At 41.6% G+C, this 57,671-nt stretch carries 44 protein-coding genes and 4 pseudogenes (1 of these 48 running past the window's edge); 22 read left to right on the top strand and 26 right to left on the bottom strand.

Going from position 1 to position 57,671, the window contains the following annotated elements; genetic code table 11:
* The 3 genes and pseudogenes from QUB80_RS08880 to QUB80_RS08870 form a co-directional block, all read left to right on the top strand.
* Nucleotides 1-2,325, top strand: partial view of a TonB-dependent siderophore receptor gene (locus QUB80_RS08880; protein ID WP_289789145.1) — the 3' portion only. The gene continues 336 nt to the left of window position 1, outside the view; the window shows 2,325 of its 2,661 coding nt (coding positions 337-2,661); its start codon lies off the left edge, out of view; its stop codon occupies nucleotides 2,323-2,325.
* A 13-nt stretch (nucleotides 2,326-2,338) separates the two neighbouring features.
* Entirely contained in the window at nucleotides 2,339-3,310 is a 972-nt protein-coding gene (locus tag QUB80_RS08875; protein ID WP_289789144.1) for an iron-siderophore ABC transporter substrate-binding protein, read from the top strand.
* Nucleotides 3,311-3,315: 5 nt separating this feature from the next.
* Nucleotides 3,316-3,696, top strand: a pseudogene (locus tag QUB80_RS08870) (DUF1636 family protein).
* Nucleotides 3,697-3,825: 129 nt separating this feature from the next.
* On the opposite strand, the gene QUB80_RS08865 reads toward QUB80_RS08870, so the two are convergent.
* Nucleotides 3,826-4,080: a DUF4351 domain-containing protein gene (locus tag QUB80_RS08865; RefSeq protein ID WP_289789472.1), complete on the bottom strand. Its 255-nt coding sequence runs from the start codon at nucleotides 4,078-4,080 to the stop codon at nucleotides 3,826-3,828.
* 9 nt (nucleotides 4,081-4,089) lie between these two features.
* Nucleotides 4,090-4,185 (bottom strand): annotated as a pseudogene (locus tag QUB80_RS08860) (hypothetical protein); the annotation flags it as partial.
* Between QUB80_RS08860 and QUB80_RS08855 the strand changes: the two are divergent.
* Nucleotides 4,164-4,848 (top strand): annotated as a pseudogene (locus QUB80_RS08855) (ABC transporter transmembrane domain-containing protein); the annotation flags it as partial. The pseudogenes QUB80_RS08860 and QUB80_RS08855 overlap by 22 nt on opposite strands.
* Before the next feature lie 58 nt (nucleotides 4,849-4,906).
* Here the strand turns inward: QUB80_RS08855 and QUB80_RS08850 are convergent.
* The 3 genes from QUB80_RS08850 to QUB80_RS08840 all read right to left on the bottom strand — a co-directional run bounded on the left by QUB80_RS08850 (nucleotide 4,907) and on the right by QUB80_RS08840 (nucleotide 9,436).
* The gene (locus tag QUB80_RS08850) at nucleotides 4,907-6,631 is read right to left on the bottom strand and encodes an HAD family hydrolase (RefSeq protein ID WP_289789143.1); all 1,725 of its coding nucleotides are present in this window, start codon (nucleotides 6,629-6,631) and stop codon (nucleotides 4,907-4,909) included.
* 139 nt (nucleotides 6,632-6,770) lie between these two features.
* Entirely contained in the window at nucleotides 6,771-8,216 is a 1,446-nt protein-coding gene (locus QUB80_RS08845) for a WD40 repeat domain-containing protein (RefSeq protein ID WP_289789142.1), read from the bottom strand.
* Nucleotides 8,213-9,436: a TRAFAC clade GTPase domain-containing protein gene (locus QUB80_RS08840; protein ID WP_289789141.1), complete on the bottom strand. Its 1,224-nt coding sequence runs from the start codon at nucleotides 9,434-9,436 to the stop codon at nucleotides 8,213-8,215. Before QUB80_RS08840 ends, QUB80_RS08845 begins: the two co-directional genes overlap by 4 nt.
* Before the next feature lie 570 nt (nucleotides 9,437-10,006).
* Here QUB80_RS08840 and QUB80_RS08835 point away from each other — a divergent pair.
* From QUB80_RS08835 to QUB80_RS08825, 3 genes are all read left to right on the top strand, one after another.
* On the top strand, nucleotides 10,007-10,546 hold the full coding sequence (locus QUB80_RS08835) for a GAF domain-containing protein (protein WP_289789140.1): 540 nt from the start codon (nucleotides 10,007-10,009) through the stop codon (nucleotides 10,544-10,546).
* Between the two features lie 332 nt (nucleotides 10,547-10,878).
* Nucleotides 10,879-11,799: a ribonuclease D gene (locus QUB80_RS08830; RefSeq protein ID WP_289789139.1), complete on the top strand. Its 921-nt coding sequence runs from the start codon at nucleotides 10,879-10,881 to the stop codon at nucleotides 11,797-11,799.
* Nucleotides 11,800-11,919: 120 nt separating this feature from the next.
* Nucleotides 11,920-12,759 (top strand): tetratricopeptide repeat protein, encoded by an 840-nt coding sequence (locus QUB80_RS08825; protein WP_289789138.1) that lies wholly within the window; start codon nucleotides 11,920-11,922, stop codon nucleotides 12,757-12,759.
* A 179-nt stretch (nucleotides 12,760-12,938) separates the two neighbouring features.
* Here QUB80_RS08825 and QUB80_RS08820 read toward each other — a convergent pair whose 3' ends face one another.
* Entirely contained in the window at nucleotides 12,939-13,901 is a 963-nt protein-coding gene (locus tag QUB80_RS08820) for a protochlorophyllide reductase (protein ID WP_289789137.1), read from the bottom strand.
* Nucleotides 13,902-14,183: 282 nt separating this feature from the next.
* Between QUB80_RS08820 and QUB80_RS08815 the strand changes: the two genes are divergently transcribed.
* The 4 genes from QUB80_RS08815 to QUB80_RS08800 all read left to right on the top strand — a co-directional run bounded on the left by QUB80_RS08815 (nucleotide 14,184) and on the right by QUB80_RS08800 (nucleotide 19,898).
* The gene (locus QUB80_RS08815; protein WP_289789136.1) at nucleotides 14,184-15,050 is read left to right on the top strand and encodes a Tab2/Atab2 family RNA-binding protein; all 867 of its coding nucleotides are present in this window, start codon (nucleotides 14,184-14,186) and stop codon (nucleotides 15,048-15,050) included.
* A gap of 79 nt (nucleotides 15,051-15,129) precedes the next feature.
* Nucleotides 15,130-16,443: a TldD/PmbA family protein gene (locus QUB80_RS08810; RefSeq protein WP_289789135.1), complete on the top strand. Its 1,314-nt coding sequence runs from the start codon at nucleotides 15,130-15,132 to the stop codon at nucleotides 16,441-16,443.
* Nucleotides 16,444-16,473: 30 nt separating this feature from the next.
* Entirely contained in the window at nucleotides 16,474-17,184 is a 711-nt protein-coding gene (locus QUB80_RS08805; RefSeq protein ID WP_289789134.1) for a class I SAM-dependent methyltransferase, read from the top strand.
* 83 nt (nucleotides 17,185-17,267) lie between these two features.
* The gene (locus QUB80_RS08800) at nucleotides 17,268-19,898 is read left to right on the top strand and encodes a chloride channel protein (protein WP_289789133.1); all 2,631 of its coding nucleotides are present in this window, start codon (nucleotides 17,268-17,270) and stop codon (nucleotides 19,896-19,898) included.
* Nucleotides 19,899-19,904: 6 nt separating this feature from the next.
* Here QUB80_RS08800 and QUB80_RS08795 read toward each other — a convergent pair whose 3' ends face one another.
* The 5 genes and pseudogenes from QUB80_RS08795 to QUB80_RS08770 all read right to left on the bottom strand — a co-directional run bounded on the left by QUB80_RS08795 (nucleotide 19,905) and on the right by QUB80_RS08770 (nucleotide 25,178).
* The gene (locus QUB80_RS08795) at nucleotides 19,905-20,333 is read right to left on the bottom strand and encodes a type II toxin-antitoxin system VapC family toxin (protein WP_289789132.1); all 429 of its coding nucleotides are present in this window, start codon (nucleotides 20,331-20,333) and stop codon (nucleotides 19,905-19,907) included.
* A complete protein-coding gene (locus tag QUB80_RS08790) occupies nucleotides 20,330-20,680 on the bottom strand; it encodes a hypothetical protein (RefSeq protein ID WP_289789131.1) in 351 nt (116 codons plus the stop codon). Before QUB80_RS08790 ends, QUB80_RS08795 begins: the two co-directional genes overlap by 4 nt.
* Before the next feature lie 177 nt (nucleotides 20,681-20,857).
* Entirely contained in the window at nucleotides 20,858-21,202 is a 345-nt protein-coding gene (locus QUB80_RS08785; protein ID WP_289789130.1) for a DUF433 domain-containing protein, read from the bottom strand.
* Nucleotides 21,203-21,968: 766 nt separating this feature from the next.
* Nucleotides 21,969-22,965: pseudogene (locus QUB80_RS35205) on the bottom strand (protein kinase domain-containing protein); the annotation flags it as partial.
* Between the two features lie 149 nt (nucleotides 22,966-23,114).
* On the bottom strand, nucleotides 23,115-25,178 hold the full coding sequence (locus QUB80_RS08770) for a serine/threonine-protein kinase (RefSeq protein WP_289789129.1): 2,064 nt from the start codon (nucleotides 25,176-25,178) through the stop codon (nucleotides 23,115-23,117).
* 414 nt (nucleotides 25,179-25,592) lie between these two features.
* Here QUB80_RS08770 and QUB80_RS08765 point away from each other — a divergent pair, with 414 nt between their 5' ends.
* Nucleotides 25,593-27,029, top strand: a complete 1,437-nt coding sequence (locus tag QUB80_RS08765; RefSeq protein WP_289789128.1) for a PPC domain-containing protein — start codon at nucleotides 25,593-25,595, stop codon at nucleotides 27,027-27,029.
* 146 nt (nucleotides 27,030-27,175) lie between these two features.
* Here the strand turns inward: QUB80_RS08765 and QUB80_RS08760 are convergent, their stop codons facing one another.
* The 6 genes from QUB80_RS08760 to QUB80_RS08735 form a co-directional block, all read right to left on the bottom strand.
* On the bottom strand, nucleotides 27,176-28,219 hold the full coding sequence (locus tag QUB80_RS08760) for a WD40 repeat domain-containing protein (RefSeq protein ID WP_336622313.1): 1,044 nt from the start codon (nucleotides 28,217-28,219) through the stop codon (nucleotides 27,176-27,178).
* A 160-nt stretch (nucleotides 28,220-28,379) separates the two neighbouring features.
* On the bottom strand, nucleotides 28,380-30,407 hold the full coding sequence (locus QUB80_RS08755) for a serine/threonine-protein kinase (RefSeq protein WP_289789126.1): 2,028 nt from the start codon (nucleotides 30,405-30,407) through the stop codon (nucleotides 28,380-28,382).
* A 286-nt stretch (nucleotides 30,408-30,693) separates the two neighbouring features.
* Nucleotides 30,694-31,794, bottom strand: a complete 1,101-nt coding sequence (locus QUB80_RS08750) for a serine/threonine-protein kinase (protein WP_289789125.1) — start codon at nucleotides 31,792-31,794, stop codon at nucleotides 30,694-30,696.
* A 429-nt stretch (nucleotides 31,795-32,223) separates the two neighbouring features.
* Nucleotides 32,224-34,452, bottom strand: a complete 2,229-nt coding sequence (locus QUB80_RS08745; RefSeq protein ID WP_289789124.1) for a glycoside hydrolase family 57 protein — start codon at nucleotides 34,450-34,452, stop codon at nucleotides 32,224-32,226.
* A 204-nt stretch (nucleotides 34,453-34,656) separates the two neighbouring features.
* The gene (locus QUB80_RS08740; protein ID WP_016878773.1) at nucleotides 34,657-34,887 is read right to left on the bottom strand and encodes a NifU family protein; all 231 of its coding nucleotides are present in this window, start codon (nucleotides 34,885-34,887) and stop codon (nucleotides 34,657-34,659) included.
* A 158-nt stretch (nucleotides 34,888-35,045) separates the two neighbouring features.
* Complete coding sequence (locus QUB80_RS08735; RefSeq protein WP_289789123.1) at nucleotides 35,046-35,696, bottom strand: DUF3386 domain-containing protein; 651 nt, start codon at nucleotides 35,694-35,696, stop codon at nucleotides 35,046-35,048.
* On the opposite strand from QUB80_RS08735, the gene QUB80_RS08730 reads away from it, so the two are divergent.
* Nucleotides 35,690-35,905 carry a hypothetical protein gene (locus tag QUB80_RS08730; RefSeq protein ID WP_289789122.1) on the top strand — a complete coding sequence of 72 codons (216 nt, stop codon included), beginning with the start codon at nucleotides 35,690-35,692 and terminating at the stop codon, nucleotides 35,903-35,905. The genes QUB80_RS08735 and QUB80_RS08730 overlap by 7 nt on opposite strands.
* On the opposite strand, the gene QUB80_RS08725 is transcribed toward QUB80_RS08730, so the two are convergent.
* The 3 genes from QUB80_RS08725 to QUB80_RS08715 all read right to left on the bottom strand — a co-directional run bounded on the left by QUB80_RS08725 (nucleotide 35,902) and on the right by QUB80_RS08715 (nucleotide 38,440).
* Entirely contained in the window at nucleotides 35,902-36,144 is a 243-nt protein-coding gene (locus tag QUB80_RS08725) for a hypothetical protein (protein WP_289789121.1), read from the bottom strand. The two genes, QUB80_RS08730 and QUB80_RS08725, sit on opposite strands and share 4 nt — an antisense overlap.
* Before the next feature lie 119 nt (nucleotides 36,145-36,263).
* A complete protein-coding gene (locus QUB80_RS08720) occupies nucleotides 36,264-38,015 on the bottom strand; it encodes an ATP-binding protein (RefSeq protein ID WP_289789120.1) in 1,752 nt (583 codons plus the stop codon).
* 188 nt (nucleotides 38,016-38,203) lie between these two features.
* The gene (locus QUB80_RS08715) at nucleotides 38,204-38,440 is read right to left on the bottom strand and encodes a hypothetical protein (protein WP_289789119.1); all 237 of its coding nucleotides are present in this window, start codon (nucleotides 38,438-38,440) and stop codon (nucleotides 38,204-38,206) included.
* Nucleotides 38,441-38,882: 442 nt separating this feature from the next.
* On the opposite strand from QUB80_RS08715, the gene lepA reads away from it, so the two are divergent.
* Entirely contained in the window at nucleotides 38,883-40,700 is a 1,818-nt protein-coding gene (lepA, locus tag QUB80_RS08710; protein ID WP_289789118.1) for a translation elongation factor 4, read from the top strand.
* Between the two features lie 419 nt (nucleotides 40,701-41,119).
* Here lepA and map read toward each other — a convergent pair whose 3' ends face one another.
* The 3 genes from map to QUB80_RS08695 form a co-directional block, all read right to left on the bottom strand.
* Nucleotides 41,120-41,947: a type I methionyl aminopeptidase gene (map, locus tag QUB80_RS08705; RefSeq protein WP_289789117.1), complete on the bottom strand. Its 828-nt coding sequence runs from the start codon at nucleotides 41,945-41,947 to the stop codon at nucleotides 41,120-41,122.
* Between the two features lie 264 nt (nucleotides 41,948-42,211).
* Nucleotides 42,212-42,703, bottom strand: coding sequence for a cupredoxin domain-containing protein (locus QUB80_RS08700; protein ID WP_289789116.1), 492 nt, complete (start codon nucleotides 42,701-42,703; stop codon nucleotides 42,212-42,214).
* A gap of 76 nt (nucleotides 42,704-42,779) precedes the next feature.
* Nucleotides 42,780-45,698 carry a M16 family metallopeptidase gene (locus tag QUB80_RS08695; protein ID WP_289789115.1) on the bottom strand — a complete coding sequence of 973 codons (2,919 nt, stop codon included), beginning with the start codon at nucleotides 45,696-45,698 and terminating at the stop codon, nucleotides 42,780-42,782.
* Between the two features lie 203 nt (nucleotides 45,699-45,901).
* Between QUB80_RS08695 and QUB80_RS08690 the strand changes: the two genes are divergently transcribed.
* Entirely contained in the window at nucleotides 45,902-46,936 is a 1,035-nt protein-coding gene (locus QUB80_RS08690) for a protein-L-isoaspartate O-methyltransferase family protein (RefSeq protein ID WP_289789114.1), read from the top strand.
* 4 nt (nucleotides 46,937-46,940) lie between these two features.
* On the opposite strand, the gene QUB80_RS08685 is transcribed toward QUB80_RS08690, so the two are convergent.
* Both QUB80_RS08685 and QUB80_RS08680 read right to left on the bottom strand, forming a co-directional pair.
* The gene (locus QUB80_RS08685; protein ID WP_289789113.1) at nucleotides 46,941-47,387 is read right to left on the bottom strand and encodes a VOC family protein; all 447 of its coding nucleotides are present in this window, start codon (nucleotides 47,385-47,387) and stop codon (nucleotides 46,941-46,943) included.
* 98 nt (nucleotides 47,388-47,485) lie between these two features.
* Nucleotides 47,486-47,995 (bottom strand): TIGR02652 family protein, encoded by a 510-nt coding sequence (locus QUB80_RS08680; protein ID WP_502875288.1) that lies wholly within the window; start codon nucleotides 47,993-47,995, stop codon nucleotides 47,486-47,488.
* 208 nt (nucleotides 47,996-48,203) lie between these two features.
* Here QUB80_RS08680 and QUB80_RS08675 point away from each other — a divergent pair, with 208 nt between their 5' ends.
* The 3 genes from QUB80_RS08675 (at nucleotide 48,204) to QUB80_RS08665 (ending at nucleotide 50,495) form a co-directional block, all read left to right on the top strand.
* Nucleotides 48,204-48,734, top strand: coding sequence for a gamma carbonic anhydrase family protein (locus tag QUB80_RS08675; protein ID WP_289789111.1), 531 nt, complete (start codon nucleotides 48,204-48,206; stop codon nucleotides 48,732-48,734).
* Between the two features lie 255 nt (nucleotides 48,735-48,989).
* A complete protein-coding gene (locus QUB80_RS08670) occupies nucleotides 48,990-49,115 on the top strand; it encodes a photosystem II protein Y (protein ID WP_016874084.1) in 126 nt (41 codons plus the stop codon).
* A 126-nt stretch (nucleotides 49,116-49,241) separates the two neighbouring features.
* Nucleotides 49,242-50,495, top strand: coding sequence for a bifunctional folylpolyglutamate synthase/dihydrofolate synthase (locus tag QUB80_RS08665; protein WP_289789110.1), 1,254 nt, complete (start codon nucleotides 49,242-49,244; stop codon nucleotides 50,493-50,495).
* Nucleotides 50,496-50,568: 73 nt separating this feature from the next.
* On the opposite strand, the gene QUB80_RS08660 is transcribed toward QUB80_RS08665, so the two are convergent.
* Entirely contained in the window at nucleotides 50,569-51,873 is a 1,305-nt protein-coding gene (locus tag QUB80_RS08660) for an ABC transporter substrate-binding protein (protein WP_289789109.1), read from the bottom strand.
* A gap of 167 nt (nucleotides 51,874-52,040) precedes the next feature.
* Here QUB80_RS08660 and pilM point away from each other — a divergent pair, with 167 nt between their 5' ends.
* The 4 genes from pilM to QUB80_RS08640 all read left to right on the top strand — a co-directional run bounded on the left by pilM (nucleotide 52,041) and on the right by QUB80_RS08640 (nucleotide 57,424).
* On the top strand, nucleotides 52,041-53,147 hold the full coding sequence (gene pilM / locus QUB80_RS08655) for a type IV pilus assembly protein PilM (protein WP_289789108.1): 1,107 nt from the start codon (nucleotides 52,041-52,043) through the stop codon (nucleotides 53,145-53,147).
* A 4-nt stretch (nucleotides 53,148-53,151) separates the two neighbouring features.
* The gene (locus QUB80_RS08650) at nucleotides 53,152-53,913 is read left to right on the top strand and encodes a PilN domain-containing protein (RefSeq protein ID WP_289789107.1); all 762 of its coding nucleotides are present in this window, start codon (nucleotides 53,152-53,154) and stop codon (nucleotides 53,911-53,913) included.
* Nucleotides 53,910-54,665: a pilus assembly protein PilO gene (locus tag QUB80_RS08645; RefSeq protein WP_289789106.1), complete on the top strand. Its 756-nt coding sequence runs from the start codon at nucleotides 53,910-53,912 to the stop codon at nucleotides 54,663-54,665. The genes QUB80_RS08650 and QUB80_RS08645 overlap by 4 nt, the downstream gene beginning before the upstream one ends.
* A gap of 425 nt (nucleotides 54,666-55,090) precedes the next feature.
* Nucleotides 55,091-57,424 carry a type IV pilus secretin family protein gene (locus QUB80_RS08640; RefSeq protein WP_289789105.1) on the top strand — a complete coding sequence of 778 codons (2,334 nt, stop codon included), beginning with the start codon at nucleotides 55,091-55,093 and terminating at the stop codon, nucleotides 57,422-57,424.
* The last annotated feature ends 247 nt before the right edge of the window (nucleotides 57,425-57,671 follow it).

Here is a 57,671-nt window from a genome sequence, read left to right as displayed (position 1 = left end):
CAAATTACTAATCGCAGTGCTGAGAATAATTTTATCGCTGATATTCCTAATGCTCAATTGCGTTTACCCAATGGCGATGCGTTTACATTTCGTTCCCAAAACCCAGTTGAAGGGATTACTGAGATAACTGTTACAAATTTAGATGCTAACACTATCCGGGTGACAGTGGCGGGTGTTGCAGCTATGCCAACAGTTGAGTTATTTGACAGTAACGAAGGATTGATTTTTGCTTTAACACCTGCTGCAACTGCAATGCAGCCACCACAGCAGCCTGAAGGTGAGCAGCCAACGAGTGAAACACCGCCAGAGGAACCAACAGCGCAGGATGATGAGCCAATTGAATTGGTGGTGACAGGTGAGCAGGATGGTTATCGCGTCAGAGATTCGTCAACTGCGACTAAAACCGACACTCCACTGCGCGATATTCCCCAATCGATTCAGGTTGTTCCCCGACAAGTGATTGAAGACCAGCAAGCCGCTCGTCTAAGAGATGTGATCAAAAACGTGCCGGGAATAGCATCAGGATTTGTGTCCCCTCGCGCATTTTCTGACACCTTTTCAATTCGCGGATTTGACTCAATTTTCAACCTTTTAACTGATGGACTGTTAGATGTTACCAATCAATCGATTGGGTTCAATGCTGCCACCATTGATCGCGTCGAAGTCCTCAAAGGACCAGCCTCTGTATTGTTTGGACAAGGCTCCCTTGGAGGGATCATCAACTATGTCACCAAACAACCACTAAGAGAGCCTTACTACTCAATCGAAGGGTCTGCTGGCAGCTATAACTTCTATCGTGGAGCGATTGATCTGTCTGGCCCCCTCAATCCCCAGGGAACAGTCGCATACCGCTTCAATGCGGCGGCTCAAACGACTGAAAGCTTCATTGATTTTTATGAGCAGCAGCGTTATGTTGTATCACCTGTGCTGAGTTGGCAACTGAGTGAACGAACAAAATTGACCCTACAAGCTGAATACCAACAAGTTACGGGACCGTTTGATATTGGTCTTCCTGCGGTAGGAACTGTGTTACCCAATCCAAATGGTAAAATTCCTCGCAATCGCTTTATAGGGGAACCAAATATTGATGACAGTAATAATCGAGTGTTTCGGATTGGTTATAACTTTGAGCATCGTTTCAGCGATAACTGGCAACTGAACAGCGCCTTCCGAACGTCATTGCTTTACTTAGATAGAGAACTTGTTTTCAGCACTTCGTTAGCCCCTGATGGTCGTACTCTCAACCGAGGCTTTGGCACCCAGTATTACACTGATAGTATCTACAATTTAGATACGTATGCTGTTGGTAAGTTCTCTACTGGCAGTATTCAACATCAACTTGTCACCGGGTTCAACTTATCCAGGCAAGACACATTCGCAACCAATCCAGGTCAAGCGATCGCGCCTCTGGATCTGTTCAATCCCGTGTATGGCGCGACTCCAACCGAATCTACCAGCCCATTCAACTACCGAAATCGCGCAGATTCTCTAGGTTTATACGTTCAAGATCAAATTACGCTGGGCGAAAACTTTAAAGTACTTCTGGGTGGACGGTTTGATATTGCCAATCAAACGTTTGAGAATTTAGTGACATCAAGTACCAGTTTTGGTCAAACTGAGGTTTTTAGCCCCCGTGTGGGCATTGTTTATCAACCCATTCCAGCAATTTCTTTGTATGCCAGCTATGGTCAATCATTTAACTACACCACGTCTGTGGCCAGTGCTGCTGCACCGTTGCCCCAGCGAGGCACTCAGTATGAAGTCGGTATCAAAGGAGAGTTAAGTAACCGACTAGCGGCAACTTTGGCATTCTATGACTTAACTCGCACCAATGTACCTACGGCTGATCCGAACAATCCACTTCGTAGCATTCAAACAGGTGAACAGAACAGTAAGGGCATTGAATTCAATGTTTCAGGGGAAATTCTGCCTGGATGGAATGTAATTGCTGGCTATGCGTTAACCGATGCAAAAATTACCAAAGATAATACATTTCCTGTGGGTAATCAAATCAATAATGTTCCTAATCATAGCTTTAACTTGTGGACAACCTACGAAATTCAGTCTGGTAATTTACAAGGACTAGGCTTTGGCTTAGGGTTCTTCTATGTGGGTGCTCGCCAAGGGGATTTGCTTAATACATTTGAGTTACCCAGCTATTTACGTACCGATGCTGCACTTTACTACAAACGTGGACAGTTTCGCGCAGGGATTAATTTCAGAAACTTGTTTAATGTTGACTACTTTGAGTCTGCCCAGAATCGCAATCGAGTTTTCTACGGCGATCCGTTCACTGTACAAGGCACTATTTCATGGCAGTTTTAGGGACTAGACGTTTATGCGGCTAACTATAAAACGCTCTATTTCTCTACTATTGCTGGCTGCTTTCACAACGTTGCTGGTGACTGCTTGTAATCCAACTTCAAATTTAAGTATAAAAAGATACGATAAATCCATAAAATATTGCCGTGTCGTGCAAGATGTAATGGGTAACACTTGCATCCCTAATAACCCTCAGCGAATTGTAACCATGATGTCTATCTCTTTAGGTAGTGCTTGGGCGTTGGGGATTAAACCGATTGCATCTGCATGGGTACCAGGTGAGCCTTTCCCAGCATATATTAAGGATCAAGAGCAGCTTGAAAATATTGGTACTCTTTATGAGCCAAATGTAGAGAAAATCCTACAATTAAAACCTGATTTAATTGTATCAAATACACGACCAGCACTAAAGAGAATTCATAAACAGTTGTCCAGCATCGCACCTACCGTTGTTGTAGATGCACCAATTCCACCTCTATCGTGGCAGCAAAGCCTAGAAGATATTGCAAATTTATTCGGAAAAGAACAAGAGAGCCAACGATTAATAGAACTTTACTGGCAACGGGTTGAGAAACTTAGGCAAGCATTGGGAGATAAAAGATATCAGTTAAAAGTGTCTGTCATTACTATAAATCCACCCTATGGAATATTCACTTACGGACAAAAACATCCCACAAGCCAAGTATTGTCAGATGTCGGACTACAGCGTCCACTGATACAGATGGGAGATTTCACTACAAAAGAGCAAATTTCTCAGGAACTTCTGCCTGAACTTGATGGAGATGTTATTTTTCTTTCTTATAGAGGAAAAAAGGCGGCAAAGGAATCCTTAGAAAAACTCCAACAAACCCCTTTGTGGCGCACCTTAAAAGCAGTACAACAAAATCGAGTTTATCTTGTAGATGCTAACCATTGGTATGCTTTTGATGTTTTGGCAATGAATGCCGTTATTGATGATTTATTTAAATACCTCGTCAACGCCCCTTAATTCTTATGCTCAAACACACCCTATTCGTCTGCAAATCCTGCCACCGTTCCACTGAAAAACGACCAGAAAATCCACCTTTTGATGGCACTATTTTACTTGATAAAATCAACACTTTATGCGTCGAAAAATTCCCAGATGATGAAATTGAAATTCAAGCAGTGGGATGCTTATGAGCTTGCAATCATGGCTGTGTTCTATCCATCTCTAGTCCAGATAAACCCACCTATCTCTTCGTCAATCTCACCCCAGAAGAAAGTGCCATAGCCTTACTAGATTTTATGCAACTATATATTAATAGTGCTAAAGGAACTGTAGTGTGGAAACAGATTCCTGAAATCTTACAATCTGCTACTTTCGCTCAAATACCCTCACAAAATAATTCGTAATTACGTAATTACGAAAGTTTTATACAGTCTAGCTTTGGAGGATTTGAATCTGTTGCCAAATTTTCGAGAATTGGTATTACCAGACTGTGCGATCAATTATCAATTCGTGCCTTTAGCCAAGCCTGTAAATCAGCCACACTGGTAAATATCCAGCAATGCTTCACCTAACTCTTCCAATCTTGACAACGACAAACCCAAAACCAAAGAACGAACCTCCTGGGGAAGTTCTCCAAAACGCTTCGTCAACTGTCGGGTAACAAAGTTAACAGCTTCTTCTTGCCGTCCTTCCTGTTTAATTTCCCGATAAACTCTCGTTTCCTTGAGTGTAATATCTAACATTGCCTCTACCTCCACTCTACCCAGTTCATCAAACCGATAAGTCATGATTATTGTAACTATCTCAATTATCGCACGACTATCTGATGGCGATAATTCGGCACGAGTCCGATTTAACAAGTACCTCGCTGCTGCTGGTGCTAGGTGGTTCATTTATCCTTATCGCCCCTAATGTAGCTTTGTTAGCAATCTTACCCACACCCTTCATTTTTTGGAGTTCATTAGCATTCCAAAAACGACTCGCACCCCGTTATGCAGATGTGCGTGACAAAGCCGGATTTATCAATAGCCGTTTAGCCAATAACCTCTCAGGAATTGCTACAATTAAAAGCTTCACGGCTGAAACCTACGAAAGAGAACGTATCCTCTGTGAAAGTGAAGCCTATCGCCGGAGTAATCGAAATGCGATCGCCCTTTCTGCTGCCTTTTTCCCGGCAATTCGCTTTGTGGTTGTCATCGGTTTCATCGCCACGCTGTTTTTTGGTGGTGTAGCAGTGGCAAATAATCAGTTAACTGTGGGAACCTACGGTTTCATGGTATTGTGCAATTCTCAAATATCCACCGATTTTGATTGTGGATGAAGCGACTTCTGCGGTTGATAATGAAACTGAAGCGGCGATTCAGAAGTTGTTGGCGATGATTACTCAAAATCGGACAACTATAGCTATTGCTCATCGTCTTTCCACAATTCGTCACAGTGATTGTATATATGTGATGGATAATGGTGAAATTGTAGAGCAGAGTAAGCACGAGGATTTACTGGCGCTTGATGGGATTTATGCAAGTCTGTGGCGCTTACAGTCTGGGATTCATTAATATAAAGAGGCTTGAAGTTGTTTGAGGATTCCGCCTTTAAGGGGCGGAAATACGTTAATTACGCTGGCAAAGTATAACGTTGCTCAATTGCTGTTTTGATAGCAGCACGACTTTCGGATGCGGAACCGTTAGCAGTTTGTTCTATATTTGCAACTTCTTCAGCTAAAGATTCATCCTTAATTGCTTCTCGAAACCAGCGTGAGTAATCTCCTTGGCTTAGGTGATACAACCAAGTTTCATCATCTACACCTTCTGCGATTTGGGTAAACAAAATCAAGTTTTGAGCGCGCAGATTCAATTTACCTTCTGCTCCTCGAAAATAAAAGCTTTTGTCTTGTCCCAGTTCTCCTTGCGCATACTTGCGGACATGACGGCGGCGTTCGGTATTTCCAGGGGCAATGCGGAAGCGGAATGGTTCGGGATCTTGTCGAAACCAAGCGTAAACTTCTCCTGGTTCAAGGGTTTGAGGTGTTAATTGTGGCGGACAGTAACCGACGACTGTACAGAATTGCTCAATGTTCTGTTCTGGTGAGTTGCCAACGGTGAGGATAGCATCTACTAAAGATAAAGCAGCAGGTGCAACTTGATCGGGATGCACAGTAATGAGCATCAAGCCGTCTATTTTTTGAGGTAAAGTTAACGAGGCAGAGTTCCAAGATGAAGGCAGAAGATGGTGTGCTTCATCCACTACTATCCAATGGGGACGTCCTGTTTGCGAACGCAATTCTTGCAAAGCCGGTAGTAATGCTGCAAAAAACGCCGGACGATCGCCTAAAGCAATACCAAGTAAATTAACAATTACATTTTGATCAGGTCGTTCAAGTAATTTCAATACTTCTGTTAATCGTGGCGAGCGATCGCTATCACCCAAAACAACCGCATCGGTAAAGTTCTCGTAATCTCCTTCTGGATCGATAATGCAAAATTGGTATTTTTGCTCGGCGATCCGTTCTAACATTGCTGTTGCCAAAGTGGATTTGCCTCCGCCAGAGGTGCCAGCAAGCAATAGACTTAAGCCATCAGACTTAATTTTAACCTCGGAATTATCTTCTCGTGTTCCCAACAGAATATTATGTCGTTGCAACTGGCTATTAATGTCAGCCAAATCTGAGGCAAGTAGTTTATCAATTACCTCTACAACACCAGCACCGCGACTACCATCGGTGACAAAATCCACTCGTTCTTTCACCATTGGTAAGGCATTGGCAACCGCAACCGAACACTCACACATAGTGAGAAAGGCATGATCGTTTTCTGCATCGCCAATACCAACAACATTGTGTGGCGATAACTTCAACTCATCCAAAGCCGCCGTCAATCCCGACGCTTTATTGATACCACTAGGTAGCACCATTACCGCACCTTTATTAAAGATGACTTGCAATTCCAATCCCAACTCGCGGATTACCTCTAGAACAGTTGTTTCATTTGGATGCCAAGTAGCGACAATAACCTTACCCACTGATAGAGGCTCAACATGGCGTTCCTGCAACGCTTTAATAAATTCTACAGGTGGTTGCGTACCCAATATTTTCTCTTGACGGGAAGTAGGGAAATAAAGGACAGCACCATTTTCTGCCACAATACAATCAAAACAATCAAATTGTGAAAACGCCTGCTGCAAATCATCTAGTTCCCTTCCTGTCACCAAAATCAGTTTTCTAGCAGAAGTTTGCAGGCATTTTAGTGCTTCCAGGGTTTCATCATTTACCTGTCCATCTGTGGCAAGTGTACCATCGTAGTCAGTGGCTAATGCAAAGTAACGCATGGATGTAGTTGTCATCTGCGGCTTTCACTTCAGAGCTTCATTATCAAATTGCTGCAGTTCGCAACTTTTGTTATCCAGCTTTAGAAATAAAATTTTAGGGAACACGGTACTAGGATTTCTTAATTCCTAATCCCTAGTATCTAGTCCCCAGTCCCTAGTATTGCCACAGCTTGATAGTTTTATCTTGACTGCAACTAGCTAAAATATTTTTTTGAGGGTTGAAAACCACCGTTCTTACTTCCGCTTCATGTTCAGAGATTGTAAGTATATAACGTTCTTTTTTCAGACCCCAAATGCTTATTTTTCCATCTTTATTCCCGGTGGCAATTACTCGACTATCAGGGCTAAAGGCAACTGAATTAATTTCACTATAATTTTTGGCAGAATGAATATGATTCTGATTTTTGAAATCCCAAATTTCTAAGCTTTCGTCACAACCAACAGCTAGCAGCATTCCATCAGAACTAAAAGTAACAGAGTTGATAGGAGTTAAATCAGTCACTAATGGCGGACATTTTAATCGATTTTTGGGAAGCCAGATATTAATAATTCCGTCCTTCTCACCGCTAATTAAAATTTCTCCACCAGGAGTAAAGGCTATTGTCTTAACTTCACTTAAATTATCAGCCAAAGTGACTCTTTTATAAGACAACATATCCCAAATTATCAAACTTCCAGATTTGCTACCACCAACAAGTAACTGTCCATCTGGGCTAAAGGCAACTGTCAGAATTGTTCCTGGCTCTAAGTCAGGTTCTAAGCGTGCCTTTTCATAAAGACGCTTTTCTTCTTGATTCTGGGAATGATTCCAAAGCCAAACAGAGTTTCGGCGACTTAGATAAGTTCCACTAGCAATACAGCTTCCATTGGGGCTGAAGACAATTGTACTCGGCAAGGAGTTAGATGAAGGGCCTTGTAGTAGTGTTTTCGGCTCGTCTATATTCTCTAAATTCCATTGCTGAATAGTTTGTTCATCTGTTCGACTAACCAAAAATTTACCATCTGGACTAAAGGCAATAGAACTAACAGGAAAATCGACTTTTATAGTTTGCTTTAGTGTTAATTTTTCACAACTTTTAGAAGATGAAAAAGATTGATTAGCTAGAAATGATTCTACTAGTTTTAAAATTACAGGCTGTTCAGAGATAATAGAGCCGTTTACTTCAAAAGCAGTTGAAGGTTTAGCTGGAGTAGGATCGGTAAATTCCCAAAATTCACGATAGGCTTCTCTAACTTGACTTTGTACTGCTGTAATAATTTGGTTAGTGACGACTGGATTATCTAGAGCTTCATTAAATACCAATCCTGTTATTAAATAAATTTCTCTTCCAAATGGATCTCTAAGAATAACAGTTTCTTCACCAACTTCAATATCTGCCTTTGTCGCTTTAACGATTTGAAAAACTAAGGTTAAATCCCCAACCCTAGAACCGATAATTTTTCGACAAATAGCTGTTCCCTCTTCAGTTAAATCTCCATCGGCTGCTCTTGCTAGTAAATTAGATATCTGGGCTTTGCAGATAAAATCTGGGGCAACAACCGTGCGATAATCAAGATAATAGTTACGGCTAACTAAAAAAGACCAAGCTTTAAGACTCATACTCCTGCTCCTCCTAAATCAGATTCAGGATAGTCTCTGTGCAGTTTTTCGCGAATGTCGATAAAGCTCTCAATGATATGCTTTAGTGCTGTTTCTTCATTCGTAACTTTTCTGAGAGATTCTTCTCTTTGACGGCGTAGTTTTTCACTTTCTCTCGCAGCCTCAGCTTTTGCTTTAGCTACTTCTTGCCGACTTTTTTCAACTTTCTGCTCAACTTGTTGAATACCTTTTTCTGTAATATTTAGCAGCTTATTTAAAGTATCATTATCAAATTTGTATTTCTCAGGTAATAAATGCCGTCCTGTTGTAGCTACTAAATTTAGAAATGTGTCAGAAACAAATTGATTTACTTGTTCTAAAAAGCTAAACTTGGGAAGTACTTCAGTTTTTCTTTGTAAAATTTCATGATGTTTTGCTTTTATCTGATTAATTTCTATTTGCAAACCATCTATCAAAACGCAGGAAAGAGGTACTTCAACCTGAAAAGGTTGCGGAGTTGTATCAGTGCTCTTTTTCATTTCTCCATCTTGGAAGATTGCAAAATTCATGCCGACAGAACTAACGGGAATAAGTCTAACAGGACAATTTGCATCATTTCTTTGTTTGACAACATTTTTAAATTCAGGAACTTTTCTGAGCAACCGATACCGAACGTCAGAAAGGTCAAATCCACCTTGATTATCAATTAAATCCCACTTACTAATAATAAAATGTACTGGTATTTTTTTGCATTTCTGGATTAAATACAGCATATTTGGTAATTCTTTTTGTAACCAAATTTGAAGTAATTTATCATCACTTCCTTTTAATAAACTAAGAATTTGTTGACCATCTAGAATGGCTAATACTGCATCTGCTTCATCAATTTCACTTTGAAAATCAATATTAAATTCAGCTGATTCGTCTGCTGCTATCTCTGAAAGCATTTTTCCAGGATAGTCTTTGTAGATAAATTGACACGCTTGATGAACAGATAAATCTTTAGTCTTGACACAACAGGTAAAAGTCCAATCTTTTATTTCTTGAGTTCCTTTTGGCCAAGTTTCACCTGTAATAATTTCTGTATAGTATGTATTGAGAAGCTTACGCTGTAGAGAATCTTCTACATCCAGAAAAAAACCATATTCACCTTGAGTAGATAATTGCTTAAACAAACTCGCTAGAAATACTGTTTTTCCTGAGCCACTTGGGCCGAGAGTCATAATACTATATTTTTTCATACTTATCTGAGTTTAAATTAGAAGTTAAAATTGACTAAAACTTATACTTTTTAATTTTTTCAATATGATTGAGCCGCTTTCGTTGATCTAAATCTTCAACATCCAAACAAAAACCATACTTTCCCTAAGTTGATAGTTCCGTAAACAAACGAGCAAGAAATACTGTTGTACCTGCCCCCGCAGAGCCTAGTGTCAGAATTTTGTAATTTTTCATATAAATTACTTAAGTTTTTTCAATTCCAAAATGGAATTATGAAAATAATTAGCTTAAAACTGTAAATATATGATTTTTATGCTTGGTTGCTCGTTTCTCAAAATCTTCTTGTTTTTAATTAAAAATTAACAATTTTATGAGATAAATTTATAGTATATTTGCAGTTACAATATAATTCTTTTAAAAACAAGCAACCTCGTAAAATCTACTGAGAAAACTTCTATACAATGGATTTTTGATTGGAAAAACTACAGATAATTTCTGAACTGATGAGTGAGCTTCCATGATGCTGGTAGCGATCGCATACGATATTATAAGGAATGCGAAAATCTTAACTTAGCCTTCATCTCAAAGCAGTGGCAACTTATTCCAACTCGGAATTTAACAATAGCTTCACCCAGTCTTACGAGCGGGGATTGCAAAAAGTACTCGATCGCCTGATCGTTACAATGGAGCGTGATGAGTTAGTGAGACAAACCACGAACCACTTAAGAGAGTGTTTCCAGGTTAATCGCGTAGTTTTGTATTACTTTTACTATCAGTGGTATGGGCAAGTAACCTTTGAATCATTGAGTTCTGAGGAATTTTCTATTCTTGGTTCCACGGGGCCAGATAATTGTTTTAATGATGAGTATGCTGCTTTGTACTTGGCAGGAAGGGTAAGGGGAATCGCCGATATTGAGTCAGAAGCGATCGCTACTTGTCATCGAGATTTTCTGCGTAAGTTGCAGGTTCGTGCTAACTTGGTTGCACCAGTTTTAACCCCCAAAGGTTTATGGGGATTGCTCGTTGCCCATCACTGTCAAGCACCTCGCACGTGGACTTCGTTAGATATTGAACTGATTCAAAAAGAAGCACAAACTTTGGCAACAGCACCTTGTATTCAAGAGAGTTAGTAGATGGTGGGTAGTTGAGAGATAGTAGTATATGTAGGGTGCGTTACGGACTCTTTCCGCAGGCACCTTCTAAAGCTTGGTGTGTTACGCTTCGCTAACACACCCTATGCGTATTTCAAAAATAAAATATGAGTCCTATAGATAGTAGGTAATGAATAGTAGAAGTGGTTAACAAGTAAAAATTAACTACTGTACGGATGGGTTTAGAAGATAAATGGCATTGCTGATTAATGGATGAAAATAATGCCTAGTGCCAAAATCCTTGTCCAGACTCGATATATCGAGTCTCTACCTACTAACTACTATCTACTACCTACTAACAACCTGCTCTTATGCCTTACCTGACATCAGCAAATGCAATCCGTTCTCTAATTTTTGAATATACCAACACCTCAACTTTATGGATAGATACAGAAGTCGCCGATTATAACAGTCGCAATCCCAGACTGTCACTGATTCAGGTGTTAGACGATCCCAAAGATATGACTGGCGATCGCATTCATGTTTTAGATGTGCTTAAACAACCTGATGTTGTGATTGACTTTATTGACCAAATCATGCTTAACCCTGCGATTGAAAAGGTATTTCATAACGCTAGCTATGATTTAAAATTTCTGGGTAATAAAAAAGCAAAAAATATTACTTGTACTTTAGAAATGGCAAAAAAAATACCTTACTATATATTGCCATTATCAGACTACCAACTTAAAACTCTTGCCTCAACACTATGTAACTTTCGGTATATCGACAAACAAGAACAAAGTAGCGATTGGGGACAACGTCCTCTCACTGAAGAACAAATTGAATATGCTTATCTAGACTGCATTTATCTAGCTCAGGTGCATATGCGTTTGCTAGAACTAACTAAACAAAGTAATCCTAATCCTGCAACTGAAGACTTGATTGCACTTGCAGCAAGATACCAGGAGATTGAGCAGCAATGGAAGCTGTTGAATTCAGAGTTTGAGCATTTGCAACAAAGAATTAAGCAGGCGATGCAAGCTCAAAATTTATCAGAAACTTCGGACTTTAAACTAACGAGTTACGATCGAACAACTGTCAAAGTATCATTTGTAGAGTTAGCTAGGCTAGTACAAACAGAAGGTATTGTATTAGATTTTCCGATCACACTGACTCAGAAATTGCAAAAAGACTTAGGACAAAACCTTGAACAATTGTCAGCAGATGTAGAGAAAATTACTGCTTGGCGTTTAACTATGAAAACTTCTGAAAGTGACGTTGAAGATAAGTAAATTTTGCCCCAAATTAAAAATATTTTAGATATTTTAAATGCAGTCTTTAAATAAAAGATGACAAAATGTTGGAAAAATTATTCCAATATAGCAGGACAAAATATTTGTTGACTGTAATTTATGAAACTGCGTTTATGGGAGCAAAAATTTACAACAATGGCAGTCAGTATAACTGCGCTAACTGCATTTATTGCGATCACAACGGTTTCCTGTACTAAAAACAATGATGTATTAGTAACAGAAATTGGAGTTAGTCCTCCCAGGCGTCCAGTATCAAAACCATCAAAAGCAGCGGACTTTTACATCCAAGGACAGTATAAGCATATCCAGGGCGACTCTCAAGGCGCGATCGCTGCTTTTACCAGATCAATTAACCTGAATCCAGATTATGCTCCAGCCTACAATAGTCGCGGACTTGTTCACTTTGATATTGGAGACAAGCAGCAAGCAATCTCAGACTACAGCCAAGCGATTCGCCTCAATGCCAACAATGCCGAATTTTTTAATAATCGTGGCAACGCCCGTGCTGCACTAGGAGATATCAACGGAGCAATTGAAGATTACAATCAAGCCATTCGTCTAGCTACTACCTATGCCGAAGCCTACAACAATCGGGGCAATGCTCGCGCTGCAACAGGAGATAGAAACGGGGCAATTTCCGATTACGATCAAGCGATTCGCTTCAATCCCCAGTATGCTGCTGCCTATAATAATCGGGGAAATGCCCGCGCTGCCATCGGTAATCAACAAGGAGCAATAGCTGATTATGACCAAGCGATTCGCCTTGCTCCTAGATTTGCCGCCGCTTACAATAATCGAGGCAATGCCCGTGCTAACCTGGGAGATAAACAAGGAGCCATTGCTGACTTACAGCGAGCTGCAAATATCTTTCAACAACAAAATAACGATCAGTTGTATCAACAGGTAATGAACAATATCAGAGATTTTCAGCAGCAATAGGATAGAATATTTCACGCCACTTGCCCAGGAAGGGTTTCCCGACTTGTAGACACGCCTTCTTCGGCTTCAGTGCAGAGTACAAAGTGGCGTGAGGTTGGAGGGGTTAAAGAAGTTTCCCAATCTTTAACTATGGGAGTACTCTAAAGCAGCAGTTCAAAGGGCGATCGCATTTAAAAAGGTTACGCTAGCCCCACCAATTTGTTGCTTAACTCCCACATTCGCTCTGCTCTTTCGTCATCACGGGCTTGGGGGGAAACTCTTTGAACAAAGGATTTGCCGTCTTTCTTCTGGCGATTTCCCCAGCTCCAATAAACACCAGATTGCTTGTACTCAGGAGCGGCAACTACTGCTGCTACTCTCTCACCAGCTAATTCCTGAGATACGTATCCCCCAGTAATATACTTCTGAAACAACGGGAAAAGTTTTTGAAACAGAGGATAGTGGTTTCTAAATAGGGGTGTTTCTGCAACACATCCCGGATAGAGAGAACTAAAGACAATACCAGTTGACTCGTGATAGCGTCGATGCAATTCCCGCATCGTCAGTACATTGCAAACTTTACTATCCTTGTATGCTTTGACAGGTTCAAACTTCTTGCCATCAATCATGGAAATTGGCTCCTTAAATCCTGCTGCAAAGCCATCTAAATTTCCTAAATCTGGGCGTGGGGGAATTTTTCCACCCAATTCATCTGGGTTGTGCGTTACAGTTCCCAAAATCACAAGTCGGCGATCGCTGGCATTGGAATTCTTAAGATCCTCAAGCATCAGGTTACATAAGAGAAAATGACCAAGGTGATTGGTGGTAACAGTCAACTCGTAGCCTTCTGGGCTTCGCAACGGCTCTTTGATTAAAGGCATATAAATGGCGGCGTTACACACCAAAGCATCCAATGACTTGCCGCTTGCCCTGAAGTTATTCACAAACTGTCGAACACTTTCCAAAGAGCCTAAGTCGATATGCATTATACTGTAGCTGTCCTGGGGCATTCCTACAGATTGTGCAGCTTTTTCAGCCTTTTCTAAATGCCGACAGGCCATTACTACGTGCCATCCTCTTTTTGCAAGTGCTTTTGCAGCATACAAACCAACCCCTGAGGATGCGCCGGTAATTACAACCGTTGACTTACGATTTTGTTCCATTTTATTTATTAAAAATATATTGCCAATCCTTTATTGTAAAGCCTTGAGGATGCTTTATTGTTGCTAGAACAATGCTTCAGTTATTCGGGAACGGAAGCTTAAAATTTGGCAATAAAAGCTTTAAAATTTGTAATATGAACTGAATTGTAATTACGATAGTTTGAGCTTTAGTGACTATATTTTGAAGTTTAGTAACACTAGCTTCAATATTTGTAACAAAAACTGAAATTATTATACTGAAAATATAAAAAATAAAATCTAGCCAAATTTTAACGGCATAACATGGGCAGTATCTGGGAACTCGATTTTTACTCCCGTCCAATTCTGGACGAAAATCAGAAAAAAGTTTGGGAAGTCTTAGTGTGCGAAACTCCTTTGGATACCCGTACAAATGTAGATTCTTTGTTTCGCTATGCTAAATATTGTCCTAGTACCCAGGTAAATTCGGCATGGTTGCGGACGGCACTGCAAGAGGCAATTGACAAAAAAGGAGAAGCACCAATTAGAGTTCGCTTTTTCCGGCGGCAAATGAACAATATGATTACTAAAGCCTGCCAGGATATTGGTGTTCCGGCACAACCAAGTCGTCGGACTTTGGTGCTCAACCAATGGCTGCAACAACGGATGGAAGAAGTTTATCCTCAACAAGAAGGATATCAAGGGGGAGCTAATCCTTCGGTGCGTTTGGAAGCCCCTTTAGCCCAACGTCTACCCGATGCATTGGAAGGGCAACAGCTAGGATTTGTGACTTTACAAGCCTCGGAATTTACGGATATGTCGGAGTGGGATATCAGCTTTGCTGAAGGATTTCCCCTAGAGTTGGTAAATATTTCTCCCCAAACTCCCATTCCTGGTGTTTTGATTTTCTCACCCAGAGCATTACCTGTGGCTGCCTGGATGTCTGGCTTGGATTTGGCGTGGTTGAAATTTGATCGCAGTCCGCAGGGAGGAAGGTTACTTTTAGAAACAGGGGCGACTGAAAGCTGGATCTTAGCAAATATCAAAAACCCCCAAATGCTTACCCAAGCCCAAGAGTTTGAACAAGCCAAGCAAAAAGCTAACGGCGCGCATTTTCTTGGAGTGCAATCCAATCCCCAAGCAGAATCTTTTGCAGGGTTTTGGCTGTTATGTGAGATCAATCTGTCATAAAGTTAATTGGGGATTAGCTAATGGCTATTCATGCATGTTGCAATTAGCCATTAGCTATTAGCAATTAACAATAAAAAACATGGTGTCTAAAAAGTTACCAAAGGATACACTGGCAGAACAGTTACTGGAACTTGCCTTACAATCTGGTGCAGAAGTTGCTGAGGTGTATCAGTCGCGATCGCTCTCTCGACCGGTATTTTTTGAAGCAAATCGCCTCAAACAGCTAGAAACCAATCAGTCTGAAGGTACGGCGTTGCGACTATGGTGTAACGGACGTCCAGGGCTAGCAGTGGCTTATGGTAATGTGGAACCGCAGGCGATTGTGGAACGCGCCTTAGCTTTAAGCCAATTGAATCAACCAGAAGATGTGGAACTTGGCAGTAACTTTCAGCCTGCCTATCCAGACTTAGGGGCAGAGGTACCAGTAGAGAAGTTAGTAGAGTGGGGCAAAGAAACAATCGCTCTCATCCGTGATGTTTACCCAGAAGTTCTTTGTAACGGTGACTGGGAATGTGATGTTGAAAACACCAGACTCGTCAATAGCGAAGGTTTAGATTGTTACTACACTGACACTACCCTTAGTTGCTATATCTCCGCAGAATGGGTACGAGGTGATGACTTTTTGAATGTTTCCGACGGCGAAACCGAACGTGGCAATCTCCAACCCAACAAACTTGCTGCTCAAATTTTACAACGTTTGTCTTGGGCAAAAGAGAACGTTTCTTTCAAGAGCGGTCGTTCGAGTGTATTGTTTACTTCTAAAGCGGCTGATATGCTTTGGGGAACTGTCCAAGCTGCATTGAATGGTAAGCGAGTTTTAGAAACGGCATCTCCTTGGGCAGAACGCATTGGCAAACAAGTAGTTTCCCCCTCCCTAACTCTATATCAAGATCCTGAAGCAGGGCCTTACAGTTGCCCTTTTGATGATGAAGGCACCCCGACTCAGTCTTTAGTGTTTATTGAAAACGGAGTCTTGCAAAATTTTTACAGCGATCGCACTACCGGCAAGCAGCTTAACATTCCCTCCACAGGCAATGGTTTTCGTCCTGGTTTAGGTAGCTATCCTACCCCTGGTTTATTTAATTTCTTGATTCAACCCGGTTCGGGAACGCTACAAGAATTGATTCAACAATTAGACGATGGCTTGATTGTGGATCAAATGCTAGGCGGTGGCAGTGGTATTTCTGGTGACTTTTCTATTAACGTTGATCTAGGATACCGCGTCAAAAATGGTCAGGTAATTGGGCGTGTAAAGGATACAATGGTGGCGGGTAATGTCTATACGGCTCTCAAACAATTGGTTCAATTGGGTGGCGATGCTGATTGGAACGGCTCTTGTTATACCCCGTCTTTAATTGTGGAAGGACTTTCCACCACAGGCAAAAACAATTAAATAATTAGCAATTAAAATTTTTCCTCAATTATGGAAGTTTCAAGTCATAGCCAAGATGGCATTCAGCTTGATAGAGTAGTTTTTTTTGGACGTACTTTATCAGAATATGTCAAATTTTTTGACCTTGACTTATCTCAATGGGAAGATTGCAAAATATTGGATTGTCCATCTGGTACAGCTTCTTTTGTCGCAGAAGCTAACAAGATGGGTATTCATGCTGTAGCCTGCGATTTGTTATTTAATCTTGATGAAACTATTTTGTTTGATAAGGGAAAAGCAGATTTTGAACACGTTGTCGAGCGAGTCACTCTGGTTCCACAATTTTACAATTGGGAATTTTATGGAGGGCTAGAGGGATTTAAAAAATATAGAAAGCTTGCCTTTCAACACTTTGCTCAAGATTATACAATTGGAAAAAGAGCAGGACGTTATATCAAAGCAGAATTGCCCAAATTACCTTTTGCCAATCAAAGCTTTGATTTAGTTCTGAGTGGTCATTTTTTATTTCTTTATAGTGATGAGTTTGATTACAATTTTCATTTAAATTCTATTTTGGAATTGTATCGGGTTTGTTCAAAAGAAGTGAGAATTTATCCCCTACAAGGTAAAAATGCCGAAGCTTATCCATACTTAGATAAATTACTTTCTGACTTGAAAGCCATAGAAATTACTACCGAAATTGTTAAAGTTAACTGGGAATTTCAAAAGGGTAGCAATCAGATGCTGCGCTTGATTTGTTAACAGTTATCAGAGACTTTTGTAGAAACAAAAAATTTCTAATAGAAAAATATTTTTGACTTTTGACTTTTAACTTTTAACTTTTTATGTCGCCCCCTTTGCTGACTCAGTGGGTTCGCACTGTCTGGCAACCGAGAAGAGGTTTAGCGATCGCAGAAGCTTGCATCATTGGTATAGTCGCCGCCCTCTCTGCTGTATTCTTAAAATTTGGTTCAGGATGGGTAGGAACATGGCGAGTTCAAAGTTCCCACATCTTTCCAGCATGGCTGGTTCTACCAACAATTGGTTTGTGCTTTGGGTTTTTGGCAGGTTTGTTGGTAGAAAGGTTAGCACCAGAAGCGTCTGGCAGTGGGATTCCCCATGTCAAAGCCTCTCTTGCTAACCTACCAGTTAGACTTTCTTGGCGAGTGGCAGTAGTGAAATTACTTAGTGCTACGATTGCCTTAGGTTCAGGAATAACCCTCGGTAGACAAGGTCCCACCGTACAAGTTGGTGCAGCTTTAGCAGGGGGAATGAGTCGTTTGGTTCCTACCTCTCCTGATCACCGACGCCAGATGATTGCAGCAGGTGCGGGTGCAGGTTTGGCAGCAGCTTTCAACGCGCCGATCGCTGGGGTATTATTTGTGATCGAAGAGTTACTCCAAGATTTATCAGGTTTGACTCTAGGTACTGCAATCATCGCTTCGTTTATTGGCGGTGTTGTCTCTCGCTTATTGGGTGGACGTAGTTTGTTACTAAACCTGGAATTGAATAAATCCTTAAGTAGTTTTTCAATCCCAGAAATTCCTTTTTTCTTAGTATTGGGTATTTTAGCAGGGTTACTAGCGGCATTATTTAATAAGGGAATAATTGAGAGTATAAAATTATATCGAAGCTTGCATATTAGCTTGCCACTAAGGGTTGCTTTAGCAGGATTTATTTCGGGTATAATTGTTGCATTTTTACCTAGCTCGTTCCGAGATAACACTGGTTTACGAGAGTTTGTAATTGCAGGAAGTGTTAATCCTTCCTTAGCAGCATTCGCTTTTTGCGCTCAGTTTATTCTCACCTTAATAGCGTTTGGCTCTGGAGCGCCAGGAGGGTTATTTGCCCCTAGCTTAATTTTGGGTTCTTGTTTGGGATATATTGTCGGCGTAGCTGAAGTCCAATTATTTGGATTTGGCTCAACTACTACTTATGCTTTGGCGGGGATGGGAGCATTTTTTAGCGCTGTCTCGAAAGTGCCAATCACAGCGATAGTGATTGTATTTGAGATGACAACAGATTTTAATTTAGTCTTGCCTTTGATGATTGGCTCTGTGACATCCTATCTAGTTGCTGACAAGCTGATGCCAGGCTCTTTGTATAGCAGACTTTTACAGTTCAATGGCATCAATATTGAAAAACCAGTTCCGATTGAGGGTATATTGACAAAGTTAACAGCCCAAGATGTAATGCAGCAACGGGTGGAAACTTTGGATGCAGAGATGTCTTTAGATGAAGTTATGCAAGCTTTTTCTCGCTCCCACCACCGAGGTTTTCCGATCGTAGAGGAAGGTAAATTAGTCGGAATTATTACTCAAAGCGATTTATTAAAGATTCGCGATCGCAACTTGGCTTCATCTACTCCTGTGCGAGCCATCATGACACCACAGCCAGTGACGGTTACACCCAAGCATAACTTGGGTAACGTGCTGTATTTACTGGATCGCTATCAAATCAGTCGTTTGCCAGTAGTAGAAGGGCGAAGACTAATTGGAATTATTACCCGCGCCGATATTATTCGCGCCGAAGCAGACAGTCTCAACTGTGAACATCGAGAACACGGCCCACAACCGGAACCATCTTATGTAGTATACCAAACGCGATCGCCTAGTACTGGCAGAGGTCGATTATTAGTGCCAGTTGCCAACCCAGAAACAGCAGCAATACTCATACAAATGGCAGCAGCAATTGCCCGCGATCGCCACTATGAAATTGAATGTCTGCAAGTCATTCTTGTCTCGCGTCAAAGCTCTCCGAGTGAAACACCAGTCAGAACCGCAAAAAGTCGCCGATTACTGCGCAACGCCGAAGTTTTGGGCAAAAAGTGGAACATCCCTGTACATACGCAAATTCGAGTTGCCCACGATGCCGCCCAAGCAATTTTAGAAACAATCACAGAAAGACACATTGATTTAATTCTCATGGGGTGGAAGGGTAGTACTTCTACCCCCGGTCGTATTTTTGGGGATGTAGTAGATACTGTCATTCGCCAAGCCACTTGTGAAGTTGTACTAGTGAAATTAGGATACAAAAACACAGAGATTTCTCCTCAAGCATCATCTCCTCCCCAATTCAATCGCTGGCTAGTTCCGATGGCAGGTGGCCCCAATGCTAGGATGGCAATTAAATTGCTTCCTGCTTTAGTGACATTAGGGCAAGATCCGAAAATTCGCCTGACACGGGTGTTTAAGCCATCGGAGTTGGAACCAGACATGAGAGTTTTAGAAGAGGCGATTCGTCAGCTTGTTCGTCGTCGAAAATTATCTAGTACTGTCATTGCTGCCCCAATTGAAGCCGATTCTGTCAGCGAGGGCGTGATTAATCTCGTGAAAAGCGAAGGTTATGACGTAGTCGTATTAGGTGCTTCTCGTGAAGGAATGCTACAGCAAGTGATGAAAGGAAATATTCCTGAGGCGATCGCTTCTGGGGTAGATAGTACGGTAATATTGGTGAGAGGGGCGATTAATAATTAAGCTATCTTATTCGGTTTCCGCGAACCAGTTCTCAAGTTGCAGTTCTAAAAAATCGACGTAGTCCGACACATAATTTGTAACAATAATCAAATCATTAACCTTAGCAATTGCGGCAATTTTACCATCTACAAAAGATGGTGTTTTGCCAATTTTTACCAAACGCGCCCTTTCTAGGGCGTGCCATCTAGCTGCGTCCTCATCATATGGCAGCAAGGGAATATTAGGTTGCACAACTTCTTTGAGATATCTGTCTATCGTCTGACGTTTTTTAGATTCTAAAAGACGAAAGCATCCGAACAGCAATTCATGATACACAATAGTGGCTGTACCTATTTCATTTTCATGATGTCGAAGCATTATAACTACATTCGGATTAGGGCTTGGGCGCAACGGTTCTGATAGAATATTGGTATCTAGCAAGAAACGTAAACTCACCAAATTACCTCGCCACCCGGTAAATAATCACGGACTTCTGCAAATACTTCTGATTCAATACCTGCTGCTTCTAAGTCTTCTTCTTGACGAAACTTTTCTAAAGATTTCCAAAATTCAGATTTACCATTAGAGACGTTTTTTTCTTTTTCTAACTCTTCCATTGTTTTAACAAAATTCTCTTTATCTTCCCAAAGAGTTGCTAATAACTCTTTCATCCTTTTGTGCCTTTCCTCCTCACTTAATAATTGCTCTTCTTGAATTTCAATTATGATTTCTTGACCATCGGGAATATTAATTTCCGCAAATATTTCTATAGTTTTACCCCGCTTGATACCTTTTATTTTCATAACTATTCCTTGTATAGTAACTATCTAACATAATTTAAAAATCTACCAAGGTTTCCTAAATAACAACTAGTAGTTAATTATTCTTCGCGTGGAAGAAGTTGAAAAGCGATCGCTTCTGGGGTAGATAGTACGGTAATATTGGTTCGAGGCGCGATAAATAATTAAGAAATTCAAAATTTATGTAGATAGACAAACCACTCGAATCATGTTTTTTTCGATAGCATCTACGATTTCTTCAGGGTGTGCATCTGCATATGCCCAGGCATTGACTAAATCTGCTGCACTAATATGAGGATAGTCATCTAAAAGTTGTGCTTCACTAATACCTTGATGACGAGACTCTACTAATAACCAAACTGGGATGCGAGTCTTTGCAATACAGGCTTCACCACCACATACACCAGGAGTTTTTGTAATGCCATGCGAACCACTGCTTAAGGTTTGAGTCAAAATTTGTATCGCTTCAGCCTTCTCAGTTGGAGTTAATGTTAAAAGTTGTGTTTCTAGCTCTTCAAATTTCATAAATTTTCCAACATTAGGAGATACTACTACTTTCTATAAAATTGGAACTGGTATCTTAATAATGCAATTTTATTTTCCGGCGCAGGTGTAGGAATAGACTCAAAGATGGTTATTCCCCGGAAGTGACAGCAGTATTACTTGCCAGACATTGATTGGCAATTTCGGGTGCTGGTGTAGAAATATTCTGCAATGAATTAAACTCGGCTAATTGCATCCTGACAACTTCTCCCTGCTTCACTAAAGGTTTTTTAGCTATGGGGGTTGAGAGGGGATTAGATGAGTTAGTAGATAAAGTTACCTCTTCTCCTAAGGAGCAGACTCGCAAGTATATCCAAGATTTTGGATTTGTCTGTTCTATACCTGGTTGCTCAATTCGCAAAATGCTACCAGCAGTAACGATCGCCGATCTTGGAGGCGACACAGTTGTACTGAACGATATTTCACTTGCAGTTTGAATCACTTGAGGGCGATCGCTTGTCACAGATGGTGGAGGTGTGACAGTGGGTGGAGTATCAGGAATTTTCTCATTTAAAAATCCTCCTTGGCGCAACAAATATCCCACAAAACCACCAAGGAGTACTAAAATTGAGAGAATGACAAGCTTTATTGGTACTAGCGAACGTTTACCAGGTGTAGTAAGAGGCGGTAATTGAGTTTTCTGGTGTGATATCAGCGAGTTTGGCTGATTGACTTTTGTTTGAAGTGGCGGTGAAGGCTTTGTAATGACTGGTGGCGGCGTTAAAGGCACTGTGGGAGAGACGACTGACAAGTGCTTAATTACTTCGTCTGCTGATTGATAACGCTCCTCTTTATCTGTTTGCAACAGCTTGTCAAGAATCTCACCCAATCCTTGACTAACAGGGCTTTTCAAATATTGCCGCCAATTTGTTACCCAACTATAGCCATGTTGCGCCCACAAAGGGAAAGGAGCAATCCCAGTCAGCAAATGAAAGCAGGTAGCTCCTAGAGCAAACAAATCGCTAGATGGGTAAGCTTCACCACCTTTAATTTGTTCAATAGGACTATAGCCAAATGAACCAATAGTTGTTCCTGGTTTACTCTGTACTGTTGCAGTTAGCTGTTTCACGAAAAGGCTGATATGGATGTACCCCACCGCCTACGGCACCTCCCCTTACTAAGGGGAGGTTGGGAGGGGTTGAAGACGAATCACTCAAAAAGTGAAATGGTATTAGCTGTTTCGAGGCTCCAAAATCAATCAGTACGAGCTTGCCATCACTTTGAGAGTGCATGATATTTTGTGGTTTAGTATCCCGATGAATCACCCCACGTTCATGGATAAATTTAAGGACAGACAGCAAATCCAGCAATAGTTCCCGAATTTCCGTTTCGCTATAAGTTTTCTGTTGTTGCAACTGTTTGAGTAAATTCTGCCCATCAATAAATTCTTGTACCAAATACATATAGTTTTCTTGCTCAAAGTAAGCTAAAAGGGTAGGTATTTGTGGATGCTTACCTAGTTCTTGCAGCCTTTTCGCTTCTTCTTTAAATAGTTCAACAGCTTTTTTCAGTGCATAAGTTCCTTGAACTTTAGGAGCAAGTTGTTTGACAACACACAGTTCATTCAATTTATCTATATCTTCTGCTAAATAAGTCCTACCAAATCCACCTTCATCTGAAAGAACTTTAGTGACACGATAGTGTCCTCTCAAAAGTGGTATCATTGGTATGCCACAACTTTGACAATACTTTATCCCATCGGGATTTAGAGGATTGGGGCAATCGGGATTTAAGCAGCAAAGCATTGTTTTGTAAAGTTAACTGTGCTGCACTCCATAATATGATTTCTGACAATTTTGCGACTAAAATTGTCAAATTTCTAATTATTTTTATTATCTTTAAATTCCAAAAGCGAGTGTTTCGCAAACCAGGCAAAATTTAAGTTCCAACACTTTTATGGCAAAACCCGCCAAATCTTAATCAAATTATCAGCGCTGCCACCGCCGACAATTGTCTCTCCATCAGGGCTAATTGCGACGGAATAAATATAACCAGAATCTCTTTTTAAGGTGCGAATTTCTTTTCCTGTTTTTAAATTCCACAATTTAATTGTGTTGTCATTACTACCACTAATAAGGATAGCTCCCTCTAAATATTTGCCATAACCTGAAGTTGGCACAAAGGCAAGAGAATTTACTTTATCAGTATGTGCTTTCAGGGTATGTATTACCTCTCCAGTCACTAAATTCCATAATTTAATTGTCTTGTCTTTGCTACCACTAGCAAGGCTAGTACTATCGGGACTAAAGGCAATGGAAATAATCCAGTCAGAATGTCCTTTCAGTGTGCGAATACTCTTTGCAGTATCTAAATTCCAAACTTTGATAGTTTTATCCCAACTTCCACTAGCAAGGGTTTTGCGATCGCTACTGAAAGCAACGGAAGCGACTCCAGCAGTATGCCCCTTAAGAGTACGAATTTCTTTTCCTGTTTGCAAGTTCCAAAGTTTAATCGTTTTATCTACACTACCGCTAGCAAGAGTTTTGCCATCGGAACTAAAAGCAACAGAGGCGACTCCAGCAGTATGTCCCTTGAGAGTACGAATTTCTTTTCCTGTTTGCAAGTTCCAAAGTTTAATCGTTTTGTCTGCACTACCGCTAGCCAGAATTTGCCCATCAGGGCTGAAGGCAACACTCCAAATCCATCCGGAATGCCCAGCAAGAGTAAAAATTTTCTTTTGGGTTCCTAAATTCCAAAGTTTGATTGTCTTATCATCACTGCCACTGGCTAGTATTCCTTTTTCTACTCCTTGATTGGGAAGATTTGGCAAAATGGGGCTGAAGGCGACAGAATTGACATCACTAGCATGTCCTTTTAAGGTACTGGGTTGAGCAGAATTTCCTTCAATTGTGTCTCCAGGCTGATTGGGCTGAGAAGACTGAGTAATTGCCGCCTGGCGAGACTGAAAATACCAAATTCCTGCTATTCCTAACAGCATCACAGCAGCATTCACCATCAGTCTATTGTTGGGCTTTCTATGTGGTTGTACTGTTTGAGTTGGAGACGCCCCCGACGACAGTATAGTTGGGGGTACTGATAATGGTAACGCCTGATGGGTTAAGTCCTTAATCACTTCATCAGCAGATTGATAACGTTGGTGAATGTCTGTTTTCAGCAACTTGTCGAGAACCATACCCAACTCTACAGACAAGGAAACTTCACCCTTGTCCAGATTATTGAGATATTGCCACCAAGATGCTACCCAACTGTAACCATGTTGCATCCACAGTTTAGATGGAGAAATTCCACTCAAAAGATAAAAGCAAGTCGCACCCAAGCTAAATAAATCGCTGGCTGGATAGGCTTCTCCATCTTGCATTTGTTCAATCGGGGTATAGCCGTGTGAACCAATAGTTGTTCCTATTTTCGCTTGCACTGTTGCTGTCAGTAGCTTTGATGCTCCAAAGTCAATTAGTACTAATCGCCCATCACTTTGACGGCGAAGAATATTTTGTGGCTTAATATCTCGATGAATGACTCCCTGCTCGTGAATAAATTTGAGAATAGGTAGTAAATCTAATAAAAGCTCTCGGATCTCTGTTTCGCTAAACTTACCTCGTTGTTGCAATTCCTTGAGTAAATTCTGTCCATCAATGAATTGCTGGACTAAATATAAATAGTTGTCTTGCTCAAAATAAGCCAACAAATGGGGAATTTGTGGATGTTCTCCCAATTCTTGCAGCCGTTGTGCTTCTTGTTTAAAAAGCTTGACTGCTTTCTGCAATAACCACGATTCCTGGATTTTTGGTGCTAATTGCTTGACTACACATCTTTCGTTTAATTTATCTATATCTTCCGCTAGATAGGTGATACTAAATCCACCTTCAACGGAAAGTCTTTGTATAACGCGATAGTGTCCTCTCAGTAACGGTATGAGCGGAGTTTTACAACTTTGGCAGTATTTGTTATCCCCAGGATTTAAGGGGTCGTGACAGTCAGGATTCAGGCAGCAAATCATACCGTTGAGCCATTAGCAGCTTGAGTCTATATTAATTTATGACGTATAATTTTGCTATTAAGTTACTAATATTATATTTTCGCGTGGAGAAGCAATTTATTGGTAACTAGGCAATTTAAAATAAAAATACACATAGTTCATCAAAAACTTAGTTAAAAGTAGCACGAAACTGCTATAAGTGTTTTTGATAGACACTATTTTTACTCTTAGTTAAAAGGCACAGAACAATATTTTTTGAAAAATGAGCGATCGCATCAATAAACACATGAAACTCTTAATACTATGTCAGCAATTTTTCGCTCAAATAATTCACTTTAAATTCATTTTGTCGTAATGAACCATTAAAAAGTAGCTCAAAGTAACTGTCTAAAGACATAAAAACATCTATATTTTGCAAGCATCAGGAGTGAAGTGATGGCAAGGGAAATCAACACGAAACTTAGGAGCAGATTTAACCTAGCTTTAATCTTTTCGATCAGTAGTAGCTTGTTGATAACAAGTTATATTCCATCTATATATGCTTTAGAAGTTGCAAAACAATCTGGAGAGTTCAAAATTGCTAAAACACCAGATGAGAGACAACCAGAAGCAGTACAACAAGGAATCGAGCAAATTCCTGTTTCACAACCGCCTGTATCTCCTCTCAAGCGCAATCAACCAATAAACTCACCTATTCCTGCAACTCAAGCACCTCCAACAGAGTCCACATCAACATCGCAGTCTCCTGGTACTGATTCTACTCCCGCACCTTCTCCTACAACAGAATCAACACCAACACCACAGCCTCCTAGTACTGGCTCTACTCCCGCACCTTCTCCTATAATAGAATCCACGCCAACACCACAGCCTCCTAGTACTGGCTCTACTCCTAGCAGCCCACCAGCATCGCAGCCATCCAATCGTCGTTCTACTCCCAGCAGATCTCAACCAGCATCGCAGCCATCCAATCGCCGTTCTACTCCCAGCAGATCTCAACCAGTATCACAGCCATCCAATCGCCGTTCTACTCCCAGCAGATCTCAACCAGTATCACAGCCATCCAATCGCCGTTCTACTCCTTCGCGATCGCCTGCGAGCAAACCAACTACTAAGCCAAACGTAAATAATAATCAAATTTCAGTTGGTTCGCCTGTTAATCGTTCCACCATCCCTAATGCTAAAAAAGTTGATTTTGTCAATATTGCATTGGGCGTTTTGGCTCCGGGCGATTTTAAATCCCAAGGCAGATATTTTCATTTCTATCAGTTTGAAGGTAGGGAAAACCAACTAATTCAAATCAGACTTACAGGTAGTGCCGATCAACGTCGTTCGAGCAATTTAAGTTTAGATCCGTTTATGATGCTGCTTGATCCTAATAATAGGGTTCTGACAAAAAGAGGCAATGGGGAAACTGCTAGCAAAGGTGGAGTCAAAGATGCATTTATCTTTGTACGATTACCTGTCAAAGGAACTTACACGATCGCAGTTACGAGTCGCAATCCAGGAGAGATAGGGCGCTATAGCTTAGCTTTGCGCAATGATAGAGCAAGCTATGCTTTAGACGAGTCTGGCAACTTAACAGCAAGTAACCTTTCTTTTAGAAAAACTGGCAGCCCTTACAGTATCTCTAAGTTTGAGGGGAAAAAAGACCAATTGGTTAGCATCCGTGTAGATAGTATGTTTGAAGAGTTTCCCCCTTACATAGTTTTGCTCAACTCCAAAGGGCAAATTGTTGCCACTGACAACGATAAAGATGGACGATACACTGCATTGATCGACCGAGCCAAATTACCAGAAAATGACACATATTATGTCGTGATTCTTTCTGCGACTCCTCGCGAGAAAGGTGCTTACCGATTGACTGTGTTTTAAAGCATCCCAGCTTTTAAAATGTCCACAGACTATAAGCCTGGGGCTATAAGTACGAAGCCTGCCTTCGCAGGCTTTGTTTGTGTAGCAATACCCTTCCAGGGTATTGATTAAAAAAGTGGAATGCTCCCTACATAAACAATTAACTATTACCGTGACACCCGCCAAATCTTGATAGTCTGATCAAAACTACCACTTGCTAGAGTATTGCCATCTGGACTATACGCAATAGACCAAATTTTGTTGTCATGCCCCTTGAGGGTTTGAATTTCTATTCCTGTTGCGACATTCCATATTTTGATAGTTTTGTCCCAACTAGCACTAGCAAGGGTTTTTCCATTGGGGCTAAAAGTAATAGATTCTATCTTATTTTCATGCCCTGTGAGAGTGTGGATTTCCTTTGCTGTTGCCAAATCCCAGATTTTGATAGTCTTATCCCAACTACCACTTGCTATAGTCTTGCCATCTGGACTAAAGGCGAGGGAATGAATCGCCTCTGTATGCCCTCTTAAGCCGCGAGTTTGTTTGCCCGTTTTTATTTCCCACAATTTAATGCTGTTGTCAAAATAATTACTGCTGGCAAGTGTTGTGCCATCTGGGCTAATAGCGATCGCATCTACTACGTCACAATCCCCGCTAAAAGTGCGCACTTCCTTCCCTGTTGCTACATCCCAGAGTTTGAGACTCTGATCCCAGCTGCCACTAGCTACAGTATTATTATCTGGACTAAAGGCGACAGACTGAACTGAGGCTTGATGCCCGCTCAGGGTGCGTATGAGTTTTCCTGTTGTTAAGTTCCACAGTTTAATGGTGTTGTCTGCACTGGCAGAAGCAAGTGTTTTACCATCCGGGCTAATGGCAATAGAATTGATCCATTTTTGATGCCCCCTCAACGTGCGTCGTTCTTCTCCTGTTGCTAAATTCCACAGCTTGATAGTGTTGTCTGTACTGGCAGAGGCAAGTGTCTTCCCGTCTGGGTGAATCGCCACAGCCGAAATCGGTTTGGTATGTCCTTTAAAGGTAGAAGCAACGTTAAAATTTACTAATGCTGATTTAATTGGCGGATTTTTTTTAGATGATGCACTAGTGGTAGCAGGGGAAGATTGCCAGAACCAAACTGCCCCACATCCCAACAGCGCGATCGCTGCCACTGTTAAAATTTTGTTTTTTGAATAATTCATACTTAAAGGCATAGCAGATTCCCCAGTTGCACCACTCTACAGATTGTTTAATGGACAAACTTGAGAGCCTATTTATTGTAATATTTGGGAATAGCTTTATTTACACATCGTTATCATATCTTTTCGGAAGCATTAGTAAGTTTTTAACGTTATTTGGTAGAAGAAAAAACTATTAATCAGACATCCGCCAAACTTTGATAGTATGCTCAAAAGCACTGCTGACAAGGGTTTTTCCGTCTTGACTGAAGGTGAGAGACTGAATTTTGCCATCATGTCCCTCAAGAGTCTGAATTTCCTCGCCTGTATCCAGATTCCACAATTTAATCGTCTGATCAAGACTACCACTAGCAAGGATATGACCGTCTGAGGTAATGGCGATCGCATTCACCTGATCGCTGTGTTCGCGCAAAGTGCGGATTTGTTGTCCTGTATCCAGATTCCAAAGTTTAATAGTCTTGTCTTCACTACCACTAACTAAAGTGTTACCATCCGGGGTAATCGCGATTGATGTTACAGTCTGGGAATGGCCTGTAAAAGTGCGAATTGTCTCTCCATTTGCCAAATTCCACAGTTTAATCGTCTTGTCACGGCTGCCACTGGCAAGGGTTTGTCCATCTGGGCTAAAAGCAACAGAACTAACCCAAGAAGAATGACTCCTCAAAGTACGAATTTGTTGTCCGGTAGTCAGATCCCACAATTTAATTGTGTTGCCATCACCACCAATGGCTAGAGTTTTGCCATCCGGACTAATGGCAAAGGCACGTACTGAATTAAAATACCCGTCTAAAGTGCGGATTTCTTGCCCTCTGGCTAGATTCCACAATTTAATAGTTTTGTCTTCACTACCACTGACAAGAGTTTGTCCATCCAAAGTCATAGCAATGATATTAACTCGACCAGTGTGTCCTTTGAGGGTATAAATTTCCTGTCCTGTTGCCAAACTCCACATTTTGATAGTATTACCACTATTACTAACGATGGTTTTGCCATGAGGATCAAACGCAACAGATAAAACTGAGCGATCGGGTGATTTAAAGGTGTTGGCTAAATAAAAATTCCTTAAAGTAACTTCAGTTTGAGGAATAATCTTGTTACTGTCAGCATGATGATGAGATTTTCCGAAGCTAGAAGATATAGACAGTTCTAACCTGCCTGATTGTCTATAAAAGAATTGCCCTAACACTAGCAACAGAATTACAGAACAAAACAAGAAAAAGTTTCTCAGTAACGTATATTTTCTTGATACTAATGTTGGCTGTATTTGTGGCAAATCGGTCGGAGTATTAGCTTGTTTTGTAAGTGATGTTTGCTTAGGAAATAAATCTTTTAATACTTGATCTGCCGATTGATAGCGCTGTTTCACATCTTTTTCTAACAGCTTATCAATTACCTCAGCTAATTCATCACTAATTGGGTTTTTCAAAAATTCCCGCCAATCCTGAGCCCAAGCATAACCATTTTCTGTCCACAGTTTAAAAGGAGAAACTCCGGTGAGAAGATGAAAACAGGTAGCTCCCAAACTAAACAAATCACTAGCTGGATAAGCCTTGCCATCTCTAATTTGTTCAATTGCCGAATAACCATGAGATCCAATAGAAGTACCCATGGGGATCTGTACTTTGGCTGTTAACTGCTTAGAAGAGCCAAAATCAATTAGACATAAACGCCCATCACTTTTACGGCGGATAATATTTTGGGGCTTAATATCTCGGTGAATGACTCCTCGTTCATGAATAAACTTGAGCACAGGCAATAAATCTAATAGGATTTCTCGAACCTCTTTAGCACTATATCCTCTTTTTTGTTGCAGTTCCTTGAGCAAATTTTGTCCATCAATAAACTGCTGCACTAAATACAGATAATTATTTTCTTCAAAGTAAGCTAATAAAGTTGGGATCTGCGAATGTTCTCCGAGTTGTTGTAGTCTTTGTGCTTCTTTATGAAACAGATCCATAGCTTTAGAAAGCGCCCAACTGTCTTGAAATTTGGGTGCTAATTGTTTAATAACACAGCGTTCATTGAGTTTATCTAAATCCTCTGCTAAATAAGTTCTACCAAAACCGCCTTCATCTGAGAGTACACGGGTGACATGAAAGCGATTTCGCAACAGCGCCACGAGCGGGGTGTTGCAAGTTTGACAAAAATCCATTCCATCAGGATTGAGGGGATACGGGCAATCAGGATTTAGGCAGCAGATCATTATCTAGAGAGGCAATACTGCGTGGCAAGCTATACTAAATTAGCCCAGAAAAAACTTTTTATCATCATTAACAATTCCTTGTATTGTACTAAATAGCAAGAAAATATTTTGTTAGTTTTATGACAGGTATAGTGTCACTTGGAAAACTGCAAAAGTGAGATAATTAGCGATAAATACTAGACTAAAAAGTATTAATAAAAACGTATTTTCTCCTAATACTTATAGCCAAAACAAAGCAAAATACGTCCTGATATATATTTCTAGTTTCTTAATTTTTGCTGAATTGTTAATGTGATACATCAGATGTATAGAGCTTCTGGCGGTTGTGAGAATTTTTTGCCTTTAGCTTTGTTTGCCATTGTCGGATTGTTTTAGCTGTTCTAGCTAGAGGCGATAAATACTGATCAGAAGATTCTTTCTCAATTGGTTCATTCCAACCACTTCCAAGCCTTTGAGTACTTAAACAGCTATGTAATGTGGGCAAATATGATTCCATGCCCAAAGCCCAAACGACATCATCAACTGACTTAAAGCGCTCCTCTATCGAGTTTTTAAGCATTTTGGATAACACTTGGGCAAAATGCTCACTGAGATTTAGTTGTTCTTGCCAATTAATTTCACCAGTACTTGGATCGCGATTAAATTCTAGAGGTGATTTTCCTGTGAGCAAATACAGACAAGTCATGCCTACAGCGTATATATCACTGGCATAAACTGGACGCAGGGAAAGTTGTTCTGGTGGTGCAAATCCCATAGTTCCAATAAAATTGGTGTTAGCGTTTTGATGGATGGAAGTTTCAGCAGTGTTGCGTAATTCTTCTTTAACTGCACCAAAATCAATTAGCACCAACCGCCCATCATCTTTACAACGCAGCAAGTTATGAGGTTTAATATCCCGATGAATCACCCCATGCTTGTGAACGTATTGTAGAACTGGTAGTAATTCTTGCAACAGTTGTCTCACAGCAGCTTCACTAGTGCAACCATTGCGCTTCACTTCCTGTGCTAAATTAGAACCCTTTATATATTCTTGAATTAAGTAAAATTCCCCCTGACTTTCAAAATAATCTAACAGCATGGGAATTTGAGAATGACTACCGAGCCGAGCCAAGGTTTTTGCTTCTTTTTTAAAGCGAATACAAGCACGTTCCCAGCTTTGGGGATTAGTTGTTTTTGGACAAAGTTGTTTAATTACGCATACAGGATTACCTGGTAACACTGTATCTTTAGCTAAAAACGTGACACCAAAACCACCTCTACCCAAAATTCGTAGAATTTCGTAGCGATCGCGAAATAGTCTTTGCGTACCACACAGCTGCCAAAGCTGGGTTTGCTTGAAAATATCTGCGTGAAAACTCGGTATTTTTTGACTAGAAAAGCTATTCATCGCCAGATCAAGCTTAGTTGAGGTGAGACAGCAACTTTATCATGTCTTTAATGTAACTAAAAATATTTTTTTCCGCCAGTAGTATAGCTATATCTTTGCAAAAAAATGACCTTTATTAGCCTTGAATTCAAACTATTCAAAAAGCAAGGCATATTTCCCGGAGAGAATATTTACGGAAAATTACGCAAAGAATTTGTGACTTTTTAATGATTGTTTTTTGAACGATACTAATTTTTCTGTAAGGCGGGCATTGCTCACCAATATCTCAACTGTTTACCACCTGAGATTAAACAGACAATACCCACCCTACTGTTTGTGGTCAATCAGTTAAAAAGCGCTGTACATTTGGTAAAACTCAGCGTTTAAGAGCGCTACGATTTTACACAAAGCTCTACTAAATAACCACCATCAACGAACACCAAATCTTCATTAAGGAACCTCAATCGGAATTAAAGCATTCTCTGGTAAATAGTTACGAAAACATCCTTCATCTGCCAGCACCAGAATTAGGCGCAAGGCGAAATCGGGTGGAACTTGTAAATCTGCCCACGGTACAGCAATTTCTAAACAACGATCAAAGGCGACTTGGGCGCGACTAGTTCGCGGATGCCACTGATAATGCTCTCCAGCCTCGCGGAACTGAATTGATTGGGTGAGCAAGTTAATTTCTAAATGGTGGTGGAACGAGTAATTAACTGGTTCTACATCTGGCACATCAGCTAAAGGCATGGGGCTATTATGCATTGTTCTACCAGGATAGAACCACAGCAAGTTCAATTCTGCTGGCAAATCTTGCCCTGGTTGAACGCCTGTTTTGAAGTCTACTCGCAAATAGAAATTCAGGTGATCCACCCCATACCACAAGCGCTGGATGACGCTGCTGTTGTGCATCGTTCCTCGTGCGCCACCTACCTCTATACGCCCGGCTTTATCCCAGTCTTGTTCATCTCCTTTACCATCTATGCTTGGATGAATAAAGCTTTCTGGGCGGTGGCTTCCCCGTGCTTCGTGAACTTCTAAAGGTAGCCGCAGATACGGGGGGATTGGTTCATTGAGGGCTTTGTAAATCCCGCACAAGTGTTCCCGAAATAATTGATCAAAAATGGCATCTTGATTGGAGGAGTGTCCTTCACCAAACCACCAGAACCAATCAGAACCTTCTGCTGCATATAAAGCTTCCCAAGCTGCTGGGTTGTTTTCTTCCGTGGCTTCGGGATGACTTGCTAATACTTCCCTTGCTTGTGTTAAGTAATCCCAAGCACGATTTTTGACGGGATCGCCGATCCAGGTGGTGAAACTGCCATCCACCCATGAACCACTGTGTAGTTGGGCTTGGGGAATAGTTGCCGTAGGAGGAAATTGTTCGATAAACTCCGAAACGGTAACTAGTTTTAAGTGTGGTTCTCGTTCGAGGGTTGCGTAAAGAGCTTCTAGGAATGGTTTCCCATCTTGCTGATAAAATTCCCAGCAATTTTCCCCATCCAAGGCGATGGTAACTAACCAAGGTTGATCGCTGGGGCGCTCTCTTTGCATTTTGGCGATCGCTTGCAAGTGTCCCACTAAATCTGCTGCTGCTTGCTTTGGTGGCATAGAACCATAGGTAAAGCCAATCAAGTCAGACAATCTATGATCGCGAAACACAATCGCTAAATCCCCTGCTGGAGTATCTAGACGATAAGGACGGTACATTAATTCTGGTTCTTGGACGTTTCCAACTGCATCGCGGTGGAAAAAGTGCTTTAATGTCCAACCAAGTACCGCTTCATCGGAACAAATCCACTTAAATCCTTGTTTTATTATATACGGTAAAATTTCCGGGCTAACCGATTGCTCCGAAGGCCACAAACCGCGTGGTTCTTGTTCAAATCTATCTAGATATAAGTTCCAAGCTTTTCGTAAATGCCGGGGGATATCTTCTGGCCACTGAAACCTATACTCTGGTAATGTTATATTTGGCACGGCTACTCGACCAGAGTTCGTATCGCCAAGCAAAGGCAAAATTGGGTGGGTGTAGGGTGAAGTTGTAACTTCCAATTGCCCCGCTTGTTGCATTTTGCGATGTTGGGGAATAATGCGGCTAATAATTTCTCGTTGCTTGGAATAAATACGTTGGCGATCACTTAAAGTGAAATTCCGTCCCTGCTTTAACCATGCGTCTATTTCTGGATCATCCCAAAACACTGGGTCAATCCAAGCCAAATTATGCCAAGCTAGTAAATCGCTATAATCATGTTCTTGCCAATTTTCTAAGCACCAAGTTTGTCCTTGCTCCTGCCTTTGATAGTAAAGCTCGCGGTAGCGAGGATGAGGATCGATTAAAGTATGGTGATTGGCATCAAAAAAGTGTTGAACAATAAACTCTCGCTGATGTTGAGTTAATTGTTGACACGGCGTTAAACTAACTTCTAAATATGGATCAAAGGCTGTACCTGCTATGTAATCTTCCAGTTGCAGGATTAAGGATGGTACTAAATTTACTGTTTGATGTAACTTTGAGTACCTCTCTAAAATCAGTATTAGATCCAGATAATCCTTAGTACCGTGTAAACGCACCCAAGGCAGACGATACTGCTGAGACAAAGCCGAAGTACCACTGCGGGATTTGTATAGCGGTTGATGTTGATGCCAAATAAAAGCAACGTAGAGGGGATGGGACATAAGCATGAAGGGGCTAGGGGCTAGGCTAGGGGCTAGAGGCTAGAGGCTAGAGGCTAGAGGCTAGGGATGAAAATGAGACAAGGGACACGCAGGAGTACAGGCATTTGCAGAGGTTTCCTAACGCACTGGCTTCTCTCCTTCTTTAGTCCCTAGTCCCTAACCCTAATACCTAATCCCTAGTCCCTAGTCTCTAGTCCCTAGTCCCTAAATTACTTGCTCAACTTCTGCAATTTCAGGAATCATGTCTTTCAGACGGCGTTCAATACCCATTCTTAGGGTCATAGTGGAACTTGGGCAAGAACCACAAGCACCTTGTAAGCGTAGTTTAACGATAGGGCCATCGAGTTCTACTAGTTCCACGTTGCCACCATCAGACATGAGGTACGGACGCATTTCATCTAGGACAGATTCTACATTTTCAACTGTCAGTTCCATAGCTTCAGACCTCTTTGGAGTCGAAAAATTTATTTCAATATTTGTTGTTAACTACATCCTAGACCTATTTACTGCTAGATCGTACTTTGTCTAGTAGTCCTTTGTCATTTATTCTGGCTATGGATACATGACAAATGGCAAATGCTAATAGTTAAGGACTATACAGCAGCAGGTTTAATTAATTTGATATTGGAATAACTAAATTCAGTTGTAGTATTATCTCCAGCTTGACAATCTTGCACTATTTGTTTAGCCAGAATATAGTACTCTCCTATTTTTTCAAAAGTGTCTTCAAATTTTAGAATACTTTTGACTTCGTTCGTTTCACGGTTGCGAAAAATAGCGTCATAGCAAGTAGCAACATAACCCGAACCTGTATCTAAACTTGCATGGGTATCAATCTCAAAAGCTATGCGACCCATTACTTGACGCACTTGGCAAAATTCTTTACCTCTAATTTTATAATATGACTCCGTAGAGTCATCTTTGACCAAGATATTTACTGCACCTGTATCGTCTATTTCTCCTTGAATAAATTCGTAGTTGCCATAGGATTCTTCAAAAGAAGTGGGCTGACGATGGTTGATTATGTCCTGTAGTTGAGTGTAAATACCTTGTTCTACTTCTTCGTTGTTGACTTCCGTTACTTCTATACTCTTGTCGCGGTTAATACAAATTTTTCCTGTGTAAACTTTCCCTCCCTGAACCACTTGCACATCTGCGCTGTAGCCAGGGAAGCTAGCATCCCAGGTGTAACGACTTGCATAAGCGGTTTGAAATAACTCGCGGGCAGTTTTTAGAGGTGCCATACAACCACGTTGATTTCTACCTTTCTCAGTTTAATCTACTAGAGGATTGTCACTCCCACTGGCTTTTATTTGAACAAGAAGGGGAGGGGGCAGGGGAGCAGGGGAGAGAACTACTAACTACTGTACGGCAGGCAGCGCGCCCTTGCGGAGCCAGTGCGGTGGTGAGCCAGCGCGCCCTTGCGGCTTCCCGGAGGGTAGCCGCTAGCTAACGCAACGCCTGACGACGAACGCGTCTAGTGCCGACTTGTAGCGACTGGCGTAGACACGTAGACGGACGTAGTCCGGCTTCTCGCAGAGTAGTGGATAAGCGAAAATAAGGGTTCCCCGGCATAAAGGAGCCAGCGCGTTGCGCGGCTTTGCCGACTTGTAGCGACTGGCGAAAGGGTTCCCCGGCATAAAGGAGCCAGCGCGTTGCGCGGGTTCCCCGCGTTGTAGCGACTGGCGTCACCTGGCGTCGGGTTAAGCGCGTCGAGTGCGACTGCCGTGCGGGTTTTGTTGATAATCTTGCCGTTCAAACTGATCATTTATCTTCTAAACCCGCCCCTACCAATGACAAATGACTATTGACTAATCTTGAGAACTACTTTCAGTGGAGGAAACCATCACAGGTTGTTGATAAAGCGGTACGGTAAAAGTGACTGTTGAACCAAGCCCTTCGCCTAAGCTGTAAAAATGTACTTCTCCACCCATTGCTTCTACTAATTTTTGGGATATGACTAGTCCTAAGCCTGTACCGCCATACTGGCGAGTGCGGGAACCATCAACTTGTGAGAATAATTGAAACAATTTGTCTTGTTTGTCTAAGGAAACACCGATACCAGTGTCTGCTACACGCACTCTGACCATACCAGGAAATTCTTGGTCTTGAAATATCACTTTCTTGCGAACTACATCAGCGCTGATGGTGACACCACCTTCCTGGGTGAATTTGATCGCATTACCAACTAAATTGAGCATGACTTGTTTGAGGCGCTGGTAGTCGCCATAGACAAGTATTTCATCGGAAGTTTCTGGCAGTTGCATCCGGAAGCTGAGTTTTCTCTGTTCTGCTTGTAAACGCATAAAATTGCCCACATTACCGAACAGTTCCTCCAAACTCACTGCTCTAAGTTCCATTTCCATTTTGCCTGCTTCAATTTTGGCAAAGTCTAGGATGTCACTAATCACATCGAGTAGATGCAGTGATGATTTGTGAGCTTCCATCAAAAACTGCTTTTGTTCTTCTGGATCGTCTGCCATTCCGTCCAAAATCAACTTTAAAAATCCAATCATGCCGTTGAGTGGCGTTCTAATTTCGTGGGAAACATTAGCTAGAAACTCACTTTTAAGGCGTGAGGCTTCTTCGGCTTGTTGTCGTGCTGCTTCTAGTTCTTTATAGAGGGTGGCGTGGGCGATCGCTGTACCCAGTTGATCTGCTACTTCTTTTGCCAGTTCTAGTTCTGCCGTCGTTACTTCGTAACAATCATTACACAAAGTTGCAGCTATCAATCCATTGGGTTGATCTTGATAGCAAGTTGCCACGATCAACATTTTCTCTTGTTCGAGTAGCAGATGTTGAGGGTTTTGAACCAAAATCGGTTCTAGAGTTGCCAAAGCTTGAGCAAATGCTGGCTCAGAAGCGGCATACATTTCTATTCCCAGCACAGACTTAACTTCTTTTTGACGATACTCTGCTATTACCTTCAACTTATCACTTGGTGGTTGGTAAGGACAGATGATGCAACGCTTCAATAGGAGAGCTTCTCCTAAACAGTCCACGGTTTGTTGCCAAATAACATCCAATTCTAGAGTGCGTCGAATGTTTCTAGTAATCTGGGTTACTAACTGATGATTGTGCTGCGAACGTAAAGTCAATTCTAATCCTGTAGGCGGTGGCGCTGACACATTTAGTTCTGCTTTACTAACTGTAGCTTGAAGTAATCTTCCCATTACCAAAACCGTGGTTGCAGCACTACCCAGTGCTGGTAAAATCGCACTAATTGTCAACTCTAACTCAATAAGCTGTTCGCGATAACAAAACCAGCACTGAAACTTTTCTGGCACCAAAGTTGTTAGTATCCGTTGCAACCGCTCTAAATAAGCAACCTTATCTACTGGGGCAAAAATTGCCTCTCCTTTGGCATCGGCAACTACCTGCTGAGGATCTAAACAGAACTTCTGGCTATGTTGCCAATAAAAGGAGAGGTAACGCCCAGCTCCATCTTGCATGTACACCAACTCTGCTCCTAAATTTGCCCATGAGCCATCAGTTTTACTGGTAATAGCTTTCTGATTCTCAGACACAAGATTTGGCAGTTGGGAATTAGCAGTAATACTCATGACTCGAGTTGGATAGACTAATGGCAACCCACAATACTTTTTTTAAAGCTGCTTCCAGTTTGGCATAACTTTTTACACCTTGTTATACCTTAAGTATGCTTGAATTGAGGATTTTTCACTAGTGGAATGTAACTGATAAAATTTACACTATTTTCATCCTCCATGAACAAATATTTATTTTTGTTATGTTAATCGTTCCATTCACCTCTAGGTGGAATCGGTGTGCGTCTTGGGTTGCGTGTCAGTTCATCATCCCTGGGTACCTCACCTCTTAACCACTGGCGGATTGCCACCTCAATCACTTTACTGGGATCGTTAGTTAAGTGATGAATTTGCTCCACTAACTCCGAGTCTAGGCGAATTGCAATTTCTACCTTATCGGTTAATCTGTTTTCCGCATCGGTAGCCTTATCTTTCATATTCATAGTTGATATACTCTGGAATGGTGTGTCAAAGGCTTTGTAAAAAGCTTTGTTTATTAGATTTGAGCAATTGCAGCTTGCAATCGGCCTTTTTAGTCTGCGTTTTGCAGTTCTAGATGTTTATTGTACGCTCCAAGCTAAACAATACTAGACGCCATAGATAGACCTTTATATATATATATTTCTGAAAGTTCATTTGTCAGGGACTGGGGACTAGGGACTAGGTACTAGGGCAATGGGCGTGGCATAGAGCATAGGGCAATGCCCAATTCCCAATTCGCGCTTGCCCAAATTAAATACCTGATTTCCAATACCCAGTACCCAGTCCCCAATCCCCAATACCCATTCCCAATATCAATAGCAGCGTCTGGGCAAAGAAAGCATTAAAATACGTTAAGTATATTGCTGTTTTAACCTTGGTTGCTGCTAAAGCAAAAAATGTATTATGACTGACGTTCCCGCAGCTCGTATTCGTAATTTTTGTATTATTGCTCACATAGACCATGGCAAATCTACCCTTGCCGATCGCTTGCTGCAAGTTACGGGTACCGTAGACAAGCGGCAGATGAAGGAACAGTTTCTTGACAACATGGATCTGGAACGGGAGCGTGGCATTACCATTAAGCTGCAAGCAGCCCGGATGAACTACACGGCAAAAGATGGCCAACAATATGTACTCAATTTAATTGATACACCGGGTCACGTGGATTTCTCCTATGAAGTGTCTCGCAGTCTTGCTGCTTGTGAAGGCGCGTTATTGGTGGTGGATGCTTCCCAAGGTGTAGAGGCGCAAACATTGGCAAATGTCTATCTGGCACTGGAGCATAATCTGGAAATTATTCCAGTTTTAAATAAAATCGATTTACCAGGGGCAGAACCAGACAGGGTAATCTCCGAAATTGAGGAAATTATTGGTTTAGATTGTAGCGGTGCAATTCTTGCCTCTGCCAAAGAAGGAATTGGTGTTGATGAAATTTTAGAAGCAATTGTTGAGCGCATCCCACCACCTCGAAATACTGTAAATGAACCTCTACGGGCGTTAATTTTTGATAGCTACTACGATAGCTACCGGGGGGTAATTGTATATTTCCGGGTGATGGATGGGACGGTAAAAAAGGGCGATCGCGTCTATTTAATGGCATCTGGTAAAGAATACGAAATTGACGAATTAGGCGTACTTTCCCCGAACCAAAAGCCAGTTGAAGACTTACACGCTGGGGAAGTTGGCTATTTGTCAGCAGCAATTAAAGCTGTAGCTGATGCTAGGGTGGGAGATACCCTTACCCTCGCCCACACTAATGCTAAAGCCGCCGAACCATTACCTGGTTACAAAGAAGCTAACCCGATGGTGTTTTGTGGTATGTTCCCTATTGATGCCGATCAATTTGAGGACTTGCGCGAAGCTTTAGAAAAACTCAAGCTCAACGATGCGGCACTGCACTATGAACCAGAAACCTCTAGCGCGATGGGGTTTGGCTTCCGTTGTGGATTCTTGGGCTTATTGCACATGGAAATTGTGCAAGAGCGCTTAGAGCGAGAGTATAATCTGGATTTAATTATTACTGCCCCTTCGGTGGTGTACCGTGTTACTACCAATAAAGGTGAGGTATTGTACATCGATAACCCCAGTCATTTACCTTCTCCTAACGAACGGGAAAAAATTGAAGAACCTTACGTTCAAGTAGAAATGATTACACCAGAAACTTTTGTCGGGACTTTAATGGAGTTGTCACAAAACCGACGCGGTGTTTTCAAAGATATGAAATACCTCACCCAAGGACGTACTACACTCACTTATGAGTTACCTTTGGCAGAAGTGGTTACCGACTTTTTCGATCAGATGAAGTCGCGATCGCGCGGTTACGCTAGTATGGAATATCACCTGATCGGCTATCGAGAAAATCCTTTGGTGAAGCTAGATATTATGATTAATGGCGATCCAGTTGACTCTCTCGCTATGATTGTTCACCGCGATAAAGCTTACAACGTTGGGCGATCAATGGCTGAAAAACTCAAAGAATTGATTCCTCGCCATCAATTTAAAGTGCCAATTCAAGCGGCGATCGGTAGTAAAATTATTGCCAGCGAACACATCCCTGCTTTGCGGAAAGACGTGCTTGCTAAGTGCTATGGCGGTGACATTAGCCGAAAGAAGAAACTTCTGCAAAAGCAGGCAAAAGGTAAAAAGCGGATGAAAGCTGTAGGTACAGTGGATGTACCGCAGGAGGCATTTATGGCAGTACTGCGATTGGAACAGCAATAACATTCCTCTAACCCCTTCTCCATAAGAAGGGGATTAGTTTATTTTCAGCTTATACCAAATTGGCGAGCGGGAGTCTTATTTCAAAATTCTGGAATAGCCTATTAATCAATAGTTTTAATCTAAAATCACGCCACTTGCACTCAACGCGCTTAACCCGACGCCAGATGCACTCGACGCGCTTAACCCGCAAGGGCGCACTGGCTCCAAAATCCACGCATTGGTATTACTACCTGCCCCTTTCCTTAATCAGAACTCAGGTTAAAACTACATTTTTAAAATTTAACAAAAAGAGGTAAGCTCACTTTTATTTTACGCTTTACCTCTTGTAATCAGTGCTATTTTCTTTTTAAGAACTGTCATTGCTTAGTACAATCTGCCTTATTTTAGGCATTATCCAAGTCAGCTTTGAGCATCTATAACTAGACTTTAGAACGATCCGTCAAAATCTCGTAGCCAGTTTCTGTCACCAACACGGTATGCTCGAACTGAGCTGACAAAGCATTATCCACAGTCACAGCAGTCCAGCGATCGGATAAAATTCGGGTGTACTTAGAACCAGCATTGAGAATCGGCTCGATCGCTAGTGTCATCCCAGCACGTAGTTTTACATTTGGCATATCACGAGTGCGGAAGTTGAACACAGAAGGCTCTTCGTGCAAATTGCGCCCGACACCATGCCCAGTAAAGTCTTCTACTACACAGAAGCGATTAGCTTTAACATGATCTTCAATTGCGCCAGCGATATCCATCAGGTAATTTCCAGCTTTTACCTGTTCAATACCTTTATAAAGCGCCTCTTCCGCAACGCGAATCAGTCTTGCAGCTTCTGGAGAAACTTCACCCACGGCAATAGTAATGCAGGAGTCGCCATGAAAGCCTTCATAATAAGCGCCCGTATCTACTTTTAAAACATCGCCAGCCCGGATCACTTTCTTGGCATTGGGAATGCCATGTACAACTTCGTTGTTGATGCTGGCACAAATAGAACCAGGAAAACCGTGATATCCCTTAAAACTTGGTGTTGCACCCATTTCCCGGATGCGTTTTTCCGCATGAGCATCCAAGTCTGCTGTAGTCATTCCTGGCTGTACCAGTTCAGAAATCTCTTTGAGCACAGTTGCCACTATTGTTGCCGATCGCCGCATAATTTCTATTTCACGTGGCGATTTAATTTCAATGCCTCTACGCTGCCTTTTAGAGCGATTATCTTGAGCTGGTTGAGAAAGCAGATTACTTAAAATGTTCATGGGAAATTAATTATTGTTTGCGCCTTGCTGCTTAAATGGCTATTTTTTTCTATCTTAAGCGGTAGGCATAAATAGTGGTTCGTTGTTTATTGCTGGAAATGACTAGCAACTAACGAACCTGATGGTTATGTTTATTTACGCCTGGTTACTTAATCGAGAAGTAATACATATACTTAAATTAACTTATTTTTTGCCTCATATTTTATTCGTAGATTTTTGCTGCTGAAAACTAAAATGTAATTTTCATCCTCTATTTTCAATCTTTTACTGCCCAGAATTGATCGCAATGTCTCCAGTCATACCTGCCTCTGTATGCCCAGGGATAGGACAACGTAAGCTATATTTTCCTGGCTTCAGTGCTACAAATACCCATTCTGCTTCGGCACCAGGCTTTAGTTCCATCTCGTGGATTGCTCCTTTAACTTCTACTTTTCCTGCTTCTACTTTTTGTGTCCAAATGTTATCAGCAAAATCTTTGGCAGTGAAATAGTGCTTTTGCGCACTGGGATTTACTAGCCGGAGTGTGTAGCGTTTACCAGCTATAAATTCTAAATGATTTGGCTCAAACTTCAGTTCGTTGGCTACATTACCGAGGCTGACTGTCACTTGTGTTGGTGTTTGTTTCAGTAAATTTCCTGAATTATTGTCTGCCAATACAGGAGTAATAATAATGAAATTAAAACACAACAGCAATGCTAATGTTAAGTAAATACACTGTAGGAATTGCCAGGAAGTTTTCGCAACGAATTGAATCATAGCCTTTAATCTCAAGAAGTTAATCGCTAATTTTTGTTTGTACCATTAGCGATTAACCATCAGCCATTAACTTTTTTTACCTAATATTTTTCTTTGCTGTGACAGAAGAGCCAGCTGTGACTACAACAATTTTATCTGGATGAAGTAACTCCTTTGCTGCTTGATTGACTTGCTCAACAGTGACTGCCGCAATTTTATTAGTAAAAGAGTACAGTTCCTCTTGATCCAGCCCCCATACTTCATTCATCAAAATTCTGGATGACAAATCCTCTGGATTTGCTAAGGAGACATTATAGTTGCCGATCGCATTACGTTTAGCTGTCTCCAATTCCTCTGCACTAACGCCTTGTTGATGAATTTCTGCTATCAATCTACGGGTGCTTTTGATCGCACGATTTGTATCTTCTGGGGCTGTTTGCATTTCAATCAAAAATATCCCTACATTTTTCCCTGTTTGAAAGGTGCTGTAAATCCCGTAAGTTAAACCTTGGCGATCGCGTATTTCTGTTCCCAATCTGCTAGAGAGGGTATCGCCACCTAAAATTTGATTCAGGATCAAAGCTGCATAATATCGTGGATCTTGGCGGTTAATTCCCGTATTGCCCATATAAGTAACTGCTTGGTTTTTACCTGGCAGCACTGGATTAACACGGACAATTTTGTCTGGTATTTTTACGGTTGGATATTGTAACTTTGGAGCCTCACCGCTCACTTGCCAGTCACCAAACTCAGCTGCAATTAGCGATCGCACTCGCTCCGGAGAAAAATCTCCCACCAGTGTTAGCACTATCGTATCTGGACGATAATGTTTGTGCTTAAAATCAATCACATCCTGACGGCGAATCTGGCGCAAACTCTTTTGAGTGGGGAAGGAGTGTAAAGGATGATTCTGGGGATAAAGAGTTTGTATAAATATTCTTTGTGCAACTTCTGCCGGATCGTCTAATTCCTGCTTCAAATCTGTTAAAGCCTGTTGACGGGAAAGTTCCAACTCTTTTGCCGGAAAAGTTGCATTCTTGACTACATCTCCTAAAATCTGCACTAGAATTGGTAAATCTTCTGCCAAACTTTTACCTTCAATTTCTACACCTTCACGGTAAGTATCAAAGTCTAAACTCGCACCAAGTTCATCTAAAGTGTTGGCAAGTGTATACACATCCCTAGTTTTAGTGCCGTTCATCAAGTTTTCCGCAACAAGAGATGCCAACCCAGCTTTATCTGCTGGATCAAATTCCGTACCAGCTTTGATGTTTCCACTTAAGGTTACTGTAGGAGTACTTCGATCCGGCAATAACAACACTCGCAAATTGTTAGGCAACGTGAATTGCTCTGGCAAAGTCAAAGTGACAGGCGTTGTTGTTACATCCACCACTGGAAGATACTTCGCGACTTCATCAGGTAACTCGGTTGAGCCGGAAGAAAAATTTTCTTTAATTTGTGTGGAAGATGGTTTGGCATTACTATTATTTTCCGTCTGTATCTGGCTTGGTTCAAAAAAGCCGATAGTACGTAATTTTCGTTGTAGGTATTTATTTGCGACACGTTGTACATCTTGTGCAGTTACCTGACGAATTGCCGCTAAGTAACTATCTGTATATCTGTAATCACCAATCGTAGTTTCATTGTTCCCTAATTGCATTGCTTGACTGGTAATATCCCGGTTTTCCAAGATTACACTAGCTTCTAGTTGTGCCTGCGCACGATTTACTTCTGCTTGTGTAACTCCTGTTTTGGCAAGATTGGCGATCGCTTTTTGCATCACCAAGTCAATCTTTTTCAAAGAGCGATGAGAATTTGCAGTCACCGCTAGTTCGTACCAACCCCCTTCACGCAAGCTTGTAACATAACCTGTCAAATCAGTAGCTAAACCAGATTCTACTAACACTTGATAGAGGCGAGAATTCCGCCCTTCCGTCAAAATATAATCCATCACATCTAGCGCTGGCACATCTGAGTGATTTGCAGCAGGCAAAGGATATACGGTGTATAAAAGTGCGTTTGCTCCCGGTTCTCGTAATACAAGAGGAGAGGAAGACGCGGAGAGGTTGAGACGCGGTGAGGAAGTCGGAGTCTTGGCGGTTCCCGTCGAGTCTGAACTTCCGAACCCGGAGGGCGACGCGGAGAAATTATCAAACATATTCCCCGTGTCTCCGTGTCTCCGTGTCTCCGTGTCTTGTCTATCCTTCTTCCGAATTTTCCCAAATATCTCTTTCACTGCTGTCAAAGTTTTTGCAGTGTCGAAATCACCAACAATTATCAAAACCGCATTATCAGGGCTATAGAATTCTTTATAATACTTTTGTAATTGTTGAACTTGAAATTTCTCGACATCAGCTTTGGTTCCACCTATGGGCAAGCCGTAAGGATGCTTGGGAAATGCTGCTCTCAACACAGCTTGGCTGAGGCGATACTCTGGATCGTTGTCGTAACCCTGCAACTCAGAAATTACTACCCGCTTTTCGCTTGCTAATTGCTCGGCATCAAGCAGAGCATTTTCCATCCTATCCGCTTCTAATTCCAAAAGAGCGTGCAGCTTATCACGCTCTGCTGTATTGTAATATGCAGTTTGGTCGTAGCTAGTGAAGGCGTTTGAGTCACTACCCAAAGCACTAAACAAACGCCCAAATTGAATCGGACGATTTTTTGTGCCTTTAAACATCATGTGTTCTAATTGGTGGGCAATACCATTTACCCCTGGTTCTTCGTTGCGTGAACCCACCTTGTACCACACCTGTACTGTCACCACTGGTGCGGAATGAACTTCCTTTGTCAGAATAGTAAGATTATTTTCTAGTATTGTTTTACGGACGTTGTCTGTCACTAAATTTCTTTGTGTTCTTTTTAAGATATTTTCATTGCGATTATTTACTCTAGTAGATCCGATATTAATTTGACTTGTCACAGATCCATTACCCAGTAGCAAAACCGCAATCAAACAGAGACTAAACACAAAAATTAGAAAACGATATCTATGCAATGCGGTAAAAACACCCATGTATTTGCTGAAAGCATCTACAAATTAGATTACAGATTTTTCTGACTATAGCGTGTTCTTTAGTACTTGAGGCTTTTTTTAAATTAATTCTATTTTCTCAAAAAGCTATAAGGTTAGTCTACTAGCTACGGCTAGAGGAAATTCTTTGCAAGAGTGGACTAAATTTTAATAGTTTTGAACTTCTCAAAATCATCGCTAAAAACATGGGTGATCCAGTAGATTGGGCAGAGTCTGCAATTTCTTACGAAACCTTTGTCAGGCAAGCCGATGGTATACCGATACCGCAAAGCTCATCGCCAAAAATCATCGCGGCGATGCTACGCCTTTTAGATGTTCAAACAGGGATGCGAGTTTTGGAGGTTGGCACAGGTTCTGGATACAGTACAGCAATGCTGGCATATTTAGTGGGGAAAACAGGTTATGTCGTTTCTTTAGATATAGACTCAGATTTGGTGGAGCGTGCTACTAGATTATTGACTTCACAAGGTTTTGATATGGTAAAGGTAGTAGCACAAGATGGTAGAGAAGGTTATCTACCTGCTGCGCCTTTTGATCGCTTAATTGTTTGGGCAACAGGAGATGCTTTGTCACCCGCTTGGGTGGAACAAGTAAGAAAAAATGGTGTAATTGTCGCTCCTATTCGACTTCTGCCACTAGCAAATACTACAGCCATAACTCGTGTCTGGATTGACTGCGATCGCATCCCTAAAGGAGAAAAATTGATTCCTGGAGGTTTTGTTCCCTTAAGCAATCAATCCCGCTACCAATGGCACGGCTATGCTGAAGAAGCGGATTTAGCTGTATTAGAAAATTATCAACCTGTAGCTTGGGTGAGTTCACAGTGGCTGCGAAGTGAAAAGGCAGCCCAACACAAGCCAAAATTTCTGTACTTGTTACAAACTGCTTCCCCTCAAAATAGCCCTCTTCAAGACAACGAGGATGTGATGGGGCTGCGAGCTTATCTTTTGGCTAATAACCCACGTGGGCTGACAACAGCTTCAACCCCAACCCTTGGGCTTGGTAGCGCCATAGGTATTAGCCAACCTGATAGTTTAGCGCTGCTGTCTGAGTTTGATCACGCCTATGTTAAAGCGGGGACAGATGCTGCTGCAATAACTCTAGCTAGCTGGATTGATAATTGGCGTGCAGTTGGAAAACCTGGTTTTGAACAACTTCGTCTACTTGTTAATAAAATACCTTCTCGTTGGACAGTACAGGCAACATTACCCTTGTTTTAATTAATTACGAATTAAGTTTTGTTAATACTCGAATGAATTCCAAGGGTAAGCCATCGGCATCGGCAATAAAAGTGATTTCATAAATGCGATCGCCTATTTGTTGCTGCGTCGGTTCTAAAAGTACCTTGAGCGGTTGTAATTGCTCTGGCTGATTTTGTGCAGCCAAAGCCAAGCGCTCTTTTAAACTTGTTAACCAACTAGGTAAATCAGTCGCGATCGCAGTGATATCGAAAGACAAATGGTAGTACCCCACATAATGTTCGTCAGCAAATGCGTCTGGCGCTGGTTTTGGTTCAGGTATTTGAATGAGTTCAATTCTGCCACCTAGCCCTTCCATCCAACAGGCGAGGGTGTAGCCTGTAGTGAAGCGATCGCAAACTGTGAACCCCAGTTGTTCGTAGAAAGCGATCGCTCGATGAATATTAGCAGTGCGAATTGAAACGTGGTGCATATAGATAGGGTACTGGTGATTGGGTATTGGGTACTGGGGAAAACGGTGCTAGGATGTCTTAATTACTAATCCCTAGTCCCCAGTCACCAGTCCCTAGTTCATTCAAACAATCTGAAATAAGGGTAGCGTACTGGTACACCAGGTTCTTTGTCTAAATCAAAATTAATAACTTCCCAACAAGGTTCTTCAGCGGGATCGGGGCTAAACTCCACTGGCAAACCATATAGGCGGGCGGAAGTTCCTTCCTGTTGCCCCCCTCGCCAAGGAGTACTACGCTCTAAGTAGCCACTCATCAATTCCTGATAGCGGCGAGCAATAATTACCCGTGTTGCTCGATAACCTTGTGTATATAGCTTGTCTAGAGCTTCGTGTATTTCAAATCGAATACCATCGGGATGAGTATGTTGCCGATACCATTCCCCATTCCACCTGCGCCAATGACGCCCAGACTGTAGATGAATCAACTCTCCAGTTTTGGGATTAGCTTCAAACGCCCCATGACGAGGACATAAATAAGTATCTGTTAGTGTCAGTGCCGGAATTGTCTGGCGGCAGTGGGGACACTGAATTTCGGGACCAAATATTGGGTACTGCAAGCCTGGATTCATCATGAAGTGCGTACAAGAACAATGTTGTTGTCTTCACTAGTAGTGACGTTAGTTTTTTTTACACTTCTGCGCCACATGATTAGGGTACCTACTTACTGCTGCCTCAGTGAACGGTCTTGACGCCGTGATATCCTGGTTTTGCAACCAGTTTTCAAGGTTGGATTTCTCCAGTGTTCCTGAGTACCATATTCATAATTCATATTCTATCGTGTCAAACGCTTCCTACTGGTCTTCTGTGGACATTTCTCAAGCTGCCTTCGTCGCCAACAATGCTGTGGTTATAGGTTCGGTATATATAGCGACAGGAGCCAGCATTTGGTATGGAGCAGTAATTAGAGCAGATGTAGAACGCATCGAAATTGGTGAATGTACAAATATTCAAGATGGAGCCATTCTACATGGCGATCCCGGTCAACCGACAATATTGGAAGATCATGTTACAGTTGGGCATCGTGCTGTCGTTCATTCTGCCTATATTGAAAGTGGTAGTTTAATCGGGATTGGCGCAGTAATTTTAAATGGAGTGCGGGTGGGTGCTGGCAGCATTATTGGTGCTGGTGCAGTGGTAAATAAAGATGTTCCACCTAAATCCCTAGTTGTTGGTGTTCCTGGAAAAGTAGTGCGTCAAGTGACTGATGTTGAAGCGGTAGAACTAGTTGAACACGCCGAGCGTTACAAAAAGTTAGCGCTCTTTCATGCTGGCAAAGGAACTGATATGGGTTTTGGCGCTCCCCATTGAGGAAGGAGGGGACAAGGAGAGTGGGAGACAAGGGGACACGGGGACACGGGGACACGGGGAGTAATAAACATTGCCCCCAACCCTATTCCCTATTAATAATGACTAATGACTAATGACCAATAACCAATGATTATTGACTAATTTTGTAAATATTCTTTACATAATCTATTGAGAAAAGTTGCCCACTTAGGCTAAAAATAAAAATGAGAACAGTTGATAAAACTTTAAGCTCTATTTAACAGAGGGGTTCTAAATATGGACTTAGATATGCGTTTGCTTATTGTGTTAGCACCGATCGCGATCGCTGCTGGTTGGGCAGTTTTCAATATTGGTGCTGCTGCTCTAAATCAATTGCAAAACTTTTTAAACAGAGAAGCCTAAACTATACTCCGCATCATCAGTAACAAACTGACTGTTTCTCCAAATGAGAGGCAGTCGGTTTTATTTTTGGTTTGTTAGTGGTTAGTAGTCACCACTAACTACTATCTACTAACTAGTATCTACGTTATGGATATCGACTCTTTACTCAAACCCTTTCAACGCTTTGGTGTCAATCTTGGATTAGAACGCATCCAAAAATTGTTAGCGAGTCTTGGTAACCCCCATCATCAAGTTCCTGTCATTCAGGTTGCTGGTACTAACGGTAAAGGTTCTGTTTGTGCCTATCTTTCTGCTGTGCTGACAGAGGCAGGTTATCGTACCGGACGCTATATCTCTCCCCATTTAGTCGATTGGACGGAACGTATTTGCCTCAACGAACAGCCTATTTCCTTAGAGGAATTTTGTAATTTATTACTAAAAGTTCAAGCTGCTATCAGTTTGGAGGATGAACCACCAACTCAGTTTGAAGTGATTACGGCAGCAGCTTGGTTATATTTCGCTCAACAAAAAGTTGATATAGCGGTAGTAGAAGTTGGATTGGGAGGACGCTTGGATGCTACCAACGTTTGTGATCAACCTCTTGTCACCATCATCACATCTATCAGCCGCGAACATTGGCAGAACCTTGGCCCTACTGTTGCTCATATTGCTAGAGAAAAAGCTGGTATTCTTAAACCAGGATGCCCTGCTGTAGTAGGAACTTTGCCACCAGATGCAGACAAAGTTGTGCGATCACGTATTTTAGAATTACAATGCCCCAACTTTATGCCTCAAAGCGCCTGTCAAATTAGCACGGAATGGGCAGAATATAAATCAATTATAAATCAAAACAGCACAATTAAATATCCCTTACCGCTACAAGGACAAATTCAACTGACTAATTCAGCTTTAGCTTTAGCAGCGCTGGAAATGTTGCAACAAAGGGGTTGGCAGATTTCTGAAGCGGCTATCGTTAACGGTATGGCAAAAACCAAGTGGCCGGGGCGAATGCAATGGACTAGTTGGAAAAACCATAAATTATTACTTGATGGCGCTCATAACCCAGCCGCCGCCCAAGTTTTACGAGATTATGTAAATACCCTCAATACTCCCGCAGTTAGTTGGGTAATGGGAATGCTTTCCACAAAAGACCATAAAGATATTTTTAAAGCTTTACTGCAACCCAATGATCGATTGTATTTAGTACCTGTTCTAGATCATAGTTCAGCTCATCCTGAAGAATTAGCTGTGCTAGCTAAACAAATTTGCCCTGAATTAAACTTATGTGTTGTTTATCCAAATTTATTCTCAGGGTTAGAAGCTGCTTTTAGCTCAACGGATAATTTAGTTGTTTTATGCGGTTCACTATACTTAATTGGACATTTTTTACAAACTAAGTAAAAAACAAGAAAGCTCCCCGATTTCTTTGAGAAATCGGGGAGCTGGGTTTTTAAAATTAGCCATTAGCTATTAACTAACTCCTTGTGCTATTCCACTCCTGCGCAGCATCTTCTAAAGCTTTATCTACTGTCTTCTCATCTAACATAGCTGCTTGCAAATTCTCATAAATTGCCTTTTGTAAGACATTAAAATTCTTCAATTTGGGAGTTAAAACTTCTGCTTGTTGTAGTTGACTGGCGCTAATTGTACGTGCTCTATCTATGGTTGAGGCATTTACTGGTACATCTTTAAAGTAGCTATCAGATAAAGCCTTAACTGTAGATGGCAGAACATTCGCTTGTTTGGCAAAAGCTAGCTGATTTTCATCATTAGTAACAAACAAGGCAAATTTAACAGCAGCATCAGGTTGTTTAGTATCGCGGGGAATAACTACGTTCATGACAGCTACATTTTTTTTGCCAGTATCGCCAGTAATTTGAGGGGCAATGTCAGAATATTTAGCGATCGCTGGTGCATTTTTGCTAATCTGTTTTAAAAATTCAGCCCCCGAAGCTAATAACGCTGTTTCTCCAGCTTGATAAAGTTCGATAGCATGGCGGTGTCCTTGAGTTAAAACCTCTTTCGGAAGCAGTCCTTTTTTATAAAGATCTACCCAATACTGAAACGCTGCTTTGCCTTGAGGAGAGTTAAAAGCAGCTTTACCTTCGGCATCTACTAAGTTTACTCCCATCTGCACAAAAGATTCTAAAACTTCTCCGGAATCTTGCGGAACAAAAGTAACAAAAAAGGCATACTTACCAGTTTTATCTTTAATTTGTTGGGCTGCTTGTGCTAATTCAGTGTAAGTACCGGGTACTTTATTTATACCTGCCTGTTTTAATAAATCAGTGTTATAAATAGTTAGCCGTGTGGTGAGATACCAGGGTATCCCAAAACTCTTACCATTAAGCGTACTAGCTTTCCATATATTGGGTAAATAGGAGGAACGAGCGTTATTTGGAACTTTTGTATCCAAATCTAACCAAGCATTTCGACCTGCTAATTGCGACGCAAAATCTGGATTTAGGTTAACAACATCAGGTGGCGTTTTTGCGGAGACAGCTGTTAAAATTTTGTTTTGCATTTCCGCCCAAGGTATATCTACCCAGTTAATCTTTATACCTGAGTTTTGTGATTCAAAATTTGCAATCAGGCTTTGGAAGTAGTCGGTAAATTGAGGTTTGAGTTGCATAGTCCAAAACTCAACTTTTGCCGCTCCTGAAGATGCCTGTTTTGTGCTTGTGCTGACGTTACCTGTGCTGCAACTGATAATCCAAGTTGTCAATAAACCAAGTAGCGCCCAAATAGTTAATTGTTTGAATTTCCGAATTTGAATCATTGTGTTTATGGTGCTTGAATTCAACCAAGGAGAAAAGACGATACAAAATTTTCGAGATTATAAGGTCATTGGTCATTGATTCTTCACCAATGACCAAGGATAAATGACCAAGGACAAAATAGCTTAACATTTAAATTTTTCAATTTAGCATTCATGCGAGCAAAACTGTGGTTAAAAGCTTCACGAGTCTGTTTGGCAAATCTAATAAAGGAGTTGGCATCGAACTTGCACCACAATGCGTGAATGTAGCCCGTTTACGCAAGCAACGCCAAGGCCTGAAACTAGACGCTTTAACATCTGTGTCAGTTCCAGAAGGTGTTTTTATCGATGGTCAAATTGCTGATCCTCCAGCAATGGCACAAATTATTCAGCAGGCACTCTCAGAAAGTAAAATCAACGCTTCTAGAGTTGCGACTTCTGTGACGGGACGAGATTCAGTTGTGCGTCTAATACCCGTCCCAGCAGAATTAGATGATAAAGAATTACGGGAGATGGTGTTAAACCATGAGGCAGGTTTGTATTTGCCTTATCCACGTGAAGAAGCTGATGTAGATTATCAGAAACTTGGGTACTTTGTAGATGAGGATGGGATTGAAAAGGTACAGGTACTTCTTGTTGCTACTCGTAAGGAAATCACTGATACCTATATAAGAACATTTGAACAGGCAGGATTGCAAATCGATGTATTAGAGATTAACAGTTTTGCACTGATTCGCACAATTCGCGATCAACTGCGGCAATTTGGGCCACAAGAGGCAGCAGTGCTTGTCGATATTGAATTTGACAGCACAGAAATTGCCATTGTTGTTAATGGAGTACCGCAATTTTCGCGGACAGTGCCACTTGGAACTTATCAGATGCAAATGGCGCTAGCAAAAGCAATGAGTGTGCCTGCATCACGAGATATGGAGTTGTTGCGAGGAATTACCATTCCTTTGAATCCACAAGATGCAGGTAAAACTGGTGTTACTGAGGCAAATCCTGGATTAGCAGCGATGATGCGGGTATTAGGAGAACTCACAGACGAGCTGCGCCGTTCCATCGATTTTTATCTCAATCAAAGTCAAAACTTGGAAGTAGCGCAGATTTTTTTGGCAGGGGCAGGAGGTGGGTTAGCACAGTTGGATGAATTTTTTACGCAACGGTTGAGCTTACCAACTTCTCAAATAGATCCCGTCGGTGCTTTGTCATTACAAATTGACGAAGAAAAATATCCACCAGTGCAGCGCCCTGGATTAGGAATAGTGCTTGGACTTGGAATGCGGGAGGTGTAGCAAAATGTACAGTTTAGAAATTAACTTTCTCAACGATCGCCCAGGTATCAAAAGAACAAATGAAAAAAGGGCAAAACCAACACTTCCTGTTGGAAATTTCACTCCTGTATATATAGGAGTTGGATTGGGCTTAATTTTTCCGCTTTTGGTGGGAGTTGGTTGGTGGTTCTTGCAAGCGAAAAATGCTGAGTTAGAGCAGCAGGTAGCACAGTTAGAACAGGAGAACAAGAACTTAGAAGTACAAATAGGAAGCATAAACAAAATCAAGGAAGAAACGAACAGAATCAAGGAACAAACTCAATCTTTAGTTTCTGTATTCGATCAGATTCGTCCTTGGTCAGCAATGTTGCAAGAATTACGCGATCGCATTCCGGCAACCGTACAAATACAGAATATTAGGCAAATGGCACCCGTTGCCGCCAAAGAAGGACAGCAACCAACCAACCCTGCTGGAGGAATAGAAATTAATGGAGTGGCTCGCTCCTTTAATGATGTCAACGATTTCTTGCTTGTTTTACAACAATCTCCTTTCTTTAAACCCAGTGAAGCAAAAATTGTTTCTGCTGAATTAGTAGAAACACCATTATCCAATTCTCAAACAGGAAGTGCATCAAAAAAGACAATACAAATGGTCAAATACACTCTTCAATCCGCGATGAGTGATGTTCCGGCTTCTGAATTAATTCGGGAATTAGAGCAAAAAGGCACAGTGGGATTAGTAACGCGCATTCGCAATCTGCAAAAAACAGGAGTCATTCAAAAATGACGCTGAGTGAAGATTTAAATTTTATTGATGCTGGAGAGCTAGACGAGGCTATATCAGGTTTCCCTGTTATTTTTGGCATTACCTTTACACCCAAAATTATTGGCATTGTAGTAGGAGTTTTGGGAATTGCTGGAGCACTTTTTATGGTGTTAAATTTAGTGATGCCAGCTTGGGAATCCTTTCAACAGCAGCAAGCAAAGCAAAACGATCTGCAAGGGCAAGTAGAACAAAAGAAATCTACCATCAAACAGATGGGCAAAGTAAAACAGGAGCAAATCGAGGCAAAACAGCAGCAGATCCAAGTATTAGCATTATTTGCTGACGAGAAAACATTAGATACATTGCTGATCGATTTGAATCGTTTAATTGAAGCTGGTAATGGGAAACTTGCTTTCAATGCTGTCAGAGCCAAACTAAGGAAATTTACCCCAACTTCTAATCAACCCGAACCAATCACCGATAATTCTCTAGGAGCGGGAGCTAATGGCAAATTGAAGCGTAGTATTATCAGTATCGATATCATTGGCACCTATGAACAAACACAATCAATTCTCCGCAATATAGAGCGTTTACAGCCTTTGCTTATAGTTAAAGACTATCAATCCACTCTGGCTCCAGAACCAACTCCTGAAAAAGACAAAGTAGTAAGTAGAATTGGCCCAGCAGCGATTTCTACATCTTTCCAGTTGGAAGCATTGATGCCCCTTAATCCAGAGGAAGTTGCCGCCGCTCAAGCAGCTCCTAAAAAGTAATGGAAAGTAAAAGAAGGCAGATGGCAGATGGCAGTCCCAATGAAACAAGTTTCATCGCCAGGCATGAAAAACCTCACCCCGTCCTGTCGGACACCCCTCTCCTTAGCAAGGAGAGGGGCAGGGGGTGAGGTGACTTTCAAGTCAGATAGCAGAAGGCAGAAGGGGAAATAAGGAGTTTGATCCCAAAGTGTTAATTACATAGACTTTCAGGGAACTATACAAGTAATCAACTGCGCTCTGACTTACGTACAAATAACTAGGAAATATATTCTGATTTTCCTGTTTTCACTGAATGAGTAATTCGGTAAGGATTCAAACCTGTTTTCACAGGGATAAGCTTCTCAGCCGGAAATTTATTTCCAGGCTAGATAGTACAAATATTTGAAAAATTGTCTAAAAATTTGGTGTTTTGTGAGGAATGAACTGTGAAACAACTTCACGGTAACGGATTAATATTAGGTGCTACTGCAATAGTTTTTTTAGTAGCTCAACCAGTTAAAGCACAACTTGCTCAAGTTACAAATGTACAATTAAAACCAGTTACTGGTGGAATCAATGTTGTTTTAACAACTTCTTCCAGTTCCCGCCCCCAAATTTTCACTACAAAAAGGGGCAATTCTCTGGTCGCAGATATTATTAATTCTCAACTGCGTTTACCAAAAGGTAATAATTTTCGTCAAGAAAATCCTGCTCCAGGAATTACGTCAGTTGAAATGAATCAGCTAGATACTAATAGTATCAGACTGATAATAACTGGAAGTAACGGTACGCCTAGTAGTCAACCTGTAAAGCGAGGAACTAATGGAGTGACTCTCGGTTTTACGCCATCAGAAGGAACTACTGCTTCAACATCTCCCCAAATACCTGCTGCTAACCCAGCTCCAGTACAGGCTTCCCCCACTCCAATTGTTCCTAATCCGCAAGTCAGTATTGATGGTACAACTGCCCAACTAGCCCAACCCGGACGTCCACCTGTTCCAGCTCCGCCTTTCTTGCCAAGAGCTGTAGCTCCACCAGTTGGAGATATTGCGATCTCAAATATGGACGCCTCCCCAAGTATTGTTGATTTAGGAACACAAGAACGCGTACCTCGGCTTGTGTTGCGAGATGCTCCTGTAAGAGAGGTTTTGTCACTGCTAGCCCGTGCTGCTGGTTTGAACTTGGCTTATACAACATCAGCACCATCTACAGGAGGACAGCAAGGAGCAGCTAGTGCAGCAACTGATGGGCCGACAATTTCCATAGATATAGAAAATGAGCCAGTACAAGATGTGTTTAACTATGTCTTGCGCTTGAGTGGTTTGGAAGCTAACCGCAATGGACGCACAGTTTTTGTGGGAACGAAACTACCAAATGCCACCCGCGATTTGGTTATGCGGAATCTACGTCTTAATCAAATTAAGGTAGATACTGCTTTGAGCTTTCTGGTGTCCTTGGGAGCAGAAAGTGCAATCACACGTGAGCGCTTAGTTACCAGTGTCAATGCTGTACCCGTAGGCGGTGCAGCGAATACCGCAGTTACCCAAACTCAAACAACAACTGAACTCAAAGTAGAAACTCTGCGTACGGATTTTCAAGATATAGTACCATTACTACGAGGTCTACAGGCATCAGGAGACCAACGCAGTAATTCCATTACCTTAGTGGGGCCTGCTAGGTTAATTGATATTGCGATCGCTCAACTAACTCAGCTTGATATCCGCCGTCGGCAAGTGGCAATTAACGTCAAGATTATTGATGTCAACCTCCTGAATACTAAGGACTTCAACACTAGCTTTTCCTTTGGAGTTGACAAGAATTTCTTTGTTAATGATGGTGGTGCAGCAGCTCTGAATTTTGGTGGTGTTAATCCACCTACTAGTGCGCAGACGACTAAACCTGGTCATCTTACTCCACCCATAACCAATGTTCCATTGCCAGAAGGCGCTGAGTCAAAACCTTTCTTTGATGCTCAACCTAATGCTCCTTTTGGGAAGTTAAGTACTGGAAGTCCTGCTCCATTTGGTGATAACCCTAACTTTCCTAATGGACTGATGCCTCGTCCCGCCTTTGGTACAAACGGCAATCCTCTACAACCCGGCATAACAGAAATAACTGAAGATGGAATTGAATTCGGGTTGCCAACGCTGTTCCAATTCCCTAAACGCTTCCTTGCCACCTTACAAGCTCAAGTCACTAGTGGTAATGCCAAAATTTTGACAGACCCGACCTTGACAGTGCAAGAAGGCGAAGAAGCTCAAGTGCAGTTAACAGCAGAAGTGTATGGAGGTATTCAAACAGTAACAGGAGAAGGAGGTATTTTGAGAAAACCAATTATTAAAGACGCAGGTTTAACTCTTGCAGTTAAAGTTGATAAAGTTGATGATAATGGTTTTGTCTCTTTGTCTGTTGCTCCTACTGTGTCTGCACCTAATGGTACAACCTCAAGTCCTGATGGTGTGATTACTCTGCTGGCACAAAGAAGTCTTAGATCGGGGTTAATTCGCTTACGCGACGGTCAGACACTAATTCTTAGCGGTATTATCCAGGAGTCAGACCGAACAAGTGTCTCCAAAGTTCCTATTTTGGGTGATATTCCCCTCTTGGGTTCGTTGTTTAGAAAAACAAATAAAGTCAACCAGCGCCAAGAAGTTATTGTTTTGCTCACACCCCAAGTGATGGATGATTCGGAGCGCTCCTCCTATGGCTATAACTACAGTCCTAGTCCAGATGTGAGGCAAATGCTAGAACGTAGAGGGTTGCAGGTTCCTAGACGGTGAGGTAAAACTGCGTTCAAATTTTTATTATTATGTGTCACTATCGGGACAGGAATGCCACCTGTCCTTTAATGTTTTGGTTGTAAAAAACAAATATTTAGCTATTTTTCAACATAACTAAAATCGCTATATTCTTTCCCTGTTCTCTTACCTGACTAGATACAGCAGATTTCAACTTCGTGAGGTACAGAAATACCCCACCCGCGAAGACAGCGCACCCTCACGCCAGGTGACGCCAGGTGCTACCCTG

The organism is Chlorogloeopsis sp. ULAP01 (assembly GCF_030381805.1).
Classification (GTDB): domain Bacteria; phylum Cyanobacteriota; class Cyanobacteriia; order Cyanobacteriales; family Nostocaceae; genus Chlorogloeopsis.
Note: the sequence above shows the minus strand (reverse complement) of the source record. Positions and strands in the feature narration are given on the sequence as shown.

Coding starts and splice junctions, on each gene's coding strand:
- QUB80_RS08875 (WP_289789144.1), top strand. CDS start 2,339: ATGCGGCTAACTATAAAACGCTCTATTTCTCTACTATTGCTGGCTGCT.
- QUB80_RS08865 (WP_289789472.1), bottom strand. CDS start 4,080: ATGACTTATCGGTTTGATGAACTGGGTAGAGTGGAGGTAGAGGCAATG.
- QUB80_RS08850 (WP_289789143.1), bottom strand. CDS start 6,631: ATGACAACTACATCCATGCGTTACTTTGCATTAGCCACTGACTACGAT.
- QUB80_RS08845 (WP_289789142.1), bottom strand. CDS start 8,216: ATGAGTCTTAAAGCTTGGTCTTTTTTAGTTAGCCGTAACTATTATCTT.
- QUB80_RS08840 (WP_289789141.1), bottom strand. CDS start 9,436: ATGAAAAAATATAGTATTATGACTCTCGGCCCAAGTGGCTCAGGAAAA.
- QUB80_RS08830 (WP_289789139.1), top strand. CDS start 10,879: ATGCCTTACCTGACATCAGCAAATGCAATCCGTTCTCTAATTTTTGAA.
- QUB80_RS08825 (WP_289789138.1), top strand. CDS start 11,920: ATGAAACTGCGTTTATGGGAGCAAAAATTTACAACAATGGCAGTCAGT.
- QUB80_RS08820 (WP_289789137.1), bottom strand. CDS start 13,901: ATGGAACAAAATCGTAAGTCAACGGTTGTAATTACCGGCGCATCCTCA.
- QUB80_RS08815 (WP_289789136.1), top strand. CDS start 14,184: ATGGGCAGTATCTGGGAACTCGATTTTTACTCCCGTCCAATTCTGGAC.
- QUB80_RS08810 (WP_289789135.1), top strand. CDS start 15,130: ATGGTGTCTAAAAAGTTACCAAAGGATACACTGGCAGAACAGTTACTG.
- QUB80_RS08805 (WP_289789134.1), top strand. CDS start 16,474: ATGGAAGTTTCAAGTCATAGCCAAGATGGCATTCAGCTTGATAGAGTA.
- QUB80_RS08800 (WP_289789133.1), top strand. CDS start 17,268: ATGTCGCCCCCTTTGCTGACTCAGTGGGTTCGCACTGTCTGGCAACCG.
- QUB80_RS08790 (WP_289789131.1), bottom strand. CDS start 20,680: ATGAAAATAAAAGGTATCAAGCGGGGTAAAACTATAGAAATATTTGCG.
- QUB80_RS08785 (WP_289789130.1), bottom strand. CDS start 21,202: ATGAAATTTGAAGAGCTAGAAACACAACTTTTAACATTAACTCCAACT.
- QUB80_RS08770 (WP_289789129.1), bottom strand. CDS start 25,178: ATGATTTGCTGCCTGAATCCTGACTGTCACGACCCCTTAAATCCTGGG.
- QUB80_RS08765 (WP_289789128.1), top strand. CDS start 25,593: ATGGCAAGGGAAATCAACACGAAACTTAGGAGCAGATTTAACCTAGCT.
- QUB80_RS08760 (WP_336622313.1), bottom strand. CDS start 28,219: ATGCCTTTAAGTATGAATTATTCAAAAAACAAAATTTTAACAGTGGCA.
- QUB80_RS08755 (WP_289789126.1), bottom strand. CDS start 30,407: ATGATCTGCTGCCTAAATCCTGATTGCCCGTATCCCCTCAATCCTGAT.
- QUB80_RS08750 (WP_289789125.1), bottom strand. CDS start 31,794: ATGAATAGCTTTTCTAGTCAAAAAATACCGAGTTTTCACGCAGATATT.
- QUB80_RS08745 (WP_289789124.1), bottom strand. CDS start 34,452: ATGTCCCATCCCCTCTACGTTGCTTTTATTTGGCATCAACATCAACCG.
- QUB80_RS08740 (WP_016878773.1), bottom strand. CDS start 34,887: ATGGAACTGACAGTTGAAAATGTAGAATCTGTCCTAGATGAAATGCGT.
- QUB80_RS08735 (WP_289789123.1), bottom strand. CDS start 35,696: ATGGCACCTCTAAAAACTGCCCGCGAGTTATTTCAAACCGCTTATGCA.
- QUB80_RS08720 (WP_289789120.1), bottom strand. CDS start 38,015: ATGAGTATTACTGCTAATTCCCAACTGCCAAATCTTGTGTCTGAGAAT.
- QUB80_RS08715 (WP_289789119.1), bottom strand. CDS start 38,440: ATGAATATGAAAGATAAGGCTACCGATGCGGAAAACAGATTAACCGAT.
- lepA (WP_289789118.1), top strand. CDS start 38,883: ATGACTGACGTTCCCGCAGCTCGTATTCGTAATTTTTGTATTATTGCT.
- map (WP_289789117.1), bottom strand. CDS start 41,947: ATGAACATTTTAAGTAATCTGCTTTCTCAACCAGCTCAAGATAATCGC.
- QUB80_RS08700 (WP_289789116.1), bottom strand. CDS start 42,703: ATGATTCAATTCGTTGCGAAAACTTCCTGGCAATTCCTACAGTGTATT.
- QUB80_RS08695 (WP_289789115.1), bottom strand. CDS start 45,698: ATGGGTGTTTTTACCGCATTGCATAGATATCGTTTTCTAATTTTTGTG.
- QUB80_RS08690 (WP_289789114.1), top strand. CDS start 45,902: ATGGGTGATCCAGTAGATTGGGCAGAGTCTGCAATTTCTTACGAAACC.
- QUB80_RS08685 (WP_289789113.1), bottom strand. CDS start 47,387: ATGCACCACGTTTCAATTCGCACTGCTAATATTCATCGAGCGATCGCT.
- QUB80_RS08680 (WP_502875288.1), bottom strand. CDS start 47,995: ATGAATCCAGGCTTGCAGTACCCAATATTTGGTCCCGAAATTCAGTGT.
- QUB80_RS08670 (WP_016874084.1), top strand. CDS start 48,990: ATGGACTTAGATATGCGTTTGCTTATTGTGTTAGCACCGATCGCGATC.
- QUB80_RS08665 (WP_289789110.1), top strand. CDS start 49,242: ATGGATATCGACTCTTTACTCAAACCCTTTCAACGCTTTGGTGTCAAT.
- QUB80_RS08660 (WP_289789109.1), bottom strand. CDS start 51,873: ATGATTCAAATTCGGAAATTCAAACAATTAACTATTTGGGCGCTACTT.
- QUB80_RS08650 (WP_289789107.1), top strand. CDS start 53,152: ATGTACAGTTTAGAAATTAACTTTCTCAACGATCGCCCAGGTATCAAA.
- QUB80_RS08645 (WP_289789106.1), top strand. CDS start 53,910: ATGACGCTGAGTGAAGATTTAAATTTTATTGATGCTGGAGAGCTAGAC.